At 47.9% G+C, this 57,671-nt stretch carries 51 protein-coding genes (2 of these 51 running past the window's edge); 36 read left to right on the plus strand and 15 right to left on the minus strand.

The annotated features are described in order from the left end of the window. The 7 genes from MKY42_RS05945 to MKY42_RS05975 form a co-directional block, all read left to right on the plus strand. A protein-coding gene (locus tag MKY42_RS05945; RefSeq protein WP_179265633.1) for a hypothetical protein crosses the window boundary here: on the plus strand, positions 1-246 show its final stretch. 648 nt of this gene lie to the left of the window's left edge; the window shows 246 of its 894 coding nt (coding positions 649-894); the start codon falls outside the window, past its left edge; it ends in the stop codon at positions 244-246. 108 nt (positions 247-354) lie between these two features. Then, entirely contained in the window at positions 355-876 is a 522-nt protein-coding gene (nikR, locus tag MKY42_RS05950; RefSeq protein ID WP_256221914.1) for a nickel-responsive transcriptional regulator NikR, read from the plus strand. Positions 877-1,183: 307 nt separating this feature from the next. After that, a complete protein-coding gene (locus MKY42_RS05955; protein ID WP_339849591.1) occupies positions 1,184-2,830 on the plus strand; it encodes an ABC transporter substrate-binding protein in 1,647 nt (548 codons plus the stop codon). A 41-nt stretch (positions 2,831-2,871) separates the two neighbouring features. Continuing rightward, positions 2,872-3,867 (plus strand): ABC transporter permease, encoded by a 996-nt coding sequence (locus MKY42_RS05960; RefSeq protein WP_109997906.1) that lies wholly within the window; start codon positions 2,872-2,874, stop codon positions 3,865-3,867. After that, on the plus strand, positions 3,864-4,847 hold the full coding sequence (locus MKY42_RS05965) for an ABC transporter permease (RefSeq protein WP_257031552.1): 984 nt from the start codon (positions 3,864-3,866) through the stop codon (positions 4,845-4,847). Before MKY42_RS05960 ends, MKY42_RS05965 begins: the two co-directional genes overlap by 4 nt. 2 nt (positions 4,848-4,849) lie before the next feature. Then, a complete protein-coding gene (locus MKY42_RS05970) occupies positions 4,850-5,806 on the plus strand; it encodes an ABC transporter ATP-binding protein (protein ID WP_179265630.1) in 957 nt (318 codons plus the stop codon). Then, positions 5,796-6,398 carry an ATP-binding cassette domain-containing protein gene (locus tag MKY42_RS05975; protein WP_179265629.1) on the plus strand — a complete coding sequence of 201 codons (603 nt, stop codon included), beginning with the start codon at positions 5,796-5,798 and terminating at the stop codon, positions 6,396-6,398. Before MKY42_RS05970 ends, MKY42_RS05975 begins: the two co-directional genes overlap by 11 nt. A gap of 343 nt (positions 6,399-6,741) precedes the next feature. Here MKY42_RS05975 and MKY42_RS05980 read toward each other — a convergent pair whose 3' ends face one another. Both MKY42_RS05980 and MKY42_RS05985 read right to left on the minus strand, forming a co-directional pair. Next, on the minus strand, positions 6,742-7,944 hold the full coding sequence (locus MKY42_RS05980) for a MalY/PatB family protein (RefSeq protein ID WP_339849597.1): 1,203 nt from the start codon (positions 7,942-7,944) through the stop codon (positions 6,742-6,744). Between the two features lie 352 nt (positions 7,945-8,296). Next, complete coding sequence (locus tag MKY42_RS05985; RefSeq protein ID WP_179265627.1) at positions 8,297-10,297, minus strand: S9 family peptidase; 2,001 nt, start codon at positions 10,295-10,297, stop codon at positions 8,297-8,299. 345 nt (positions 10,298-10,642) lie between these two features. On the opposite strand from MKY42_RS05985, the gene MKY42_RS05990 reads away from it, so the two are divergent. The 6 genes from MKY42_RS05990 to MKY42_RS06015 all read left to right on the plus strand — a co-directional run bounded on the left by MKY42_RS05990 (position 10,643) and on the right by MKY42_RS06015 (position 14,776). Then, a complete protein-coding gene (locus MKY42_RS05990; protein WP_179265626.1) occupies positions 10,643-11,212 on the plus strand; it encodes an STM3941 family protein in 570 nt (189 codons plus the stop codon). A 35-nt stretch (positions 11,213-11,247) separates the two neighbouring features. Further along, positions 11,248-12,114, plus strand: coding sequence for an aldo/keto reductase (locus tag MKY42_RS05995; RefSeq protein WP_179265625.1), 867 nt, complete (start codon positions 11,248-11,250; stop codon positions 12,112-12,114). A gap of 190 nt (positions 12,115-12,304) precedes the next feature. Then, on the plus strand, positions 12,305-12,715 hold the full coding sequence (locus MKY42_RS06000; RefSeq protein ID WP_090893961.1) for a GntR family transcriptional regulator: 411 nt from the start codon (positions 12,305-12,307) through the stop codon (positions 12,713-12,715). Further along, a complete protein-coding gene (locus tag MKY42_RS06005; protein WP_179265624.1) occupies positions 12,708-13,406 on the plus strand; it encodes an ABC transporter ATP-binding protein in 699 nt (232 codons plus the stop codon). Before MKY42_RS06000 ends, MKY42_RS06005 begins: the two co-directional genes overlap by 8 nt. After that, complete coding sequence (locus tag MKY42_RS06010; RefSeq protein ID WP_090893964.1) at positions 13,403-14,143, plus strand: hypothetical protein; 741 nt, start codon at positions 13,403-13,405, stop codon at positions 14,141-14,143. Before MKY42_RS06005 ends, MKY42_RS06010 begins: the two co-directional genes overlap by 4 nt. 135 nt (positions 14,144-14,278) lie before the next feature. Then, entirely contained in the window at positions 14,279-14,776 is a 498-nt protein-coding gene (locus MKY42_RS06015) for a hypothetical protein (RefSeq protein ID WP_339849604.1), read from the plus strand. 127 nt (positions 14,777-14,903) lie between these two features. On the opposite strand, the gene MKY42_RS06020 is transcribed toward MKY42_RS06015, so the two are convergent. Both MKY42_RS06020 and MKY42_RS06025 read right to left on the minus strand, forming a co-directional pair. Continuing rightward, positions 14,904-15,797: a WYL domain-containing protein gene (locus MKY42_RS06020; protein WP_339849607.1), complete on the minus strand. Its 894-nt coding sequence runs from the start codon at positions 15,795-15,797 to the stop codon at positions 14,904-14,906. Next, entirely contained in the window at positions 15,745-17,100 is a 1,356-nt protein-coding gene (locus tag MKY42_RS06025) for a WYL domain-containing protein (protein WP_339849610.1), read from the minus strand. Before MKY42_RS06025 ends, MKY42_RS06020 begins: the two co-directional genes overlap by 53 nt. Between MKY42_RS06025 and MKY42_RS06030 the strand changes: the two genes are divergently transcribed. The 7 genes from MKY42_RS06030 (at position 17,099) to MKY42_RS06060 (ending at position 23,772) form a co-directional block, all read left to right on the plus strand. Beyond that, positions 17,099-17,251: a hypothetical protein gene (locus MKY42_RS06030; RefSeq protein WP_339849613.1), complete on the plus strand. Its 153-nt coding sequence runs from the start codon at positions 17,099-17,101 to the stop codon at positions 17,249-17,251. The genes MKY42_RS06025 and MKY42_RS06030 overlap by 2 nt on opposite strands. Positions 17,252-17,574: 323 nt before the next feature. Continuing rightward, positions 17,575-19,068, plus strand: a complete 1,494-nt coding sequence (locus tag MKY42_RS06035; protein WP_179265622.1) for a TROVE domain-containing protein — start codon at positions 17,575-17,577, stop codon at positions 19,066-19,068. Between the two features lie 26 nt (positions 19,069-19,094). Beyond that, on the plus strand, positions 19,095-19,901 hold the full coding sequence (locus MKY42_RS06040) for a nucleotidyltransferase domain-containing protein (protein WP_339849619.1): 807 nt from the start codon (positions 19,095-19,097) through the stop codon (positions 19,899-19,901). 306 nt (positions 19,902-20,207) lie between these two features. Continuing rightward, the gene (locus MKY42_RS06045) at positions 20,208-20,459 is read left to right on the plus strand and encodes a hypothetical protein (RefSeq protein WP_090997721.1); all 252 of its coding nucleotides are present in this window, start codon (positions 20,208-20,210) and stop codon (positions 20,457-20,459) included. Between the two features lie 306 nt (positions 20,460-20,765). Further along, positions 20,766-22,628, plus strand: coding sequence for an S-layer homology domain-containing protein (locus tag MKY42_RS06050; protein ID WP_339849627.1), 1,863 nt, complete (start codon positions 20,766-20,768; stop codon positions 22,626-22,628). A gap of 19 nt (positions 22,629-22,647) precedes the next feature. After that, positions 22,648-23,166 carry a hypothetical protein gene (locus tag MKY42_RS06055; RefSeq protein ID WP_109997923.1) on the plus strand — a complete coding sequence of 173 codons (519 nt, stop codon included), beginning with the start codon at positions 22,648-22,650 and terminating at the stop codon, positions 23,164-23,166. 87 nt (positions 23,167-23,253) lie between these two features. Next, a complete protein-coding gene (locus MKY42_RS06060) occupies positions 23,254-23,772 on the plus strand; it encodes a hypothetical protein (protein ID WP_109997924.1) in 519 nt (172 codons plus the stop codon). A gap of 106 nt (positions 23,773-23,878) precedes the next feature. Here the strand turns inward: MKY42_RS06060 and MKY42_RS06065 are convergent, their stop codons facing one another. Then, the gene (locus MKY42_RS06065; RefSeq protein WP_062320726.1) at positions 23,879-24,799 is read right to left on the minus strand and encodes an AEC family transporter; all 921 of its coding nucleotides are present in this window, start codon (positions 24,797-24,799) and stop codon (positions 23,879-23,881) included. A gap of 243 nt (positions 24,800-25,042) precedes the next feature. On the opposite strand from MKY42_RS06065, the gene MKY42_RS06070 reads away from it, so the two are divergent. The 3 genes from MKY42_RS06070 to MKY42_RS06080 all read left to right on the plus strand — a co-directional run bounded on the left by MKY42_RS06070 (position 25,043) and on the right by MKY42_RS06080 (position 27,907). Continuing rightward, entirely contained in the window at positions 25,043-25,558 is a 516-nt protein-coding gene (locus MKY42_RS06070) for a mismatch-specific DNA-glycosylase (protein ID WP_090893977.1), read from the plus strand. A 200-nt stretch (positions 25,559-25,758) separates the two neighbouring features. Next, positions 25,759-26,331 (plus strand): sigma-70 family RNA polymerase sigma factor, encoded by a 573-nt coding sequence (locus MKY42_RS06075; protein WP_090893980.1) that lies wholly within the window; start codon positions 25,759-25,761, stop codon positions 26,329-26,331. Continuing rightward, positions 26,312-27,907, plus strand: coding sequence for a DUF4179 domain-containing protein (locus MKY42_RS06080; RefSeq protein WP_339849634.1), 1,596 nt, complete (start codon positions 26,312-26,314; stop codon positions 27,905-27,907). Before MKY42_RS06075 ends, MKY42_RS06080 begins: the two co-directional genes overlap by 20 nt. A 112-nt stretch (positions 27,908-28,019) precedes the next feature. Here MKY42_RS06080 and MKY42_RS06085 read toward each other — a convergent pair whose 3' ends face one another. Beyond that, the gene (locus tag MKY42_RS06085) at positions 28,020-29,078 is read right to left on the minus strand and encodes a LacI family DNA-binding transcriptional regulator (protein WP_339849637.1); all 1,059 of its coding nucleotides are present in this window, start codon (positions 29,076-29,078) and stop codon (positions 28,020-28,022) included. A 247-nt stretch (positions 29,079-29,325) separates the two neighbouring features. Here MKY42_RS06085 and MKY42_RS06090 point away from each other — a divergent pair, with 247 nt between their 5' ends. Further along, positions 29,326-30,645, plus strand: a complete 1,320-nt coding sequence (locus tag MKY42_RS06090; RefSeq protein WP_339849640.1) for a glycoside hydrolase family 125 protein — start codon at positions 29,326-29,328, stop codon at positions 30,643-30,645. Between the two features lie 310 nt (positions 30,646-30,955). Here the strand turns inward: MKY42_RS06090 and MKY42_RS06095 are convergent, their stop codons facing one another. Together MKY42_RS06095 and MKY42_RS06100 are read right to left on the minus strand one after the other, a co-directional pair. Further along, positions 30,956-32,011: a Gfo/Idh/MocA family oxidoreductase gene (locus MKY42_RS06095; RefSeq protein ID WP_339849645.1), complete on the minus strand. Its 1,056-nt coding sequence runs from the start codon at positions 32,009-32,011 to the stop codon at positions 30,956-30,958. Between the two features lie 75 nt (positions 32,012-32,086). After that, complete coding sequence (locus tag MKY42_RS06100) at positions 32,087-32,974, minus strand: sugar phosphate isomerase/epimerase (protein WP_339849648.1); 888 nt, start codon at positions 32,972-32,974, stop codon at positions 32,087-32,089. 130 nt (positions 32,975-33,104) lie between these two features. Here MKY42_RS06100 and MKY42_RS06105 point away from each other — a divergent pair, with 130 nt between their 5' ends. Continuing rightward, positions 33,105-33,992 (plus strand): AraC family transcriptional regulator, encoded by an 888-nt coding sequence (locus tag MKY42_RS06105; RefSeq protein WP_339849651.1) that lies wholly within the window; start codon positions 33,105-33,107, stop codon positions 33,990-33,992. 127 nt (positions 33,993-34,119) lie between these two features. Here MKY42_RS06105 and MKY42_RS06110 read toward each other — a convergent pair whose 3' ends face one another. Next, positions 34,120-34,803 (minus strand): serine/threonine protein kinase, encoded by a 684-nt coding sequence (locus tag MKY42_RS06110; protein ID WP_090893999.1) that lies wholly within the window; start codon positions 34,801-34,803, stop codon positions 34,120-34,122. A gap of 264 nt (positions 34,804-35,067) precedes the next feature. Here MKY42_RS06110 and MKY42_RS06115 point away from each other — a divergent pair, with 264 nt between their 5' ends. After that, positions 35,068-35,985 carry a PD-(D/E)XK nuclease family protein gene (locus MKY42_RS06115; protein ID WP_090901870.1) on the plus strand — a complete coding sequence of 306 codons (918 nt, stop codon included), beginning with the start codon at positions 35,068-35,070 and terminating at the stop codon, positions 35,983-35,985. A 151-nt stretch (positions 35,986-36,136) separates the two neighbouring features. On the opposite strand, the gene ald is transcribed toward MKY42_RS06115, so the two are convergent. Further along, positions 36,137-37,270, minus strand: a complete 1,134-nt coding sequence (gene ald / locus MKY42_RS06120) for an alanine dehydrogenase (RefSeq protein ID WP_339849654.1) — start codon at positions 37,268-37,270, stop codon at positions 36,137-36,139. A gap of 190 nt (positions 37,271-37,460) precedes the next feature. Here ald and MKY42_RS06125 point away from each other — a divergent pair, with 190 nt between their 5' ends. After that, on the plus strand, positions 37,461-39,131 hold the full coding sequence (locus MKY42_RS06125; protein ID WP_090894004.1) for a PucR family transcriptional regulator ligand-binding domain-containing protein: 1,671 nt from the start codon (positions 37,461-37,463) through the stop codon (positions 39,129-39,131). Between the two features lie 54 nt (positions 39,132-39,185). Here the strand turns inward: MKY42_RS06125 and MKY42_RS06130 are convergent, their stop codons facing one another. Then, on the minus strand, positions 39,186-39,470 hold the full coding sequence (locus tag MKY42_RS06130) for a hypothetical protein (RefSeq protein ID WP_090894006.1): 285 nt from the start codon (positions 39,468-39,470) through the stop codon (positions 39,186-39,188). Between the two features lie 344 nt (positions 39,471-39,814). On the opposite strand from MKY42_RS06130, the gene MKY42_RS06135 reads away from it, so the two are divergent. Next, positions 39,815-41,884 carry an ATP-binding protein gene (locus MKY42_RS06135; protein ID WP_090894007.1) on the plus strand — a complete coding sequence of 690 codons (2,070 nt, stop codon included), beginning with the start codon at positions 39,815-39,817 and terminating at the stop codon, positions 41,882-41,884. A gap of 279 nt (positions 41,885-42,163) precedes the next feature. Here the strand turns inward: MKY42_RS06135 and MKY42_RS06140 are convergent, their stop codons facing one another. After that, positions 42,164-43,858 (minus strand): sigma 54-interacting transcriptional regulator, encoded by a 1,695-nt coding sequence (locus MKY42_RS06140; protein WP_339849664.1) that lies wholly within the window; start codon positions 43,856-43,858, stop codon positions 42,164-42,166. A 456-nt stretch (positions 43,859-44,314) separates the two neighbouring features. On the opposite strand from MKY42_RS06140, the gene MKY42_RS06145 reads away from it, so the two are divergent. From MKY42_RS06145 to MKY42_RS06155, 3 genes are read left to right on the plus strand one after another with little or no spacing between them, the layout of a single operon-like run. Continuing rightward, entirely contained in the window at positions 44,315-45,349 is a 1,035-nt protein-coding gene (locus MKY42_RS06145; RefSeq protein ID WP_339849666.1) for a collagen-like protein, read from the plus strand. A gap of 58 nt (positions 45,350-45,407) precedes the next feature. Beyond that, positions 45,408-45,764, plus strand: coding sequence for a hypothetical protein (locus MKY42_RS06150; RefSeq protein ID WP_179265612.1), 357 nt, complete (start codon positions 45,408-45,410; stop codon positions 45,762-45,764). 54 nt (positions 45,765-45,818) lie between these two features. After that, entirely contained in the window at positions 45,819-47,528 is a 1,710-nt protein-coding gene (locus MKY42_RS06155; RefSeq protein WP_339849670.1) for a YVTN family beta-propeller repeat-containing protein, read from the plus strand. A 198-nt stretch (positions 47,529-47,726) separates the two neighbouring features. Here the strand turns inward: MKY42_RS06155 and MKY42_RS06160 are convergent, their stop codons facing one another. After that, positions 47,727-48,650 carry a proline dehydrogenase family protein gene (locus tag MKY42_RS06160; RefSeq protein ID WP_339849673.1) on the minus strand — a complete coding sequence of 308 codons (924 nt, stop codon included), beginning with the start codon at positions 48,648-48,650 and terminating at the stop codon, positions 47,727-47,729. Between the two features lie 244 nt (positions 48,651-48,894). Between MKY42_RS06160 and pruA the strand changes: the two genes are divergently transcribed. After that, entirely contained in the window at positions 48,895-50,442 is a 1,548-nt protein-coding gene (pruA, locus tag MKY42_RS06165) for an L-glutamate gamma-semialdehyde dehydrogenase (protein ID WP_339849676.1), read from the plus strand. A gap of 122 nt (positions 50,443-50,564) precedes the next feature. After that, complete coding sequence (gene rpoN, locus MKY42_RS06170) at positions 50,565-51,872, plus strand: RNA polymerase factor sigma-54 (protein ID WP_339849679.1); 1,308 nt, start codon at positions 50,565-50,567, stop codon at positions 51,870-51,872. A gap of 171 nt (positions 51,873-52,043) precedes the next feature. Here the strand turns inward: rpoN and MKY42_RS06175 are convergent, their stop codons facing one another. Then, a complete protein-coding gene (locus tag MKY42_RS06175; protein WP_339849682.1) occupies positions 52,044-53,474 on the minus strand; it encodes an aspartate ammonia-lyase in 1,431 nt (476 codons plus the stop codon). Between the two features lie 322 nt (positions 53,475-53,796). Between MKY42_RS06175 and MKY42_RS06180 the strand changes: the two genes are divergently transcribed. From MKY42_RS06180 to MKY42_RS06190, 3 genes are all read left to right on the plus strand, one after another. After that, complete coding sequence (locus MKY42_RS06180; protein WP_179265607.1) at positions 53,797-55,074, plus strand: methyl-accepting chemotaxis protein; 1,278 nt, start codon at positions 53,797-53,799, stop codon at positions 55,072-55,074. Positions 55,075-55,242: 168 nt separating this feature from the next. Beyond that, positions 55,243-56,088: a hypothetical protein gene (locus tag MKY42_RS06185; RefSeq protein WP_179265606.1), complete on the plus strand. Its 846-nt coding sequence runs from the start codon at positions 55,243-55,245 to the stop codon at positions 56,086-56,088. 277 nt (positions 56,089-56,365) lie between these two features. After that, positions 56,366-57,073, plus strand: a complete 708-nt coding sequence (locus tag MKY42_RS06190; RefSeq protein ID WP_090894024.1) for a stalk domain-containing protein — start codon at positions 56,366-56,368, stop codon at positions 57,071-57,073. A 180-nt stretch (positions 57,074-57,253) separates the two neighbouring features. On the opposite strand, the gene MKY42_RS06195 is transcribed toward MKY42_RS06190, so the two are convergent. Continuing rightward, positions 57,254-57,671 carry the end of a ring-cleaving dioxygenase gene (locus MKY42_RS06195; RefSeq protein WP_339849688.1) on the minus strand. The gene runs 557 nt beyond the window's last position, so the window shows 418 of its 975 coding nt (coding positions 558-975); its start codon lies off the right edge, out of view — the gene reads right to left on this strand; the stop codon is at positions 57,254-57,256.

The following is a 57,671-nucleotide window of genomic DNA, read 5'->3' on the forward strand; positions in this document are numbered from 1 at the left end:
AAGAAGCAGATTCAAACGGGCAAAAAACAGGCGAGCCTATCGAAAGAGCGATATTCAAACGCGTTGCAGCAGTTCAAACAGAGTGCAAAACTAGGCCAGTCATCACGCGTATTAAGCTCGTTGAACTCCTTATCCGCAGCAGCGGAGAAATGGGCAGGCTCCAAACAACATATCTATACACTGGAACAGAAGGTAAGTGCTACCTATGCCAAAGTCAGACAGGAACTGACCAAGATACCTAAATAAATGCGAGCTACATTATCCTTTTTGCCACTACCGAGAAACAACAGTATAGTCGATGAGAAGACAGGACTGTGGTACACTCGAAGCAAACGAGGCGGCAGGAGGATATGAATGGCAGACAAAGAAGATTTGACCCGGTTCGGTGTGGCATTTCCCACGCCTCTGATTGAACAGTTTGACAGCTATATCGAAGAGCAGGGGTATAAGAATCGTTCAGAAGCTTTCCGTGATTTGGTCCGTAAAACATTGCTGGAGCCTTCTGCATTGCATTCCGAGCAGGATGTAGCTGGAACCATTGTGATGGTGTATGACCACCATATCAGTGATCTTCCTATTCGGTTAATGGAGCTGCAGCACGAGGCACACCATGACATCATCTCCAATATGCATGTGCACCTGAACCATGATCAGTGTCTGGAGGTCATTGCGGTACGGGGCAACCTAGGACGATTGCGTCATCTGCATCAGCAGATCCAGGTTCAAAAAGGAGTACTGTATGCAGAGCTGTCCGTAACGTATGTGGATGAGCTCAACAAAATGGCAAGCCACCACAGTCCGCACAATCATGATCACAGCCAAAATCAACAAAGTCATCACCATCCTCACCATTCTCCTGATTCTTCAACGGATTAACTTTCAAAATTTCAATAACCGATTCATTGGCATTAGCCGACTTTGTCCATAGCACGTATGTAGAACAACAGATTATTGGTCCATTACCGATAATCTGTTGTTCTTTTTGTTTTGTTATAATACCTAACTTGAAACGCTGTACCATCTACGGACCTCCCTGTTAATCTCGTTTAAATTCCCTGTAAATGAAAATAAATGGATTTCGAAGTTAAGTTTGTTGACACAATAAAACTATTTTGTGCTACAATTTTCAAAAAAAGTAACACGTAATGGGTTGAATCGTAAAAATTGAAGGGGGAACAGCGTAATGCACGGATTTTCATGGGGGAAACGATCAGTTAGAGCGGGATTAGGCATTTTACTTATATGCACAGTTGGGCTATCGGGATGTACACAGGGGACATCCTCAACAATAGAGAGCGTTCATCAGGCGGCGACTTCTCTCCCCAAAGACGAATTGGTGCTGGCTGTTGGCACGGAACCGGAGGGCGGATTTGATCCCACTACGGGTTGGGGACAGTACGGTTCACCGCTCTTTCAGAGCACTTTGTTAAAAAGGGATGCCAAACTTCAACTGGTCAATGATCTGGCGACAGAGCATTCCGTCAGTGAAGATGGGCTGACTTGGACCGTCACACTCCGGGATGATGTAAAGTTCTCCGATGGTGAGCCACTGACGGCCGAAGATGTCAGGTTTACATTTGAAACGGCTGCCAAGAGCGGTTCGGTCATCGATTTGACCAATATGGCTGATGTGGAAGCCCCGGATACAACCACTGTCGTTTTTACATTAAAGTCGCCGCAGTCCACGTTTATCAGTCTTCTGACGACACTCGGAATTGTGCCCGAGCACGCCTATGGTCCTGATTATGCCGAGCATCCGGTTGGGTCTGGTCCATACAAGCTGGTGCAATGGGATAAGGGTCAGCAGGCGATCGTCGAGGCTAACGAACAATATTACGGGAAAAAGTCCACATTCCATAAACTGACGTTCCTCTATCTGGATGAGGATGCAGCCTTTGCAGCGGCGCAAGCCGGAACAGTCGATATTGCGGCTATCCCGGCGGCGTTCAGCAAGCAGCAGGTGAACGGCATGAAGCTGGAATCAGTGAAAACAGTGGATAACCGGGGCATCATGTTCCCGATGCAGCCCGCAGGCGTGAAGTCTGGTGATGGCCTGCCGGCAGGCAATGATGTTACATCCGACATCTCCATTCGCAAAGCGGTAAATGTGGCGATTGATCGCACTGCATTGGTGGAAGGGGTACTGGAGGGCCATGGTCGTCCGGCCTACTCGGTCAGCGACGACCTGCCGTGGAGCAATCCGGATTCTGTATTTGCAGATGCGAATCCGGATGAAGCGAAGCGGATTCTGGCTGATGGCGGCTGGATGGATACAGATGGTGACGGAATTGTCGAGAAGAACGGCACAAAGGCCGAGTTCAATTTGCTCTATTTTGCAGGGGATCTAACGAGACAGTCGTTGGCACTGGCTGCTGCGGATATGGTGGCCCAAGCGGGGATCAAGGTCAATGTAGAGGGAAAGAGCCGGGAAGAGACGAAAAAGCTGGCTTATACCAATGCCGTATTATTCGGGTGGGGCAGTCATGATCCGCTTGAGACATACAACCTCTACAGTAGTTCCCATAAAGGGGAAGGGTACTACAACACTGGATTGTACAGTAATCCAACCGTGGACAACTGGATGCAGCAGGCTCTCCAAGCGACAACGGAAGAAGAGGCACTGCCCTTCTGGCAGAAAGCGGAGTGGGATGGATCGACAGGATTCAGTTATCAAGGCGATGCGCCATGGGCATGGCTGGTGAACATTGACCATCTGTATCTGGTGAAGAATGGACTCAACATCGGTGAACAGCAGATCCATCCACATGGTCATGGGTGGCCGGTGACATCCAACCTGGAAGAATGGTCTTGGGAAGAAGATTCGGAATAGAAACGCTGCGGTAGCTTTAGCCTGAATTGGGGAGAGATTGGATGGAGGACAGGATGGGATGGGCCAGATTTGTCGGATTTAAAATGCTGCGGCTGTTATCTTTGCTGGCAGGAGTCAGTGTGGTGTCGTTTATATTAATGCAGTTCTCTCCAGTGGACCCGGTGGAAGCCTACATTGGTGGAGATATGATCAGGGTGAGCGCAGAACAGCGCAGTCTTATTGAAGAACGTTGGGGGCTCAATGCTTCACCCGTAGAACGGCTGCTAACTTGGGGGCAGGCACTAGTCCAGGGCGATCTGGGAACATCGATGATCTATAGACAGCCGGTTGCGGACATCATCCAGGAACGATTCATGAATTCTGTCGCTCTTATGGCGGTGGCCTGGGTGTTATCCGGTCTGATTGGATTCGGTCTGGGCGTCGTTGCTGCCATGAAACGGGATTCACGGTTGGATCGTCTGATCTGTTGGTACTGTTACACACTGGCTTCCACGCCGGTATTCTGGATCGCGCTGTTACTGCTCATGGTATTCGGTGTATGGCTTGGCTGGCTGCCCATTGGGCTTGGTGTACCTGCGGGCATGGCGGCAGATCAAGTGTCATGGGGCGATCGGGTCATACACATGATTCTGCCTGCGCTCACATTGAGTTTGACTGGTGTAGCTGCCATTGCCTTGCATACCCGGCAGAAGCTGGTGGATGTACTGGACTCGGATTTTATTCTTTTTGCTAGGGCACGAGGTGAGCGAGGTGTTCAATTGTTTCGTCGTCATGGGTTCAGGCATGTGGTACTGCCAGCTTTGACGCTGCAATTTGCATCTTTTAGTGAATTGTTCGGTGGAGCTGTGCTCGCGGAGCAAGTGTTTTCCTATCCCGGATTGGGTCAAGCAACGGTCCAGGCGGGATTGCGCGGTGATGTCCCGCTGCTGCTGGGACTTGTACTGTGCAGTGCGATATTTGTGTTTACAGGCAACATGATTGCCGATATTCTGTACCGTATCATTGATCCGCGCATGAAGGAGGAGGCTACAGGATGAAACAGACATTGGAACGTCCCTCCCGGCCTGCGGCTCAGACTGCACAGCATCCGAAAGTTAACTCTCCCAGAAGTGAGGCGGGGAACAAGAGGAATTGGAGGTCAGTCCATCCACGTACTCATGGTGGGAAAGGTTATTCAGGTGGCAGTAATCCTCGTTTCCGTAATCCGCGCAAATGGGCGATGATCTGGGGTGGCCTAGGAGTGATCTGGATTGCCACCGTGTGGCTGACAGGCAGACTGCTTCCCGCAGAATCGACGCTGACCTCATTAATGGATCGGAATCTGGCTCCAGCCTGGGCACATCCTTTCGGTACGGATTGGCTGGGACGAGATATGTTCATGCGCACATTGAAAGGATTGGCAACGAGCATTCAGGTGGGGTTACTCGCGGCTTGCGGCGGCGGACTTATCGCGCTATTGCTGGGTCTTGCTGCTGCTTCAGGGAAAGCTGCGGACCGGGTCATTTCATGGATCATTGACCTCTTCCTGAGTGTTCCTCACTTGGTGTCGCTGGTAATGTTGGCTTTTGTGTTCGGTGGAGGTTTGCCTGGGGTGGCGTTAGCGATTGCCCTGACCCATTGGCCGAATCTGGCCCGCATTGTAAGGGCAGAGATGATTCAGCTGAGATCAGCCGAGTATATTCACATTTCACGCAGATTGGGTCATTCGCGAATGCGTATTGCGGTGCAGCACATGCTGCCCCATCTGATTCCACAGCTGTTCGTGGGAGTACTGCTAATCTTCCCTCATGCCATTCTGCATGAGGCAGCGATTACGTTTCTGGGGCTGGGGTTGTCACCGCAGCAGCCAGCGATCGGAATTATTTTATCAGAGTCGATGAGATATTTATCCGCAGGTATGTGGTGGTTGGCTTTTTTCCCAGGTCTCGCATTGTTGTTGGTTGTCCGTGCGTTTGATGTGTTGGGCGGTAGTCTGAAGACATTAACGGGAACCGGCAGTTCAAGGGAGGTGATGTAAACATGGCACTTCTTGAAGTGGAGGAAGTATCGGTTTCGTTCCGGCGTGCTCGGGGATGGTTTGGGCACGAGGAGAACCATGTTATTCAGGATCTGAATCTGTCTGTGAATGAAGGGGAGATTGTCGCCGTCGTAGGGGCAAGTGGATCTGGCAAAAGTGTGCTGGCGCAGGCGATCATGGGCATTCTTCCTGCCAATGCGACGATAGAAGGTCGGATTAGCTATGCAGGCGAGCACCTGACCAAGGATCGGCAGCTTCATCTGCGTGGAGATGAGCTGGTGTACATTCCGCAATCGGTCAGTTATTTGGACCCGTTATTGAAGGTGGGCAGGCAGGTTCAACCTCTAAGCCAAAAGACAGGGCGTAAGCACGGATCGACGCTCCGATCCACGATGCAAAAGGCAGAGCAGGAGCTGACTGGACGTTATGGATTGCCTCATGGCACGTCGGGCAAATATCCGTTTGAGCTGTCAGGTGGTATGGCTCGGCGGGTGTTGATGGCAACAGCTACCTCTGGTGCTCCGAAACTCATTATTGCAGATGAGCCAACACCTGGCATTCATCCCGAAGTGCTGGCTGAAACGATGAAGCATTTTCGTCAACTGGCCAATGAAGGGGTCGGCATTCTTTGGATTACCCATGATATTACGACTGCCTTGACGGCAGCAGACCGCATATCTGTATTTTACGCAGGCTCCAATGTGGAGACGGCACAGGCTTGTGATTTTACGGGAAAGGGCGAACGGTTAAGACATCCATACACAAAGGCGCTCTGGAACGCATTGCCACAAAATGAATTTCAACCTCTGTCTGGTACCCAGCCTGCAGCAGGTCGGCAGCAGGTAGAAGGATGCTCATTTGCACCACGCTGCATTGGAGCGACCATGGCTTGCACGAGTGAACGTCCTGAGCTGCGCAAAGTTCGTGGTGGGGAAGTGAGGTGCATTCATGCCACTTGAGGTTAGAAATGCAGGGTATCGTTATGGTAAAGACGCTTGGGTATTTCAGAATATAAGTATGGAAGTACATCAGGGAGAAGTCGTTGGCTTGTGGGGTCCCAGTGGCTGTGGCAAAACAAGTCTTGGACGAATCCTTGCAGGTTATATGGAACCGATGGCAGGTCAAGTGCTGCTGGATGGGAAGTCGCTTCCGCAAACCGGAGCCTGTCCGGCTCAGCTTGTATTCCAGCATCCGGAGAAAGCGGTGAATCCTCGCTGGCGGATGCGCCGTGTCTTGGGGGAAGCGGCAATCGAGGATCAGGAGATGCTCGATGACTTGGGTATCCAGACGAATTGGCTGGATCGCAGGCCTGGTGAGTTGTCAGGCGGCGAATTGCAACGATTCTGTATTGCACGCGCACTCGGTACAGGGACGCGTTACGTCATTGCGGATGAGATGACCACCATGCTGGACGCGATCACACAGGCCCAGATCTGGCATACGGTGATGAATATCGCGCGTCAGCGCAACCTGGGACTATTAATCATTAGCCATGACCGTAAGTTACTGGACAGGTTATGCGATCGGATTGTTCAAATGCCAATTTCATAACTTATGGGGTATAAACCGTTTTCCAATATAAAAGGGGTGTCCGAGTAGTCCACCATGAACATGAATCATGGATTTGACTACAGTGACAGCCCCTTTTGCAATGTTAACGAAACCAATATTTTAACGAACCGAGCGCGCGCTATGAGACGAAATTCTACAGTTTCGGTGTTGTAACGAATCGTAGGCACCTTATACGCCCGTATTGCCTGTATTTTCACAGAATTTTGCTATGCAAACGATAATAAAGGGGTTGAAGTTCGTTAGCTTTCCCATTTCACGCTAACCTTCGGAATAAGGTGTATCCAATTCGTAAGCATATTCAATAGTTTTAACGTAGTTCAACTTACTTGCTCGACAGTCTGCCCACCAGCACAGACAATCTGCGCATGGCTTCTTCCACTGTGGAACGTGGGCAGGCCACATTCATGCGCATGAATCCTGTGCCTTCTGCTCCGAAGATACTTCCATCATTGAAAGCGAGTCCCGCTTCTTTGAGCAGCATCGTACAGAGCTGCGCATGCGGTATATTCAGCTTCCGGAAATCCATCCATAGCAGGTAAGTCGCTTCCGGAAGCCGGATTCCGATTTGCGGCATATGCTCTGCGACATATTGCCGCACGTATTCCATATTTCCGCGGATATAGGCAAGGCAGTCATCCAGCCATTCTTCAGCACCGTTGTAGGCCGCTTCGGATGCAACTGCTCCCAACGTGCTGATGTTGGCAAGTCCCATCGTTTTCACGCCCTGCATGAATGATTCCCGCAGTTTGACATTTGGAATGATGATATTGGAGGTGCAGAGACCCGGAATGTTGAACGTTTTGCTTGGTGCTGTACAGATGATGCTGAGTTCAGCGACAGCTTCAGAAATAAGGGCCAGCGGAGTATGCGCACCGCGTTCGTGGACCAAATCGGCATGAATTTCATCCGAAACGATGATTACATTATATTGCACGCAGAGAGCAGCAAGGCTTTGAAGTTCTTCATGAGTCCATACCCGTCCAACCGGGTTATGAGGACTGCACAGAATTAACATTTTGACCCGACCCGTCTTCAGGCAGGATTCCAGATGCTCCAGATCCATGGAGTAATGTCCATCGTTCTCCACCAACGGATTGGTCATCAGTTCTCTGCCTTGACCACGTACCACATCATAGAAGGGTGCATACACCGGAGTCTGAATTACTACTGCATCTCCCGGTTCGGTGAACCGTTGGACAGCAATACTGAGTGCAGGAACAATACCTGGGGTGAATACAACCCATTCATCGTTAATACTCCAGTGGTGACGTCGCTCCATCCATCCCGATAGCGCTGCGTGATACGCATCTGTCCGCACCGTATAGCCAAAAATCCCATGCTCCATTCGAGTCTTCAACGCCTGAATGACCGATGGTGGAGCGGCGAAATCCATATCAGCAACCCACATGGGGAGTGCATCCGTCACACCAAAAATCTCCTCAAGCGCATCCCATTTCTCTGATCCCGTAGAGAGCCGATTAATCTGCTCGTCAAATGTATGACTATTGTTCTTGCTCTTGCTCATTGCTTAAATCCCCCTTGAAATCCGTTCCTTCGACTACAATCGACAGATTATTATCTAATAAATTTGATGATTTCGCAACTTGTAACGAGCAGATGGGTTCCATTTTGTATGGGGCTGCATCCAGGACTTTATTCATGTAATAACAATGATTCGAGCGTGCGTATGGATAGTGACGCAGTATTTACCCTATTTCTAAACGTCCAAACAGTAAAAACCACCAGAGAAGGTCATGATATGACCGATTCTGCTGGTGGTTTTTTGCTGATCCAGAATTCTTCTCGCTCAGGCAGACATAGGTAGCAGGAGGAAGAAAATTTACCTTTTATTTCATAAATGTGATCTTATGATGGCGTTATAGATGCTCATTGAACCATCCAGCAATATGCTCCAGACGACGTACCCTTAAGTGCGGGTGACCTCCGCGGGACAACTCGTGATTGGCTCCCGGGAAACGAACGAACCGAGTGGTCTGTTTGCGCCGCTTCAAGGCAACATAGAGTTGTTCAGCCTGTTCAATCGGACAACGCAGATCCTGCTCACCATGCAAAATCAGCAGTGGCGTGTTGATATTACCTACATATGCAAGCGGGGAGTGTTTCCATAACTTCTCGGTGTCATCCCATGCATTACCGCCAATCTGGTCCTCCGTGAAAAAGAATCCAATATCACTCACCCCGTAGAACGAGAGCCAGTTAGATATGGAACGCTGAGTGACGGCTGCCTTGAAACGGTCGGTATGTCCAACAATCCAGTTGGTCATAAAGCCACCATAGCTGCCGCCAGTGACGCCCAGACGGGACTCGTCGATAAACGAATATTGGGATAACGCATAATCCATGGCTTCCATCAGATCACGATAATCCCCGCCGCCATAGTCACCCCGGCAGGCATTTACGAATTGCTGCCCGTATCCGAGCCCACCTCGCGGGTTGATATACACAACAGCATATCCCTGTGCTGCGAGGATCTGGAACTCATGCATAAACGTAAAGCCATACATCATATGTGGACCGCCATGAATCTCAAGGATGGTTGGGACTTTGACTCCTTCCACCATGCCAGCTGGTTTCAGCATCCAGCCCTGCAGTCGCAGGCCATCAGAGGAATCGAACCAGAAGGTCTCGGGTGTGCTAAGTTGAATCTCTTCAACCAGTTGAGGATTGCTATGGGTCAATTGTATAGGCTCGGCCCCAACTTCATCAGGTTGAGTATATAGAAAGAGATCACCAGGACGAAGTACGTCTGCTACGGCAGCCACAATCTGTCCATTTTCCAGCTCAGCAAACTGATAGAACTCTTTTTCGTCCTGCAAAATGTATTCGGCATGACTGCCGTCCCGTGCAAATCGGGCCATCCGGACACTGCCTTCAATAGTGGCAAGACAGAGAATGGATAAACCATCACGACTGAATACAGGACCTGTATTGGTCAGGTGTGAGCGCATATCACCAACGAGGCTGTGATTGATCTGTACATCCCAATCCTTGCTCAGACATGTGGGTTTGCCGCCCGAGATCGGAAGGGTGTAGAGTTTGACCAGCGTAGCATTTCCATAGGAGCGGTCGCTGGCAAGCAACGCAAAGGACTGTCCATCGGGTGCGTACGTCAGCCGGCCGAAAGAGTATCCTTCCGGAGTCAACTGCTGCACGTCAGATCCGTCAGCCTTGGCACGATACACATGGTTCGTCAGGGTGTAATCGTTATGCTGCTCGCCTTCTTCCGGAAACTGAGCGATCCACGCAATGGACTCTCCGTCCGGCGACCACGCATAGTCCCCAACGTCATAATGGCCTGTCGTTACAGGGATCGCCTCTCCACCTTCGGTTGGAACACGGAAGAGATGGGTTCGGCGACCGTTCCACAGTCCACCGCTGTCAGATTTCATTCGAATTCGATCCACCACAAGTTCTTGCAGCAGTTTTTTATCGATATCTTTAGTTCCATCTTCGTCTTTTTCGCTCGTGTCCACAGATGATTTAACAAGCAAAGTGAGCCCATCTGGTGACCAGAGCAGGGAGCTGACGCCATGTTCTAAATGACTGATTTGCTGTGCTTCTCCACCATCTGAGGCGATCACCCACACTTGTGTTTTGCCTTCGTGCTCTCGTAAAAAAGCAAGCTGTGAACCATCCGGCGACCAAACAGGAGCGTGATCCTGATTTCCGGATGTGAAAGGTCTGTCCTTCTGGTTCTCCAGGTTAAGGAGTCTCAGGTGAGAAGAATAACCGTCTCGTGCTTCGTTTGTTTTCCGGCTTACATATACCAATTGTCCGCCCTGAGGAGACGGAGTTGGATCATTAACCCATGTAATCTGAAAAAGATCCTCCGATGTTATGCCGCGCAGACTCTTCATTGTTTGTCCTCCCACCACAAATCAGATTGTTTTAATTTCCTAACCTTTCCATTTATATTAACGGAAAGCATGAGGCAGGACAACACGATTCTGAACGAACATACTCCTATTTCTTAACAATATCGCCTGTGCCCGAAAGGAATTATTGGAAGCATGACGAATCCTAATGTTTGAATAGTCATGAAATGGACGAAAACCTGTCTGAACATGATGTTTAATGTTAGTTGAATCTGTTTAATGAACAATGCTATTTAAGTATATTTGGTAATCCAGCCCATTTAATGAGCTGTACCTCGTTGATATAGAATATTCTTGTCTCAGTCACCATGAAGGAGGAACATCACTTTGTCCACATCCTATGATCAACAGCACGTGGAATACCCGAGCCGGAAACGAATGGCATGGCTTACAGTGGGGGCGGCACTTTTTGTAGCAGCCGGATTTTTTTTATTGTTTGATGATTCTTCAGCCAAAGGTTCTGCCATTTCTTCGGTTATAGGCGTGTTCTCCATTTTATTTTTTGGGCTTTGTCTCTGCTACAGCCTGGTGAAGATGATTAAGAAGGAACCTTCCTTTGTTGTCGATGAGCATGGGTTTGTGGATTCATCTTCTTACACATCAGGAGGGTTAATTGCCTGGAAAGATGTTGAGAATATTTTTATGTATGAATTCATGGGACAGAAGATGATTGGGGTTAAATTGTGGGACGAGAAAGCATTTCTGGATCGTCAGAATGGGATGAAACGCAAATTAATGACGGTAAACAGCAGCATAGTCGATGCGACGGTAAGCATTGCCCAGAACAGCCTCACATTACCACTGGATCAGTTGTATATCATGATGGTGGAGCGTTGGAAGCGTTCGAATAAAGGGGCGAGTGAAGGTAATAGCTTAGATCGGTTTAATAATGAATAGATAATGAGGACTATTTTCAGATTGGAGGAGTAAAGATGCAACAAGGAAATCAAACGCGTACGATCCAGCTGCCCGATGGGACAACACTGCCTGCAATCGGACAGGGAACATGGTACATGGGTGAGAAACAATCCAGTCGGAGAGAAGAAGTTCAGGCACTGCGTTATGGCATTGAACGTGGAATGACAGTGATAGATACGGCCGAGATGTATGCAGAAGGCGGAGCGGAAGAGGTCACTGGTAAGGCGATAGCAGACTGTCGCGATGATGTATTCCTGGTATCCAAGGTGTATCCTCATCATGCGGATCGGAAGCAGATGATTACTGCTTGTGAGCGCAGCCTTTCGCGTCTGGGTACAGATCGCTTGGATCTGTACCTGCTGCACTGGCGTGGAGGTGTGCCGTTGGAAGAGACGGTTGAAGCTCTGGAACAGTTGAAACAATCAGGCAAAATTCTGCGCTGGGGTGTCTCGAATCTGGATATTGAGGACATGCAGGAGCTCTGGAACATTCCAGCTGGTCAGCATTGTGCAGTGAATCAGGTGCTGTATCATGCAGCTTCTCGTGGTATAGAATACGAGCTTCTTCCCTGGTTGAGGGAACGCCGTATTCCTGTGATGGCGTATTGTCCGCTGGCCCAAGGTGGTAGACTTCGTAAAGAATTACTGGAGCATGCAGTCATTCAGGAGATTGCCAAGGATCGAGGTGTCAGTCCCTCCCAAATTGCGTTATCCTGGGTTATCAGGGATGGAGACATATTGGCGATCCCGAAAGCTGTACAGCTGGAACATGTTGCCGAAAATGCTGCGGCAATGGACGTTGTTTTGACCCAAGATGAAATTGTTCGGTTGAACGAGGCATTCCCTGCACCTAAGGGCAAAGTGCCTTTGGATATCGTATAGAAAACTTCTTGTCAGACCCATTACATCATACAATGAATGTAGTTGAAAGAATCAAGAGTAATAAGAGCAGATCTGAGGATCTGTTCTTTTTTTTGCATTTGAAGCCATTTTAAATAAATGGGCTTTACAACAACAAATCACTAGTGTACTATGTAACTAACACACAGATACAGAGAGGAGCGAGGACATTGTGAGCATCGAATTTGACAACAACTTGCCAATCTACCTGCAGATTATGCAGTACATCAAAAGACAGATTGTGACCGGTACACTTAAGGCAGGCGATAAAATTCCTTCGGTTCGTGAGCTCGCGGCCGAATTACAGATCAATCCCAATACAGTACAGCGAACATTTCAGGAGTTGGAGCGGGAAGAAGTGGTTGAAACCAAGCGAGGTCTGGGCCGATACGTGACAAGTGAGGAGTCGAAAATTATGACGATCAAAAAAGAGATGGCTGGTGAATTGCTGGAGCGTTTTCTGACAGGAATGCAGGAGCTGGGCATCGAAGAACAGGATATCGTAAATATCGTGGCGGATGCCGTTGCAGAAGGAAAGCAATCACTGCATCGTGATGGAAGAGGAGGAACAGTGAATGAGTAATATTCTTGAGTTGAATCATGTGAGCAAAACGTATGGCGGCAAGAAAGCCCTTCAAGATATCACGCTTGATATTGCACCAGGCCGAATTGTAGGTCTGCTGGGCAGTAACGGTAGCGGTAAAAGTACTTTGATGAAATTGGTTGCAGGGCTTCTGCACCCCAGCAGTGGAGATGTTCGTGTTACGGGAAAAGCGGTAGGCTTGGAAACGAAGTCACTGGTATCCTTTATGCCGGACCGCCCATTAACCGAGAGTTGGATGAAGGTACGGGACGCGATTGCGTATTACCGTGATTTCTACTCTGATTTTGATCAAGAGAAAGCGAGAGAGATGCTTGATTTCATGAAGCTGGGAGAGGGCGAAAAGGTAAGACATCTGTCGAAAGGCATGAATGAACGACTGCAATTAACACTGGCTCTTTCTCGTAAAGCTCGTCTTTATTTGCTCGATGAACCGATTGGCGGGGTAGACCCGGTTGCACGTGGCAAAATTCTGGATGCGATTGTGAAGTTCTATGACGAAGACAGCAGTCTGATCATCTCTACACATCTCGTAACGGATATTGAACGAATTTTTGATGAAGTGATCTTCATCCGTGAAGGGGAATTGGTAATGCGGGAAGAAGTGGAGACACTGCGCCTCAAGTACGGTAAAAGTGTGGATGAAATGTTCAAGGAGGTTTATGCGGAATGATGACACTGCTGAAGTATGACTTTAGAAGGAATTGGAATACATTGTTGGCTGGGCTAGCCGTATTGATTATCGTTCAGATTGGGCTGGCATTGTTTTTTTCTGAAGTAACAGGGAGTCTTGTAGGTGTCATTGCATATGTCGGAGCAGGTGTGGCCATTTATGTGAAAATGATCAAGACATATCGATCCAATATCCGTTCGTTCAACCGCCGTCTTGTGCCGGTAACAGGGCTGTCTCACGTCTTGTCTCCGATCATTTTTGGAACACTCTGCTGGCTGGGCTTAATGGTTGTTGCTGCCATTCACTACTTTATTTACAGTACAACGCATACAGGGATTAACTTTACCAGCTACATGAACGATTCGGGTATTCATCTTTCGGAGATTCTCAATGTGTTGCTGTTTCTCTGGTGGGTGGCTATATTCTGTATCATAATCATCTTTCTCTCCATTTCGATTGGAGGCAGCTTCCGCTTTAAAACAGGACCATGGATTAGTATTGTCGCATTTTTCGTACTAATCAATGTCATTAGCTGGCTGGAGAATATCATCTTCTCGGGTCGCTTTAACACCAATGAATTATTTCATTTCACTGAAGAAAGCACAGCGCTCTCCTTTACGTCCAATCGGATTACATGGTCAGATGGAACATGGGCCAGTATTATTTTTGAAATCATCGTGGCTGTGATTTTGGTTGGTGTTGCCGTATATCTGAATAATAAAAAAGTTGAAGTTTAAGTTAAGATGCTGTCAGCTGCAATTTAGCTGGCAGATTTTTTTATTTGAATAAATTCCCAGTTCTTATACGTAAATAGGGATATATGTCGTTTTGCAATAAGGGAGAAGGTTTATTTCTTGTAAGGGAGGGATTCCATGGAACTCTATTTCAGAGATAATTTCTTTAATGCTGGGTACACCGAGATTATGAACCATGAACAGGAACAGGCAGGTCATCTCGATTTGAAAAGTGCATTTGGTTCATCGCTTGATGTATTCGATAACTCGGGGCTCATCTGCAGTGGTAAATTCCGCATGTTAAGTAACCGTTGGGATGTGACTTTAGCCGATGGAAGGGAATGGGGTGTCTTACGGGCGAGGATCAGCTTCTTCAGTAAAAAGTATGAGTACGATGCAGGACCGCGTGGTGTGTATGATGTCTCCGCTCCGGCGTTTTCACAGGAATATGATATCACCGGGATGGGCGGCAAAATCGTGGCAAGCTTCAAGCGTACAAGTGGCTGGTTCGGTTCCGGCGCGTTTGTGTTAGACAACCAATCAGAACATCTGGATACGTATGAATTGATTGCGGTTGTGATGGGTGTGCATGCAATTAATAAAAGAAGGAATTCGGCTGCCGGTAGTGGCGCGTAAGCTAATCATCAAAAGGGGTATCCCGTCATCTTCATGACTCGGGATAACCCCTTTGTGTTTTGCGGCAATTGATTAGCAAGTTATCTATAAATGATTGAAAATAAAAGATATACTTTAGGCAGAATCATTATGCAGAATCACTGCCTTCCGTCTTTACAATAGGTTCCTCTCCGTGGTGGCTCCGCACTCCTCCAGAAGTCCGTTCCGGCTTTGCTTCAGGCTCGGATTCAGCATAACGTGCCAATACTTTGGCCGCTGTGTCAGACATTCGTTCCCGAAGCGCAGCGTTATCTGCAATCCGTACCCGTTTGCCCAGAAAACGCATTTTGGACAGCACATAATCCATCTCATTCCTCGGAATGGTCAATTCAATGCGGTACGTCTGTTGTGCTTCCACAAATTCGACCTGCTTCTCGAAGCAGGAAAAGGCATACAGAATTCGCGATAACTCCTGATTAAACTCAGGCAGCACTTCGATCGTCACGGATGTCTTCCGGTTCTCCGTTAAAATCGCGATTTTGGCAGCATATTGAGAAGCGGTTTCCGGTTGAAGCGGCTGGGCTTCCGCGGTAATAATGCTGTGCAGCTTGGTGGACATCAGTTTGTTGTAGAGTGGAGCATACCAGAGCACGTACCATTCTTTTTTGACCATGGAATATTCGAGCTTGTAGGGGTAACCAAACTGATCCTGGCTGATTCGTCCATTGCGGACACGCCCTGTCAAACGAAACCCCTGATGATGCAAAATCATCTGCCGTAATGGTTTAAGCAGTGGATGAAAGACACTGTTCTCTTCACTTTTGGCTTTTTCGGTCAGGTAATCCTGAAGGTCCAGATCCTGCTCTGCATCCAGCATGTCATGCATTTTGTGCAACGTATCAGGGTGCAGCGCTTCTGGTGCGGCAGGGTGATTCAGCATCATGCGCAGCCAGGCTCTTTCCTGTGAAGTCCAGGTGAACAGTCCGTTTTCATTCAATCTCGTCATCATCTGGTAGTTGAACATCTTCTCGAACAGATTCATAATATTGCGCAATCTCCTTCCATTCCTTAATCATCTCCTGACGCAGCCTCTGTGGAGCGATCACCTCGCAGCTTGAACCAAAACTCCGAAGCCACGGCTTAATCTCGGTGGTACCGTTGACCTGAATTTCATAGAGAAAGGTATGTTCCGTTTCGGGCGTAATCGTTCCCCACTGGCCTTGCAAACGAACCCGATCCAGAATGAAGTTACGCTGGCCGTCCTGAGGATGGAAGAATCGGGCTTGAACCGTCACGGTATTCCCCGTATCCACCAGCCAGCTGTAGCGGCTGATCTCGGCCCACTGTTGTTTCAATTCGAGCAGATATCCTTCTTCAATCGAATCCTGTTCCTCCAGCTGTGTAATACCTTCCATCCGGAATTTCACAAAGCCTCGGCGTCCCTGATATCCAATGACATACCAGCGACCATACTGATGGTCATAGACAACTTCAAGCGGTACGATCCGGTTGGGTCGTCCGCCTGCTTCCCGTTCGAAGCGCGGATTCGTATTCTGCGAGCTGTAGCTGGACGGTTTTTTGGGTGAATAATACAGAAACTGGACATACTTTCGCTGACGAATCGCACTAAGCAGAGTGTACAGATGTGCTTCGTCCAGAATGCGTGAATAATAGTGGTATTTATATATAAATGGCTCGGTGGCTTCTTCCTGTGGATAGCTTGTAGCAATGGCTTTTTTGAGACTGTCCCGCAATATATAGCCTTGTACGGACGGAACCTGGGTGTTCGCCATAATATCCACAAAATCATACAACTCCAGCTGTTCTTCCACGGTTAAACCCGTAAGTACGTCCTGCTGCAAAAGGTAACGATAGGGCCTGCCGCCAGGTTCCTTGCGGATCACCCCTACTTCTTCCAGATACTTCAGATCGGAGCGAATGGTCTTTTCGTCAGGTAGCGCCAGTTCCTCTGGCAGATCCGCGCAGCAGGCATCCAGTAACTCCATGGCGGTTAAAGCTTGATCTTGTAAGGTATGCAAAAGGATAGAAAGACGCTGAACTTCAGTCTCTTTCATCGACTTGGCGCGAAAGAGGAAGAGCAGCATGGGCTCAGCAGATTCTCCGTACTGGAAGCGGACGAGATCCGCCATTTCTTTGTTTGGTTCCGAGCCTGAGCGTTGGTCAGCGACGGTCTGCATGATTTCTTTTAATCTGCGTTGGGTTTTATCAAAAGTATGTACGGATATGCCAAGCCGTTCGGCATACTGTTTACGGTTATACGCACCACTTGTCAGGGACAGCATGCGCAGAAATTGAATTTCTTTGTCAAAGCTCTCTTTAGCCATGAACATTCACTCCTTGGTGGCCTGGAGTCAGGCGGATGTAGTGGATGACTATGTTGGCAGAACAATTCTGCATTATATAGAATCATTCGTGATCTTCCCATTTACCGTTATCCCTTCATTGTATCAGGATGAGTGGCTGGTTTCATTTTAAACTTATGGAGGTTGAAAACGATATTTTTATGAGTTATGAAATTGATTCGTCGCCATACTTTCGCCATGTTCGCGTGCAAATGTGTGAGGCATAATAAGGTTGTGAAGCGGGGCAGCAACAAACTCTGCGGATCAAGGTTCCGAGGCGCCAGGGAGGGTTACTTCGACTGTTAATCGACCAGGTCGTTGGTTCGAATCCAATCGCCGCCGTTCATGGCGGTGTAGCTCAGCGGTAGAGCGGGTATTATACCTTCCCACCTTTTTCCTCGGAACATTTTATTATGGAATATCAGTAAATAGACTCACACCGGGAGGTCATGAGTGATGAGCAGAGCGAAACAATTATTCAATCAACCTCAGCCAACGACACGTAATCATGGGGGCTACGGTGCCTATGAGCGTTTGGTGGAGGAACAATATATACAGTTGTTGATGACCAATACATTGAACAATACGTTCTATGCAGATACACAGCAATTGATGGACGATGCGATGGTCAGTCATCAGGAGATGGCTGAGGTCGATGCAGGGTTTATGGCGCGGGCGCTGGTCTATGCTCGTAATGAAGGCTTGATGCGTTTACAGCCTCTGTACGGTCTGGCACTGTTGTCCAAGGTGGAGCCGGATCAGTTTGCGAAGATATTCTCCAAGGTCGTACAGACACCGGCTGACTTGGCCGATTTTCTGACGATTCTAAGAGGAACAGGTCGGGGGCAGGGCGGTCGAGCGGTGAAGCGTCAGGTAAGTCAATTTTTGAACGGCATTACTGAATATTGGGCGATCAAATACAACGGGCGCGGACGTGGATACAGTCTGGGCGATATGATCGCTACAGCACACCCCAAGCCGACAGATATGAAGCAACAAGCCTTGTTTCGTTATTTGCGAGGACATGAGGTGGATCTTGCGGAACTGCCGCAGTTGCAGGCGCTGGAAGAGCTGAAAGCTACCCCAAACCCGGCGAGTCGGATGCATCTGATCGAAAAAGGCAAACTGCCGTATTCGGTGGTCACATCGATCATGCAGCCGACACGTACGGTATGGGAGGCGTTGATGTCCCAGATGCCGACCTTTGCCTTGTTACGTCATCTGAATGCAATGGATCGGGCAGGTGTTTTTGATAAATCGAAAAATATCGATTACGTAACGGGCCGTTTAACAGATGCAGAAGCTTTGCGCAAGTCGCGCATCTTGCCTTTTCGCTTCGCCAGTGCGTATGAAATGATCGCAAGAGAAGAGCTGCGATATGCTTTGCGGGAAGCGGTGGAGCTATCGATTGGCAACCTGCCATTGCTGCCGGGAAGAACCGCCATTTTCCTGGATCGCTCCGGTTCCATGCAAGGGGATTATTTGCGGATTGGTTCGGTGCTGGCACTGGCGCTATATAAACAAACACGCGGCAACTCGCTGTTCTGGTTATTCGACCATATGGTTGAGGATGCTCGTCCAAAGATGGATGAAAGCATTCTTTCCCAAGCTCACCGGATTCGTGCACAAGGTGGAACAGACACGGGACGGCCTGTACGAGAGCTTCGGGATATCGGAGAAAAAGTGGATCAGATCATTATGATCACCGATGAACAGCAGAATGAAGGCACCCCGTTATATGCCGAGCTTGAGCGATATCGCCGGATGATGAATCCGGAGCTGAAGGCATTTATTGTGGATATAGCACCTTATCAGCAGGCAATGGTACCGCCACGGGATGGCAAAACCTTTTATATCTACGGTTGGAGTGAAGCGGTATTGACGTATATTGCCGAGACTGTGGCAGGATATGATACACTCGCGAACCGGGTGAGAGAGACAGAGATTTAAATTGGAAAATGTGGAGGCGGCTGACCATGACCTACGTTAATGAAGAAATGAAAGATACGATCAGACAACAGTTGAAGCAGATTGAACAGGAGGAGCAGGTACGGATCATTTATGCCTGTGAATCTGGCAGTCGGGCGTGGGGGTTTCCTTCACAGGATAGCGATTATGATGTGCGTTTTCTTTATGTGAGACCGCTTGAATGGTACTTGTCCATTGAGGATAAAAGGGATGTTATCGAACGCCCGATTAGTGATCAGCTTGATATTAATGGTTGGGATCTGCGCAAAGCTTTGAAGCTGTTTCGCAAGTCGAATCCACCGCTGCTGGAGTGGCTGCAATCTCCGATTCAGTATGACGAACCGTACAGCGTGGCAGAGTATATTCGTGCACTGTCGCCTTTGACCTTTTCACCTAAGTCCTGTATGTATCATTATCTGAATATGGCGAAGGGGAATTTCCGTGATTATTTACAGGGTGAGCAGGTGAGGATTAAAAAGTATTTCTACGTGCTGCGCCCACTGCTCGCCTGTGGCTGGATCGAACGTTATGATGCGATGCCGCCGATGGCATTTGAAGAGCTGGTGCAAGAGCTTGTTCCTCAGAGCGCGCCGCTCTATACGGAAATCCATGAGCTGCTGCGCCGGAAAAAGGCAGGCGAGGAACTCGACCTGGAACCTCAGCTCCCCGCGATACAGGCTTTTTTGACGGAGAAGATCGAACATTTTGAACAACTGGCCGCTCAACTGGAGAATGAACAGATTATTCCATATGAAGAACTGGACCGGATTTTCCGTTTTGCACTGCAAGAGGTGTGGGTTCCAACCTGCGATTAAAGTACGAGGTCGTGCGTATTTGCACATCATGAGTCTGAACCGGTGGACCCACGTTTGTAACAGAATGGGTGAAGCATGAGACTTCTGATTCCTTTAGAAGCAAGGTAATAGGGCAGGTTTGGTATATCCAAGCCTGTTTTTGTTATTTTTCGTCAAAATATTTCATTCAAGATAATTAAAATTAGGAGTTTTAACGTTAATATAAATAACTAAAGCCCTATATGTTTCCTATCCGTTCTGGGTAATAATTAATAGTAAGCAAGTGGTCATTGGAATCTCACAACGTAACGATAGGGGGTAACCTGTATGGCGTCAATGATTCTGCTGGTGAAACAGACGGAAGACGATGAAAAGGTTATTTATCGATTCGGACCGAATGAGCGGAAGATGGGACTCATTGAAATGAATAAGGTCAAGGAAAGTGTAAAGGAACTGGAGCCTGTTCAGGTGGAGGGTGTCAGTCCGAGTTTTTATTTCAATCGGGCCGCGCAGCGACTGATTCGATGTTTGTTCAGAGAAGGCGGTAAGTTCCCTGAACGAACGACATGTGAATCCTAGTAGTCAATTCAAATGAGTCATAGAGACTTAGCTCAAATTTTCTATCATCTATTCATTAATAAAGAAGTTCAGGCACATCCGTTGAAGGGTGTATCTGGACTTCTTTTTGTATTCCATATCGACATTAACGCCAGAAGGGAATTGCATTACAGCTTCTAATAGATGAATTACTTGTTCAGAATCCGTTCAGAACGACCTGATATATTGATGAAACATGGATGGAAAATGTCTTGTTTCAACTTTCATTGTATATAGCACAACATTTCCTAGGGCTCTAATTTACTATTGAAAAGGAGAGAAAAATCTTTGAATAAATGGCTTTTACGCACAACGCTTGGTATTTTCTTGTTAAGTCAACTTCATACGACTGCTGTATCCGCACAAGCTACCGAAAAACTTTTCTCGGATATAGATCAAGCCTCCAACTGGTCTCTGGCCTCCATCGCTTATCTAAACGAACTGGGCATTACCCAGGGTTATGATAACGGGACGTATCAACCGCGCAAAAAAATTACTCGTCAAGAGGTGGCTGAATTGCTGGTACGGGCTCTCCAGATACCGGCCAATGATGCTGCAACCGTGCTGCCTCCGGATGTTCGTGCAAGCAGTTGGTCTGCAAACAGCATCCAACGAGTTCAGAGCCAAGGGCTGATGGGCAATCCAAATGAGCCGTTTCGGCCAACAGATCTGGTAACTCGGGAAGAGTTGTTGTCCATCTTTGTCCAAGCCACTGGAGCCCAAGGAAAAGGGACTGCCACACTGTCGGATAGTGAAGTAAGTGATCCTGTCAGCAAGCCAAGCATTGAAACTTCCATGGAGATCGGTTTGTTACAGGGGGATGGACAAAAGCTGGCTCTGGATAGACCGACGGAACGACAGGAAATCGCTGTCTTTTTGACTCGGCTGATTCAGGCACTTGAAGAACCGAAAACGAGGGAAATGGAACTCACCATTATTAATGAGAGTACAGTCCGTATCGGTGCTTTCAAATATCCGGTGACAGAAGAGATTCAAAAACTGCTGACCTCTGCCAACAAGAAGTTCCTCGAAGGGGCGACCTTGAAGGTCACGCTGACACCGGATTACAAGATTCAGAACATCGTGGATTTAACGGTGCCTGCTTCCAAAAAAAATCTTGTATTTGATGGTGGAGATCTGCATATTACGGGGAATTTGATCATTTTGGGTGATGAACTAACCATCAAAAACCTTTCAGTGGATGGACAGGTGTTGACTAATGGGAATACCAAAACCTCACTGGTTTTTGAGAATACCAAGATCAAAGAATTGGAATTGAATGTGGCTGCCAAGTTGACTTTGACAGGCACGACTTCCGTTGACTCATTAACTGTGGCACAAAAAGCGGTTAAGGATTCTGAGATTGTTCTCCAGCAAACTAGCGTAATCAACGATATTATTGTTCCGGACAAGCAGCTCGTTCCGAATTTGGTCAAGGATTACAGTGGGAATCAGGGCAAGATTCAGCTCATTAATGGGAAACCTCGAGACGTACAACCTACGGTTTCTACAGGTGGCTCAACTACCGGCGGCAGTTCTGGGGGAAGCGTAAGTCCAGCAGGACCAGTAGTTTCAACAATCACCAAAATTCAGGAGGTTGCTGAGGCTTATCAGCTTCCGACGCAAGTGTCTGTCCGGATGCCAGATGGCAGTACCGTAATGAAAGCAGTGGTTTGGACTGCACCCAAAGATGTGGAGATCACGAATAGTGAAGTTCTCATTAATGAACTTGGGATATATCTGTTTACAGGTCAGGTTGAAGGCATCTCCGAAAAATCTCAGTTGAAATTGGATGTTAGACTGCCATTGAAACTGCAGGTAGGGTCAGAAAATACGGGGATTGTCGTAACCACGCCTGGTGTGAGCAAAACGGTATCCTTCACATCTCAGCCTGTTCCTGAAGTAGCAACGACCGTCAATCACGCCAGTTACTTGCTTGAATGGAATGATGAAAACGGCTCTTCCTCTGATGTAGAGCTGATCAGTACGCCAGGATATACATCATACGATGTCGGCAATGGCTGGCTTATTACCAAGTCCGATGATGCTGCTGTTGTCAGCAAGGAAACAATCTCGTTTGAGGTGAAATTCAATGCTCCGGGGACATACTCCGTGCAGATTAGTGCTGTGAAACATAAACATTTTGATTAAGAAGAAGGAGTGTTCTCTCATGTTGAAAATGAATAAATTAACGAAAGCTTTATTATTGTCCTCTGCCCTGCTCTTGGCGGCAAGCCCTACGTATGCAGCTTCCGGTAGACCGGTATCCAATACGATTACGGCCAGCTTTAAGGTAAATCCGGTTGCTCCTTCGTTTACGCTGAAATGGGTGGATAATACAGATACAGAACTGGATACTCTGCCGTTGCAAACCGTGAACAGTGGAGAAAGCAAGGATGTTAAGGTGCGTGCAACGGTATCCAAGAACTATTCGGATATTTACATGGAGTTCACAATTACCCGTACTGACGGAACTGCAATTACTCAAGAAGATGTAGAATTGAACGAATACGTTGAGGGTGAACTTGTAACACCAAGAACGGGATATTTGGATGGTGGCAGTCTGGTTATTAATTCCAAGAGTTATCGAACGATTAATTCACCAGGGCGAGACTTCTTGTACAATCTAAAGTTCAAGACGACAGGTGATTACCAAATTAGCGTAGTTGCTGTGAACGCACCAGCTTAAGTCAAGATTGCGAAAAGTCTGCAATAGCGGGAGATAGCCGGGAGAATCCGGTTTTTCCCCTTGGAGATAAAAAGGAGATCAATACCTATGAGAATCCCGAAATTGGTTAAGGCAGTACTTCTATCTACCGCATTGTTTACTATGGCGGCCCCAGCGTATGCCGACTATGCTTACACGCCTTTATCCAATAAAATTACAGCGACTTTTAAGGTGAACGCCCCGGCAGAACCTACCTATGTATTGAAATGGCTAGATTCCAGTAATCATGAATTAGAGACGTTGCCGCTTCAAACTGTGAATAGCGGGGACAGCATGGACCTCAAGCTTCGTGCGACCGTCAATCAGGATTTTAAGGATATCCGGTACTATTTTAAGATTAAAAGGACGGACGGAACAACTATCACAGATAGTGACATAATCTTAGCCCAATATGGAGACAGCGGTGTAGTTACCTTAAGTGGTAATACAGATGGGGAACTTTATTTATCCTATTCCAAAAGATTCGTAACTGTAACAAGCCCCAGCATGGATTCAAAATTCAAAGTCACGTTTAACGCGGCTGGCCAATATCAGATTAATGTTGTTGCGGTTTCCATGAACGACTAATATACCAAAAAACAAGTCTACAACCCTTATCATGGGGTCATGGACTTGTTTTTTTATTTCGATAAATTAATGGGAAGGAATAGGATATCATTTGTATTTTATGTCATCAGAACGTCTTCGCAAACGAAATCAGTGCGGTAATCGTAATGATGTTAAGCAGCGTTGAGATCAGCACCGTCTGGGCGGCAAAGTCTGGCTCGTTATCATACTCCTCGGCCAGAATGGATGCGTTGACTCCGGTAGGCATACCGGATGCGATAATAAGGGCCTGAGCGGCGATACCTTGCAAACCGAGCAGCAGTACAATCGAAATCCCGATGGCCGGGCCAATCAGCAAACGCAGAAATGTGCTAATATACACATCAAGACGATACAGGCGGATCGGATATTTTACAATTTGGGCACCTAGTGTTAGTAGTGCTACAGCGACCATACTTTGCTGCGCGTAAGTCAGCGGCATGGACAGGAAGGTGGGCAATGGAATATTTCCCATATGAAACAAAATGCCGAGCAACAGCGCATAAGGAACGGGCATTTTTAGAAATCCAATGATCACCGCACGGTAATTGCCTTTGAGCTTCGCTCCCTGAATGGACAGCACACCATAGGTGAACGTCAGCAATGCCTGTAAAGACATGACCAGTGCCTGAATGGAAGAGGCCAGCGGATCACCACGAAATACCAGGGAGTTAATGGGCAGACCATAATTGCCTGCGTTGTCCAGCATGATGCTATTGTTGAAGGCGGCCTTCATGCCTTTATTCATGCGAAGCGAGCGTGCGAACACAGACCCCACAATATAGAGAATAATTACATATAAGGCGTAAAAGAGCGTTACGGTCCCGAGCAATTCCCCTGACATATCAGAGTGATACATGCTCATAAAGACGGCTGCGGGGGTAATACAATAGAAATTGATTTTGGCGAGGGTGTACAAGTCTAACTTGAATACCTTTTGCATCCAGGACCCGACGGCAATCAGGAGAAATACGGGCAGGACGACTTCAAGCATGATGTCTGCAATCATCAGTTCAGCTTCCTTTTTCATGAAAATTTCAGTCCGATTTCGAAAATACTTCAACCATTATATCATTTTATAGACGAGCATTTTGCAAAAATCCAAAGAGTGACTTTCAATCAGCAAGATACAGATCGAAATGGTTCTATTCGTCAATATCTTGTACCCGGGAACGATTAGAATCGAATTATGCAAAATGCTGACACAGATCAAAGATGTAATTGACTAAAAAAGATAAGGGGGCTCTTCATTATGATTCCAGATCATCTGGATTATGGTTTATCAATCTTATTTATTGGATTCAATCCGAGCATTACGTCTGGAGAGACGGGTCATCATTATGCTTATAAAGGAAACCGTTTCTGGCGCATTCTTGAACGTTCCGGATTGACACCTCGTTTATATGATGCACAAGAGGATGGGGAGTTGCTGAAGCTGGGGTACGGATTTACGAATATTGTTGCCCGGCCAACAAAAGGTATGGACGATATTACAAAGGAAGAATATGCAGAGGGACGGCAGATTTTACGGCAAAAGCTGGAGGAATACCGACCAGACATCGCCTGTTTTGTTGGGAAAGGGGTATACACCCAGTACAGTCAGCGTGCCAAAGCAGAATGGGGATTTCAGGACGACCCGGTCGTCAAGGAAATTCATGAGTTTGTTGCCCCGTCATCCAGTGGACTCGTGCGTATGTCGATGGATGAGATCGTAGCGATCTATTCACAGCTTAGTGATTTTGTCTCCGAGAAAAGCAGAGAGGACTGATAAACGAAGCAAAAAAGAAAACTCCGCATGGCAGCAAGTGCAGCAGTAACAATGAACCTTCAATGGTTGCAGAGTTCGGCTATCCGGTTTACACCGGGTGGCGCGAATTCTTTTTTTTGGATAAAGTGAGAGGTTTCAGGAAGTGCTTCCGTCTAAATAGTACAGAACCATGCATGGAAGCTGTAGAGAAGGGGGATTACATGACTCAACAGATACCAGAGGAGGAGCTCATTCAGCGTATTATTGCGGGGGACAAACAGTTATTTGCTGTGCTCGTGGATCGATATAAAAATAAAGTCTTCGGCATTTTGCGCGGAATGGGTGCGAGTCATCAGGATGCACAAGATCTCGCTCAGGATACGTTTCTCCGGATGTACCGCTATCTTCCGACACGAAGGGAAGGAAGCAGTTTCTCGTCTTGGGTATACACCATCGCTGTGAATCGGATGCGGGATTTTATGCGGCAACAGAAACCTGTGATGACCGCTGTTCATACGGGTTTGGAACAAACCAGTGGTGAAACGCCAGAGAAACATGTACTGCATAAGGAGATGCAGCGTGAAATCTATCGCCAGATGGACCAACTGCCAGAATCGTATCGGCTTGTGCTGCTTCTTAAATATACGAATGAGCTGAGCTATGAAGAGATTGCAGATATCACGGACATGAGTCCGACGCAAGTGCGTAATGCACTTTATCGAGGGAAGAAAACGTTGAAGAAACAAATGGAGCGCAAAGGAGGTTTATCGACGTATGAAGCCTATTCCAAATGATGAGGATCGATTGTGGGAACAGCATTTATTCCGTGAAGAACCGGATGCGGACTTTACGCTTGAGGTGATGCGGAAGCTGGAAGGGGTGTCCATGGAGAGCGCAGAAGACGTGGATCCATTCACGAAAAAGGCTTCCAAGTCCCATTGGATGCGCCGTACGGGAATCACAGCGGCGGCAGTTGTAATCCTTGTGGGAGGGGCCTGGTTTGCTTTTGATCACACAGCAAAATCGACGCAACCAATGGTAAATGCTGTAAATAACCCGCCTTTGCCTAACATACCTGTTCCAGAAGAACTCAAGTATTCCTATTTTGCCGATGATTACAAACGTTTGAAGCCGCTCGGTCTCGTAGTTAATCCCAACATCCAAATCGAGGATAAGGGCTACACGCTTAAGATTGAAGATGTGTTGGTGGATCGTTCTCAAATCGTGATCACAATGAAACAAACAACACCTGATGGGCTAGGGCTTTTTGCGATATCTCCAGAGGCGGGGAGAATTCATATTACGGACGATCAGGGGCAGCAGGTTGCAACTCTCGCCCGGGATACCAGAACAAGCGGTTCGGCAGCTGAACGATTTATATTCCAGTTGCATGATGATATCCCGGATCAGGTGATCGTGCGTGGAGAACTTGGGCATCTAAAAGTAGGCAGCTATTATAATTTTGAGACAAAATCATACGAAGATAAAAATGCTGTTATAGATTGGAGCTTTCAATTCAACATCGATATGACCAAAGCCAAATCACTGGCTGTTGAGGCTCCCATGAACAATACCTACACCACTCCTGAGGGCATGAAACTGGATATGACAAAGCTTGTACGTACGCCAAACGGGACCCGTCTTGACATGAACATCAGTCTGGATGATCAACTGCGTGCCAAAGTCGGAGAGAATTGGGCGAATGATATGGACTTAATGTATCACCTCGAAATTCCTGAAACGAATGAGTATCGAATATTCAACGGGAGCAGACCAGATGCCCGTCAAGCCAAGTTCCGGCTCCGAGATTTGAGTGGATTAATGGATGGCGGTCCATTGAAGTTATCGGAGACATGGGACCCTGCTTTTGTTACGGTGGATGCGAAGAAGATTCGCTTTGTTCTGGAAGGCTACACCATCCCAGTGTGGGAGGAGAAGTCCGTGGAAGTGGATCTGGAAAAGATGCGTAAGGATGCTGAAATTTACACTTACGTATTGCAATTTGAACAATATGGAGATGAAATTTTATTTTCTGACTTCAATTACAAACCGGTGTGGGAATCCTATGACAAAAACTACTCACTAGTCCTGGAGGGAATAGGGACGTTCCGAAATGCTTTTAATGGCGATCGCTGGGTGGCCGTAGATTCGGAAGGAAAAGAGTATCCTGTCCAAGTAATCGGTTATCCAGACCAGCCTAATAATGACGGAGAATACGTTGCAGACAATCTGAAATTGGTCATCCGTGGTTTTTACAAAGAAGATGGAACGAAATTAACCTTAAAACGAACCGTAGTTAATCGTGAGTATCGAGACGTGAATTGGGAAGTAGATCTTCCGTCGTACACCAGTCTGCCTTGGCAGAAATAACAGTTATGAATGCCAAGAACGGAATGGAATAAGCTTGGATGAATAACAAGATAGTGATGAAAGGCCCCGCATAATAACATGCGAGGCCTTTTTGGTATTCAATAAATTAAAGTTACGCCGATTCCCGTGGAATAAGGGACGTGGATAACATGACCGTTTCCTTCGGTGTGCCTAAACGTTCAATCCGGCGCTGTAAAGCTTCGATCGCACGCTGACCGAGTTCCTCTTTGCATAGGTTGACTGTGGTCAGAGGCGGGGACGATGTAGCAGCAGCATGCACATTGTCGATACCGATGACAAGGCAATCCTCAGGTGTGGAGAATCCCATTTCCTGCAGTTTATTCATCCACTGCAAGGCGATATCATCATTGACGCCAATCCAGGCATCGGGCCGTTCGTCGGCGGGCATGTTTTTGATTGTGGCAGCCAATTGGTCGATCCATTCGCCGTTCTCATAAGGAATATTCCATTCTCTGAACGTGATCAACCGACTGCTGTCTGTGTGAAAATGGTTCAAGGCCAGTTCGATGCCGATCTTCCGCTGTGCAAAGCTGGCAGCTCGGCCATCATCCGTAATCAGACCGATGCGACGGCACTGCATCGACATTAAATATCTCGCCACAGTTATGCCTGCTTCCAGGTTATCATGGCTGATGGTATCACAGTTCAACAGTGGCTCCTGATGATCCACGAGTACAATGGGACGACCTGTCTGAGCCAGTCGTTGCAGGACAGCATGGGGGAAAGCGCCCATAACGATGACCCCGGCACAACGTTCCCAATCCAAGTGAGGAGCGATTGCCCGTTCTGGAGGTGTGTGTTCATCAGCAACTCCCAGAGAGGGAGATACAATGGCATGATGCCATCCTCTTTCATTACAGGCAGAGATCATGCCGGAGAGGACGCGCTGCCAATAGTGAGGCTCACCCCGGTTGAGCTGATTCATGCAGATGAGAGCAAATGGGGGCTCGGATTGTTCTGCGTGGGTAGCTGTTGGAACAGTACTGCTTCCTGGGGTGCTTTGGCGATATCCCAAGGCACGGGCTAATTCAAGCACACGGGCGCGAGTCGCTTCGCTGACGCCTGTCTTGCCGCTGAGTGCACGGGAGACGGCATATTTGGATAATCCAAGCTGGTCGGCCAGCGACTGGATAGATACTTTACGTGACATTTCATTACTCCTTCATATGTAAACAATTTGCATAAAACCAACGAGCCATTTCAATCTACAACATATGATCCAATTTATTTTTTAATATACCATCCGTTATGAATTGACGATCATCTTCCGGCAAAGTACACTTACAAATAATAATGTTATTATAATTTATCATAACGAAAATAACAATGCGACACAATTCATTGAATGAAACGATGCAAACAAATATGGAAACTTCAATTCAAAGGAGACGACATCCATGGAACAGTTCAGATTACCGAAAATCCCCATGCCGCATCTAGAATTACCGCAAGCTGTGCAGAACATTCTTACTGAGGCCGAGGAACGGCTGCAACATAGACCAAGATTGCTGGCACAGTTCCGTAACTGTTTTCCCAACACGCTGGAAACGACGACAAAGCTATTGGATGATGGGACAACCTTTGTTATTACAGGGGATATCCCGGCAATGTGGCTGCGTGATTCGGTGGAGCAGGTGATGCACTACGTTCCGCTCGCGAAGGAAGACGAACAGTTGCAACGGATTATTGGGGGGCTGATCAAACGGCATACGTTCTATGCGGACATTGATATCTATGCCAATGCGTTCAACGAAACGGCTAATGGATGGCATTGGGATGCGAATGATGAGACAGAAATGTCGCCGTGGGTGTGGGAACGCAAGTTTGAGCTGGATTCACTCTGTTTCTCTATGCGGCTCGCCTATGCGTATTGGCGTGAGACGGAATTGACGGATATATTTGACGAGCGTTTCAAGAGGGTGATGGAAAGCATAGTCAGTCTGTGGAAAACGGAGCAGCGTCATGGTGAGCAGTCCCCATATCGATTCATGCGCCGGAATTGTCCAGCTCATGACACGCTTCGTAACGAAGGATTGGGGATGCCGGTAAACTATACCGGGATGATCTGGTCCGGTTTCCGCCCCAGTGATGATGCATGTGATTTTCATTATAATATCCCGGCAAATATGTTCGCAGCGGTGACTTTGCGTCAAATGGGGGAGATTGCAAGGTGGGTATTTCGAGATGAGAAGCTGGTCAGCGTGATGGCCCAATTGGAAGAAGAGATACGACATGGTATCTCCATATACGGTATTTACCGTCACCCCGAGTATGGGCAGATCTATGCCTATGAGACGGATGGTTACGGCAACTTTTGCCTAATGGATGATGCAGGTACCCCGGGACTTATGTCTATTCCGTATTTGGAGTATGCTTCCACCGAGGACATCGTGTACCAGAATACACGGCGCTTTATTTTGAGCAAGGAAAATCCGTTTTATTATGAAGGACAAGCAGCCAAAGGCATCGGCAGCCCTCATACTCCTCCCGGATACATCTGGCATATGGCGCTGTCCATGCAGGGTCTGACCGCAGACAATGATAAGGAAATGCTGGAGATGATCGATCTGCTGGAGAACACGGATGCAGGCACTGGGTACATGCATGAAGGTTTTCATTCGGATGATCCAAACACGTTCACAAGGCCCTGGTTTGCTTGGTCCAACAGCCTGTTCTCGCAGCTTGTGTACAAAGCAATGAAAAAAAGAATTCTATAAAAGATACATGTAAAAAAAGCTTGCTTACTCCTCGTAAAGCGGCCGTTTCGGTTACGAATCGTTCTTTCGATCGCTGTTATCCCCGGATTTCCTGATCGCCTTTTGTAAAGTCGAAATCCGGGGATAAAGGCGAGCACTTCGTTTCTTCAGAATCGATTTCGTTCCCTCCACTACTTCGCGTTTTATCAGAAACTTTTTTTTGTACCTTGTATAGGAAAAGGAAGTAGTTAAAAAACAATAAAGCCCAAACTGCAAAAGATTCGCAGTTTGGGCTTGGTTTATGAGGAAGGCTATGTTACTCACGGCTTCGCTATACAGTCTTCAGCAGATCGGCGATGAACACCTTTTGACCTGTGCGGGCACTTTCGAGGGACGCAAGGACCATGGCCATGCTGAACTGGTTGTCACTGCAATCGGTCTCAGGCAGTTGTCCAGATTCCAGTGCAGCGAACATGTCTTCGAGGCAGCCGTGATGTCCTGTTTTCTCCATGACAGGCTGCTTTCCTTCGATCCGCTCACATGGTTGAAAAAAGGATGGTTTGCCTTCTGCATCCAGATGCTGCGCCGAGACAATTTCAGCATAAATGTCATCATGTCCGTCCCAGATGGCGGTTCCTTTTTCGCCGGTCACACGCCAGGATGCTTCCCATGAAGTAGGCACACCTTCTGTGCACCAGGACCCGCGATAGTTAAACACGGAGCCATCGGACATTTCAAAGATGCACAATGCCATCGCATTGCCTTGATACCACGACCCTGGAGGATTGAATTCGTGACAGTACACTGAAACCGGGTTGGCACCGAGAATATATCGTGCCTGGTCGAAGGTGTGAATCGCCATATCCAGCAGCAGTGGACTATCCATCAGGTCACGGAATCCTCCAAAATGAGGTCCGAGGAAGAAATCTGCCCCAGCAAAACCGACCTGACCAATCGTTCCGTCGAAAATCAACTGCCGATAAGCGCGAATGCGTGGATCGAAACGACGATTTTGCATCACAGCCTGAATATTGCCCGTACGGTGTGCCGTCTGAACAATATCTTCACAGTCAGAGAAGGATTCCGCCAGAGGTTTTTCGCCAAATACATGACATCCTTGTTGTAACGCCGTCATGGCAATGCCGTGATGGCTCGCTGGAATGGTGACATCAAATACGATGTTGGCATCTGTTGCTTGAATGGCCTCACTGATATCCGTAAACGTGGGACAGGAAAGGCCATGACGTGCAGCGAGTGCAACGGCGGTATGTTCATACAGATCGACAAGCCCCACAATTTCCGTGTCCGGCCTTTGCATGGCGTAATCCACCCAGGTGTTGGACATGGCCCCACAGCCTGCCACAACTACCCGATAAGGATGACTCATCCTATCATCTCCTTATGCTTTTCATTTTCTATGCTCGTGCAATGGACATCATGCCACTCCATGTTAATCCAGTTTCTATACCGGATTGGGAACAAAGTTTCCACCGCGACATTGTTTTAAATAGTTTAGTGCGTGCACCTGTCCGGTCATTTCGAGTTCATCTTTGTAGACAGGATCGTGCCAGCCTTCAATATCAATCGTCCCCTGATACCCGTTTTGGCGCAGAATCGTAATGATGTCAGACCAGTTGGTATCCCCGAAGCCGGGCGTACGGTGCCAGACGAATTCACGTGGGCCGTGCACGCCATATTCTTTGACGATGTCCCAGGCAATGGTGGCATCTTTGCCGTGCACATGGAACACTTTAGGCGCCCACTTGCGCAGCTGCGGAATCGGGTCGATCAGGCTGGACATTTGATGGCATGGCTCCCATTCCAATCCGATGTTTTCATCGGGAACTGCATCGAACATCATCTCCCAGGCGGTTGAATTATGAGCAATGTTCCAATCCCCCATCTGCCATGTACCACCCATATCACAGTTTTCAAATGCAATGCGTACACCCCGGTCTGCAGCCCGGCGTGCCAGTTCTCCAAACACTTCTTTGAATCGCGGGATGGATTGGTCAATCGGTTGATCGGTCAGTCGTCCGGTGAACCCGGAGACGATATCCGCTCCGAAGAGCTGGGCATGGTCAATTACCCGTTCCCAACTGGCTAGTGTATCGGCATTATCCCCGGCTCCGGTGAGCGGATTGCCAAACACACTTACTGCAGAGATGACAATTCCCTGTTCATCCACGATTTCACGGACACGTTTGGCTGTCTCGGCGAGGTTCAGATCACCAGTTGTTTGCCAGAAGGTCAGATTGAATGATTCGAAGCCATGTTTCATAATCTGTGGAATGACGCGGACTGCGTCGTGTCCACCTACAAGGGTGCCTATGCGTAACGGATTATTCATGGTTGTATTTCACTCCAATATTGGCTTATAGTACTTCGTGACACACTCATTATAGCCGGGCATCTGCCGGATGGCTCTATACAATCTTGTGCAATATTAGTCTGATCTTGTGGGGAAAGGAGGAGACAGCGTGCTGGATCTGAAAGCGCTTCACGAAAATACCCGCATTGACCATAAATCGCATCCATTTCAGCTGTTCCAGAATCGTTGTTGGGGGATGAAAACGGAAGAATGCATTCTGTACTTGCACTGGCATGAACACTTTGAACTGATTTTTATGCGGAAGGGTAGTGCCCTGTTTCATATCGACAGCAGGCCATACGTAGCTCAAGCAGGTGAGGTCATTATTATTCCTGGTGGGGCGCTGCATGTCGGGTATGCTCTGGAGGAAGGGGATATCCACTATGATTCGGTTGTGCTCAACAGTGCGTTATTTCATGATTTTACCCATGACCCCGTTCACTTGAAATATGTTGCTCCCTATCTGGAAGGGAAGGTAAGGTTCCCGGTAAAACCGGCGGAGCACGACATAGCTTGCCAAGGCTATTACTCCCTGTTGGATGAAGCTATCGAGGAGATGGCCTCACAGCCGCTGGCCTATCAATTGGTTGTGAAATCCAAGTTGCATGCCTTGTTCACTCTGCTTGCCCGCACATTTATGCCACACCATCTCCCAGATAAAACAACGGGATCGTATTTTCCCAATCGGGAACGATTCAAGCTTTTGATTGAGCAGATTGAAGCGGAGCCAACAGGGAAAATGTCCGTTACCGAGGCAGCCGGGCAGGTAGGGCTGAACACGTATCATTTTTGCAAAATGTTCAAAAAACTGACTGGACGCACCTTTGTGGAATATGTGAACGGGTGCCGAATGACGAAAGCCGAACAGCTGCTGCAGGAGAGCAACCTGACCATTACCGAGATCGCTGCCCAGGTTGGCTGTGATAATGCCAACTATTTTACGAAGCTGTATAAACAATACAAAGGGATGACACCCTCGCAGGGGCGATTAAAATAGGAAGGCCTTGCGTCAACATGGTACAAACAAACAAAAATCCGGATCACCGCCAGAGATGCGCGAGTAATCCGGATTATTTTATCAATATCAGATATCAGAAACGTATTTCATCTGTTTATGAAGATGTTTATTTCATGAATTTCGAGAATAATCGATTAGCCTTTTTGGAGAGGTCGTCCAATTTGATATTGGCCTGATCCAGTTGATTGTATCCCCATTTGATCGTTTGCAGCATGCGTGGGGAGATGGGCGTACCTTTGATCCGTGGATAAATGTTGTGATAGGCCCAGACGAGATGCTCCCAGCGATTATCGTTGCCGTCCTGAATATACTCCGAGACGTCGATGACTTTACCGCGTCCATTCTGGAGAATGACATTTTTCAGATGAATGTCCCGTGGATTCAGGCCGCGGCTGCGTACTGCCTCGCGCGCTTCGTCCACATCGAGCATGACCTGCTCGGGGACCGGGATTCCTTTTTCCAGACATTCGAGCAAGGTATCTCCCGCTTCAAAACTGATCACAAGAATATTCCGGCCGCTGCCGTAATACGTGGGGAAATAGGGCAGGCCTTGGAGCTGCTCATATACCTGTTTTTCATTTTCAAGTTTGTCCAGGGCATGATCTGAGTACATCTTGAAGGCATACTGCGGCAATCCGTCATACGTAAATACCGCCGCATCCGTTCCTGTGCCGATACAATTTAATCCTTCTACATGGCCAATGATGTTCACGAGCTCATTCCGGTCGCTTCCGATGACTTGGATTTGTTGTAATGCTTCTTCCGCCTGGAACCAATCCGGTCGATTCATGGGTGGTGCCTCCTTTTAGGATATGCCTGTACATTTCATCTGTCTAACTGCAAAATCCTGTACTCTTTTAGTATAGTATACGTTCAGCTCTGTAATTTCATCTTTTGGTGATGTTACTATATAAACGTTACGCATCGAATCGGAAACGGTTGCGGATAGAAGAAAATTACGGAAGGGTGCTTGCGGCGTTTTTGCCCTTTCCTATATACTGTGAGCATTAAGGGATCTCATGCAGATCCGGCATACAGAAAGGCAGAATATCTTATGGCACAATACCCGCAGTGGTCTTATTCGCAGTCGCGGGCGAGTATGTTCGATGAGTGCCTGCGCAAATATTATTATCATTATTATGGAGCACATAACGGCTGGAAGGCAGAGTCAGCCGATGAGATGCAGGTACGTCTGTATCGGTTGAAGCAGCTCAGTAATCTATACCTCGTATTTGGTGACCTCGCGCATCGGATGTGTGAATCAGCGGTACGCAGCAGGGAAGAAGGCAAGGATAAACCGCGTGAGCACTTTCTGGAACAGACCATGCGCAAGCTGCTGAATCAGGCGTATGTGGAATCGATGGATCAGGATCAGTGGCGGCTCGACCCCAAGAACCGGGTGATGTTGTCCGAGATGTATTACGGGGATGACACGTTGAATGACCGGATTGCCACGATCAAAGAACGGGCCTCGGCCTGTGTCGGCAATCTGTACCAGACGCTTACATGGGAGGACCTGTCCCGTGCGAGTACGGATATTTTGGAGATTGAGAAATGGGATACGATGATGCTGCACGATACGCGTGTATATGTGAAGATGGACTTGTTATATCGCCGCAGCAACGGCAACATCGTCATTGTGGACTGGAAGACGGGTAAGGAGGATGACTTCTCGGATCAGTTGATGCTGTACGCATCCTATGTGAGGGAGCATTACCGGGTTCCGCTGGAGCAGATTGAGCTGCGGGTGGAGTACCTATTAACCGGGACACACCGAGAGTTTACGGCAACGGAAGAGGATATTCTGAAGGTGGAGGAGAACGTGGGGCGGTATATTGCGGAGATGCGCTCCTGTGTGGATGATGAGTATTACAACCGTCCCAAGGACGTTTCGTATTTCACGCCCATGCCTTCGCGCCGCGCTTGCCGGGACTGTAATTTCCGTGAGGTATGCAGCGAACGTGTAGTATAGAGCGCCACCCGAAGCATCTTCAGATCTCATTCCTATTTCATGTGAAAATAAAACAAGAAGCGCCAGCCTGGACAGGATCTGCCCGGACTGGCGCTTCTATTCCGTTCCACATGCCAGCGGCAAGGCGCCGGGTGGAACGGTCATATCAAGATTACTGGACCGCGGCGGTATTCTCCAGCGCCTGTCCTGCGGGAACATAGGCATGCCCGAGATCCCGGGCAACCGCCTCATACGTGATATGTCCATTCAGCACGTTCACCGCGCTGCGAATGGACGAACTGCCGCGAATCGCGGCGGCTGCACCATGGTTCGCCAGCTGCAGCGCATAAGGCATGGTGGCGTTAGTCAGCGCCACCGTAGACGTGCGCGGCACCGCGCCTGGCATGTTCGCTACCGCGTAATGCACCACACCATGCTTCACATAGGTCGGTTCATCGTGGGTCGTGATATGATCAATGGTCTCCACAATTCCGCCCTGATCAATCGCCACATCCACAATGACCGAACCGGGTGCCATGGTGGTAACCATTTGCTCGCTGACAAGGGTTGGCGCTTTGGCGCCTGGAATCAGCACCGCACAGATCAGCAGGTCGGCAGCCGCAACAGCCGACGCAATATTGGATGGACTCGATACCAGCGTATGAATCTGGTTGCCAAAAATATCATCCAGCTGGCGCAGACGATTCAGATTCAAATCGAGGATGGTCACATCCGCACCCAGACCGATCGCGATTTTGGCGGCGTTCGTGCCCACCGTGCCGCCACCAATAACGACGACCTTGCCACGGCTTACGCCAGGTACGCCGGATAATAGAATGCCTTTGCCGCCCTCCGTTTTCTCCAGCAGCTGCGCTCCAATCTGAGCCGACATCCGTCCGGCAACTTCACTCATCGGGGTGAGCAGAGGCAGCGTACCGTTAACTTCGAGTGTCTCGTACGCAATGGCGGTCACCCGGCTTTCAATCAGTGCCTTTGCCAGTGCAGGTTCCGCTGCGAGGTGCAGGTAGGTGAAGAGAATCAAGCCAGGACGAAAATAGGCGTATTCGCTGGCAAGGGGTTCTTTGACCTTGATGATCATATCTGCCTCCGCCCACACAGTTGAAGCTGTATCCCGAAGCTCCGCTCCGGCCGATTGATATTCGTTGTCTGTGAATCCACTACCCAATCCTGCGCCACGTTCGATCATGACCTGATGTCCGGCTCTGACAAAATCAGCAGCTCCGGCTGGGGTCATTGCTACACGATTTTCATTGTTTTTGATTTCTTTCGGGATTCCGATTCTCATCGCCATGCACCTCGTCCATTTAATGGTTGTTAGCTTATACTACAAGTTTATGACCTGGAGCATCGTTTTGCACCTTACCTTATGTCTATGTTTTGCAAAAATGAATCAACATAATGTCGAGAAAAGACTATTCAGGACATTTGTCCATCGCTTATAATGTAAGAAAAAATGACACTATGAGGGATCGATATTGAGAAATGACCGCGTGTTTACGATAAAGGATATTCTGGCTCGCCCCGTCTTTGCCAAAGCCCGGCTTGCTGCGGGGAAAGAAGGAACATCACGTCAAGTTGGATGGGTTCATGTGCTGGAGATTACCAATGTCTCTCCCTTTGTAAGTCCCCATGATCTTATTTTATCCACTGGACTATGGCTTCAATCGGAAGAAGGGCGTGAAGAATATCTGCTCCAGTTAATCCGGAGCGAAGCGGCAGGGCTCTGCGTGGAGTTTGGCACAAGCATTCATGGCATTCCCGAAGAGTTGATTGAACTGGCTGACAGGCATCAATTCCCGCTTATCGTGTTTGAGCAACCGGTCCGTTTTGTTGAGATCACGCAGGATATCCACGCTTTGCTCATCAACCATCAACACCAGCTGCTGAAGAGCCTGGAAACCTATTCCCGTCAGCTTCAGCAGCGAACATTACAGAGTACAGACATGTCGGCTGTACTTAACCTTTTGCATGAATACGCGGCCAAGCCGGTTGTGTACATCTCGTCCATGGAACCGGGCAGTTTTGTGCCGGAACTGCCTTCGGACATACAGCAAGCAATCTACACATGGTACGAACAGGAGGTTGAGCATCTGGATCTTAATGATTCAGACACTGAGCTATGGTTCCATCTGGATGATGAACAGGTGTTACTGTGTCACCCGGTCGTATGTTTTGGTCAGGTTTTTTCTGCGGTAGGCATGGTTGTACATCCTTCAGCACCCGTCGAGTTTCTTAAACTGTTGCTCGATTATACGGCGAAGGCAGCGGCAGCGCTGACTCTGCGATCCCAGTTTCTGGAGGAGAAGATGGTACGCAACCAGAATGAGCTGATCCAGGATCTGATGAACGGCAACATTCTTCATGAGGAGCAGGCTCAGACCCGAATGGGTCTCCGTCTGTTGGTGAAGGGACAGTACTGGTTTGCCGGCGGAGTTATTGAGATGGAGCACCGTCTGAAAGGCATCGGCCGTGAGCGAATGGAAACCAACCATCAGGATATTCTGGTGCTGCTGCGTTCTTTACTCAAAAAGAACAATCTGGCCAGCCTCATCATGCTGAAAAATAATCAGGTATACGTATGCTGTGCCAAGGAAGAGAGCAAGACATCCACACGAAATCAACTGGTAAAATCACTTGAAGGCATTCTTGGTGATGTAAAGAGATTTGCGAGTCGCAACCTGAAGCAGGTCACGATCCATGCCGGATTTGGCAAGGTGCGTAACCGATTAACAGGGTTACCGGACAGTCTGCGGGAAGCGTATCAGGTTATCGAAGTTTCACGATCCGTAGATCAGCTGGAACATATTCATTTTTACGAACGTATGGGTATATATCAAATGCTAAAAGCATTGCCCCAATCGTTTCTACAGCCTTTTGTAAATGACCATCTGGGCGTCCTGATTGACTATGATCGGACACATCATCTAAGGCTGGTGGAGACCTTGGATGCCTTTCTGCAAAACTTCGGTTCCAAGCGGGATGCGGCTGCTCAATTGTTCATACATCGGCAAACTCTGTACAATAGATTGGAGAAGTTAGAAGAATTAATGGGACCTGATTTTATGGATCAGGAAAGAAGAATCTGCCTGGAGATGGCGCTGCTTGCTCATGCCATGATCGAGGAGGAACAGGATTTTTCGTCTTGATGGATCAGGCTGGAAGACAGTCCGGACTGTGCATCAATGGAAGATATGCACAGTCTAGCAATTTTTACTGATGCGACGGGCTTGTCGTAATTCTCTCGGTAATACGGTTGTGCCAGAATCCGAACGGCGGCCGCGAAACAGTTTGGGTTGTCCGGAGGAAGGTGCAAGGGATAACGAGGTGGGAGCGGCCAAGCGATATGGCGAAGAGCTGCGCTCCGGAAGAGTTTCCGTCTCCATCTTTTTGGATGAAACAACGCTTTGACGCAACCATTCATCAAGTCGTTCACGGTTGATTCCTAGTTGTCCGCTCAGATTACAGATATCGAGGTTTTTTTTCACACAAATCCGCCTTTCCTTGAATATCGGGCTGTATAGGTTCTGAAAGGGAAGCATGAAGTTCGAAAATAGGTGATGCTAATGGACTTCAGCGTTCTGCATCACATCCAATGCCCACTTGATTGGTGTGCTCGATTAGCGGAATGGCGATTATGTTAAACAGCGGAATGAAAGCTGTATGTACCCTGTGTTAAACGTTTACATATAGCTGTTTTATATATTTTACTATAATTTGGCTTTTATCTAGATTTTATCACTTCACATGTAACTGTGCGTCTCAATATAGTCTCAACTTGTGAGGAAATAAGATATATGGAAAGTACCAGTATCTAGTACGGAGGACACAGATGGAGAACAGTAGTGAGGTTCAATACGATAGCCACTATGGTCATGGAAAACGTTTTGTGGGTCGAGCCAAGGAACTGATGATGTTGGACCGATGGCTCGGCAATCCGGAAGCACCTTTAACCATTTTTTCAGTTACGGGCATGGGAGGCATCGGTAAATCTTCCTTGCTGTCCGAGATGTTGTCCGTTGCTCGAAACCAGGGAGCGACCGCAATATGGATGGATGGCAGATCCTGCGGCTCGACACCGTCAGTTTTTTTGGAGTATCTCTCCTCTACATTGGGACTTGAGACCATGGGGGGTGATGGTAACCCGCGGCCATTGAGCCTGCTGAATAAGCCTTCAGTACAGAGGCGGCTGGTCCTTGCTGTGGATAATTATGAAGAGCTGGCTCTTCTCGAAAGTTGGTTTATGGAAGTCTTCGTATCCAAGCTGCCTTTATATGGTGTACTTATCATTTTGGCCTCAAGGCCGGAGCCCGGTTCAGCGTGGCGGACACATCCAAGGTTGCGGCAGCGCCTCGTACAGATGCCTCTCCAACATTTTACGGGTGAAGAAGTGTCCGAATATATTGCGGTGGCAGGATCATTGAATAAGAACTTGGCCGGTACGATTGCGCGTATGACAGATGGACATCCGCTCGGGCTGGCGCTTGCTGTGGAGGCTGCGGATCAGCGCAGGCATGTTCCCTTTTCCGATTGGACCGAATTGTCACAAATGATTAGCGCCAGGCTGCTGCTTGAATTGACGCTACCCCGCCTGCACCCGATGGTTGAGGTATTAACGCTGCTGGAAACAGCGAATCAGGAATTGTTGGCCTCCGTGCTGCAAACAGAGGTGACGCTTGAGGAATATAACGTTCTGAGGCGTATGTCGTTCATTCGTTCCGGGCCCAATGGTCTGGCGCTGCATGATATGGCCAGATTACATCTGCTTCGGGATTTTCGCCAACGCGAACCACAGCGTCTGCAAGCCATGCGTGTGCGAATAGCAGGTCTGTTAAAGCCGCTCCATGAACAAGCGGGTCCGCATGAGAGACGCCAGATTACGAGGAAAATGCTCCTTTTGTGTCAGGAATCCATGCTCCAGCATCGGAAGTACGCTGATGTGTCGGCTGATTCACTGTTTTCTCCGCTGGAAGTGATGCGAGCGGAAGACTTGCCGGCATTGCACCAATTGCTTCAACAGTGGTGTGAATATAGCGTGGAGCCGTGGCAGGCGCCGTCTTATCCAGCTTTTTTAGACGAATTGGCACAGCGTTATCCTGAGGGAATTGTATTAATGCGTGACAAGGAGGGCGTTCCGATCGCGATGTTCATTACGGTACTCGTGCACCGGGAGAGCAGCGGGCTGTTGTGCAACTATTTTCCAGCCGAAATGCAGGAATGCTTCACACCGGAAGAGCTGGATTGCGATCCGGACCAGACGGATACTCACTTTGCGGTACTTGCTGCAGCAAGGGCTGATGTGCCAGGTTACAAACGTGAAGAACTTGTGGGTTATATGTCGCTGGATCGGCTGTCACTACTGGGAGAAGGGGCCAGGGTTATACTGGTCGCAACCAATCCTTATCTGAAGCTGTTTTTGCAGAGCATTGGTTTTCGGAGTAAAAGAGCGCGTACTCGTTTATGTGACCTTTATGAAGATCAGGCAGATGTACTGGATCTGGATTTGCGCAGTGGACAATTCGGGGATTGGGTGATGTCCCTCTTGGTTCCGGATACAAAGGGCAGTGGGGTACAGCAGGGGGCATCTGGAGTGAATCAGGTTCCCTGGTCCGAACAGGACGTGCGTAAAATGCTGACTTATCTGCACTCTCCCGGAGAATTGCATGAGTATGCTGCGCGAGTGAATGGCATGTCGGGTGGAATCCACCTACAGACGCATATCCTGGATTTGCTGGAGGGTCGGGTCCATGGTATCTCCCAGCAGGATCAGCTGCTGTTATATGCGGCCTATTGGACACATGCTGGCAATCCAACTGCCGCAGCGCAGGCATGCTCAATGAGCCGGGCCACATTCTATCGGCATCTGCGAGCCGCTTTGGTCCGATTGGCAAGAGTGCTATAGTGACAGAAAGCATAATGCGGGCTGACTGGAAATTTAATCATTGAAATAACCTAAAAAAACACACAGTAACTGGCCAATTGAGCCAGATCTGCGTGTTTTTTTTGATGGTGTCAATCTTAATCAGATGACTATGAGATACAAGGTTCATGAAGCTGATAAGTTAGTCAAAATGGAAGTATTAACGCTTCGTTTCCACTAACCAATCGGCCAGTTCTTCTATCTGGATGAGAATGGCTATGGGGTTCCGTCCGTACCAGAATATCGATAAGAAGAGGCTGGTCATAGACCGAGCCTCTTCATGCGGTTATAGAGCGTTGCTCTGGAGATGCCGAGCTGCCGGGCGAGTGTTCTTTTGTTGCCTCCGGCGGCTTTCAAATATTGCAGCAGCAGTTCCGACTCATAGGTGTCTAACTGCTCCTGATAGGATAGGGTCGAAGTATCCGTGGACTTCTCGTTTTCTCCTTCATGTATTGGAACAGATGGGCCCGTGCCACTTGGGAGAGGAGATGAGCCCGATTCCAGGCCAGGCTGTGGATGAAGCTGCTCCGTCTCGTGCAAAATGGATTGTGCCTGATCCATGGATGAAATGAAGGTGTCAGGGAGATATTCGGGCTTAACCTCGCCATCCGTGGTGAGAATGGTGATCCGTTCAATCACATTTCTTAATTCCCGTACGTTACCCGGCCAGTCATATTGGAATAACAGCTTGAACACCTCAGGAGGAACCAATTCAATATGACGATTATAGAGCAAGGAAAACTCTTGCAGGAATATCTGTGTCAACTCGTAAATATCTTCCTTGCGCTTACGCAGAGGAGGGATGACGAGGTTAATGACATTCAGTCGATAGTAGAGATCCTCCCGGAATTGGTTGCGGGCGATCATGCCCAGCAGATTCTGATTGGTTGCGGCGATAATCCGGCAGCTGGCCTGTTTCATGCGTGTTCCACCGACAGGGAAGTAACTTTTCTCCTGCAATACACGCAATAGCTTCACCTGAAGCTCCAGTGGCATCTCACCTATTTCATCCAAAAAGAGCGTACCGCCTTCGGCTAGTTCAATTTTCCCTTTTTTTCCTTTGGGATCAGCCCCTGAAAATGCACCCTTCTCGTAGCCAAATAATTCACTCTCAAATAATGAACCAGGAATAGCTCCGCAGTTAATGGCAATAAACGGCGCTGTCTGCGGTTCACGCAGGTCGTGAATGGCTTTGGCGAATAACTCCTTGCCCGTTCCGCTCTCTCCAAGAATAAGCACGGTAGCTGAGGTGGTACTGATCTTGCGAATAGTCTCCAGACACTGGTTGATTACCGGGCTGCTGCCCTTGATTCTGGCAAACGGATCGGAATCCGGCCGCAGACGGGCAACGGCTTTCTCCAGATGCTGGACTTTGGAAGTCATATGTAATAACTCTTGATGCAGACGGATTTCGGTTGTTATATCCACTTCGGCGGCAACCGCGCCTACAATACGTCCATCGAGATGCACCGGACGTGCATTAATCAGGGCGAACAGATCGGGTCTTGGTTGGTGCTGCTTTCGATACACAGTTTCCCCTGTATATAACGTTTTGAGCGATTGAAGGCGATCCGGGGGAAAGAAATCCGCTGCCGGTTTGCCGATGATATCTTTTTTGTTAATGGAAAAAACATGCTCCGCACCCGATGTCCAGTAGGTTACCTTTGCTTCTTCATTAATCAACGTCAGAGCTGAGCCTGCTGTCTCCAGTGTTGTCTCGAAATAAGCCTCCATAAGCCGATGGGCATGCATCATTTCTTGCAGAACATCGGATACAGCAATATAGCCCAACGAAGGTCCATCATCCTGAATTAACAGATAAGGACTTGTATTGAACAGGGGGATGGCGTCGGCCAGTCCAGTGGTTGAAGGGATGCTGGGCATGGAGAGGCTTGAATCCAGGATACTCATATCTGTACGTAATAAGGACATCAAATCTGGAAGTAAATGTTTCATCGGTATCACCTCAGTTAGAGCATAACGTTCGGAAACTACACCAGTTACACGAGCTGCTTATAAGTGTTCTGCATATAAAATGATTGGGAGAATGATGGTTACCCATATTATAGCTTTCCAAATGAAGTGTGTATATATTTTTTGACATGAAGCATACATGCTATCGGCATAGAAGGGAGAAGTATTGATTGTTGATTTTTGTTATGCGCTTACAATTTTATGGTTTGGGAATAATTGTTGATTAAAATGGACGAATCAGGATTTCGGGTAAGGTATGAGTTATTAAAACTAACATTTGAAATGGTAAATTACACTGTTACCTCTTATCCCGATACCGGGCTGGTTAAGTGATTATTCATATAGAGCATGAATTGTCCACACCATTAAGAAACTTCTGAATAATGCTATACGAAGGCTCAATCCGTATGAAGAAGAATAAAAAAGGAGGCTGATGAAATGGCCATTCTATCAACCGGCCCCATTGAAAATAATATTTCAGGTGTAACCGGTACCCGCCCCACTCAATTCGTCACCGTCAAAATCGATAATCGGGATTCAATAGATGCATATAGCGTTCATCTTATGGGTTACTATCTCGATGGAGTCAGAACGTTATATGTGGAAGAAATGTTTAATGTGTTGCCCAATCAGGTCATAACCAAAGACTATAGCGCAAATTTTGATGCGTTCGAGTTTATATTTTCCACAGCAGACCTCGCTGCCCCGGAAGCGCAAATTTCCGTATGGGGCAAAGGCGCCGAAGGCGAGTTAGTCACGGCTCACCGATTGGTATCCCAAGAGTTGCTGGGTGAAGCCCTGAGCATAACAGGTGTAACCGGAGCGACAGGAGCCACAGGTGCGACAGGAGCCACAGGTGTAGGAGCAGGCTCAACCGGACCAACAGGCAGCACTGGGGTGACGGGAGCAACAGGCAGCACTGGAGTGACGGGAGCAACAGGCAGCACTGGAGTGACGGGAGCAACAGGCAGCACTGGAGTGACGGGAGCAACAGGCAGCACTGGAGTGATGGGAGCAACAGGCAGCACTGGAGTGACGGGAGCCACAGGTTCTACAGGCCAAGGTTTGGCATCGTATGGCTATATCTTTAACACCTCAGCTCAGTCTGTAGCTACCGAGACGGATATAACCTTCGATAGCAACGAAAACCTTACCAACATTACTCATACACCTGGCACGGCTGAAATTAATATTGGTAATGCTGGGGACTATGCGGTGTTCTTTATCATTGCAGGTGTTCAGGCAAACCAATTTACCCTTTATCAAAACGGAGCCCCTGTCGGTGGCAGTGTCTATGGTTCAGGAGCTGGTACTCAACCGAATCCAGGAATGATTATTATTACCGCTGTTCCTGGTGATGTGATAACTTTACGAAATCATTCCAGTGCATCGGCTGTTGATCTGCAAACACTAGCAGGCGGATCACAGATCAATGCGAATGCTTCCATTCTCATCCAACAATTGAGCAGCTAACTCAAGCTGTGAGCTCTGATGCAGAATGGGGAATAGGCTGCCTGAAGGAGGGGATTGTATGACTGTTCTATCAACCGGACCCATTGACAATAGTCCAGTTCTTGGTGTGAATCCTTCGAGTTTTGTGACGGTGAGGATTGTGAACACGGATGTGGTCAATAGTTCAACTCTTCAGATTTTCGGTTATATCTTGAACGGGGAAAGAACGTTGTATGTCAGTGAGTTGATCGAAGTTTCTCCTAACCAGGTACTCACTAGGGATTATAGTACAAACTTTGTTGCTTACGAGTTCGTATTCACGATCAGTGGTCCAGCTGTGAATGAGACCGAGGTTTCCGTGTGGGGAAAGACATCTTCGGGTGAGCTGGTAGACGCGCACCGATTAGTATCTGCCGAACAGTTAGGCTCGGGATGATATTTAGTAGGTAACATAAGGAAATTAAGTCATAATAAAAAGGAGGTTGATTAAATGGCCATTTTATCAACTGGACCCATTGAAAATAATATTTCAGGTGTAACGGGTACACGTCCCACTCAACTTGTCACCATTAAAATTGATAACCGAAATTCGACTGATGTGTTTAATGTACTTCTTTTGGGTTACTTCTTGGATGGAATTAGAACGTTATATGTGGAAGAACTGTTTAATGTGCTGCCTAATCAGGTTGTAACCAAAGACTATGCGGCCAATTTTGATGCGTTCGAGTATGTATTTTCAACCGCAGACACAGCTGCTCCGGAAGCGCAAATTTCAGTCTGGGGCAAAGATGCCGAAGGTGAGTTGGTGACGGCTCATCGGTTGGTGTCACAGGAGTTGTTGGGTGAATCTCTGGGTATAACAGGTGTTACCGGAGCCACGGGAGCAACCGGAGCTACTGGAGTTACTGGAGTAACAGGTGCAACGGGCGGTACTGGAGTTACCGGAGCAACAGGAGTCACGGGCGGTACTGGAGTTACCGGAGCAACAGGAGTTACGGGAGCTACTGGAGCAACAGGAGTTACGGGAGCTACTGGAGTTACTGGAGCAACAGGAGTCACGGGCGGTACTGGAGTTACTGGAGCAACAGGTGTAACGGGAGCCACAGGAGTTACTGGAGTAACGGGAGCAACAGGTGTAACGGGAGCCACAGGAGCCACGGGAGGTACTGGAGTTACCGGAGTAACGGGAGCTACTGGGGTTACTGGAGAAACAGGAGCCATGGGCGGTACTGGAGTTACTGGAGCCACAGGAGTTACTGGAGTAACGGGAGCCACAGGAGCCACCGGTGTTACAGGTGCAACTGGTATACCAACTTCGGTGAATTTAATTTACGTAGCTAGTTCTGGAGGTAATAATGTCAGTGTTATTAACGGAGATACTAATGCTATCATAACCACGATCCCTGTTGGCAATGAGCCTCAGTTTATAGCAGTGAACTCAAACACCAGCCTGATTTATGTGACTAATTTTAGTGACGATACGGTTTCTGTCATTGACGGTAATACGAACATCGTCGTTGCAACCATTCCAGTGGGTGTTCAGCCAGAGGGCATTGGTGTGAATCTGAATACCAACCTCATCTATGTAAATAATTTCAGCGACAACACGGTTTCCGTCATTAACGGAAATACGAATACAGTCACGGCTACCATTCCAGTGGGAACGGAACCATTTGGTGTAGGGGTGAATCCGATCACCAACCTCATTTATGTGACTAATGTGGGGGACGGAACCGTTTCTGTCATTAATGGAAGTACCAATACCGTCGTAGATACGATTAATGTAGGTGCAGAGCCGTTGGGAGTAGCAGTAAATCCAATAAATAACCGGATATATGTGGCAAATAACGGTGATAACACGGTCTCAGTTATTAGTGGATTTTCCAATACTGTTATAGCTACGATTCCGGTGGGAACAGGGCCGTTTGGAGTAGGGCTGAATACAAACACCAACCTTGTCTACGTGTCAAACAACAGCAGTAATACGGTTTCTGTCATTGACGGAAGTGGCAATACTGTCGTTACTACCATTCTGGTGGGAACTGCACCATCCGGTGTGGGCGTGAACCCTTTAACCAATGGAGTTTACGTCGCGATAGATACGGGGAGCACAGTCTCTGTAATTGATGGAAATAGCAATACCGTTACAGCCACCATTACAGTAAGCACGGGACCATTGGGTATAGGAATAAATCCTTAATGAACGTGTCCAGAAAAGTAGACATTTCAATTTAGGGATGCTCATTTTTTAGACATTGGTGAATGGTAATGAGATAGGTCCATCTCTCTGGCCTGCTGTGTAGCTGTTTGGTAACCAAAAAACCATGTTGCCTCAAAAAAGGCAGCATGGTTTTTTATTCTTCTTGCTGTACCTTACAAGTGTTAATCCACGCGACAATTATCTGAACATGTTTTTGACCACCATCCAGAGATTTGCGGGTTTCTCGGCCAGACGGCGGGTGTAGTACGGGTACCACATCGTTCCATAGGGCACGTAACAACGAATGCGGTAACCTTCTCTGGCCAGGCGTTCCTGTTCGCCCATACGCAAGCCGTACAACATTTGAAATTCAAACGCATCCGGGGAAATTCCCCGATCCTTCGCGTATTGCTTGGTCCAGGCAATGATATGGTCATCATGTGAAGCAACCGCTGTGTATACGCCTTGATCGAGATGGCTGCGAATCATCGTTTTGAATTGATCAATCACTTCTGAAGTGTTCTGATAAGCTACGGATGCAGGTTCCTTGTAAGCACCTTTGACCAGACGCAGCCGGATTCCTTCCCGAATCATATCACGTGTATCTTCCACGGTACGATGCAAGTAGGCTTGCAGTACTGTACCTGTATTATCCAGTCCTTCCGAATGTAAACGGCGCACAATATCCAAAGTCGCTTGGGTAAACGGACTGTCCTCCATATCGATCCGCACAAACAGATCATGCAGCTTCGCTTGGGTGGCAACCGCACGTATATTTCGATAACCTTCCTCAGGGTCCAGCGCGAGTCCCATTTGGGTTGGTTTTAGCGAGACATTGGAGTCCGCATTCTGACGGGCAATGCCTTCCACCAGACGTATATACTCATCCCGATACAGCCCAGCTTCTCTTAAATGGGTAATGCCCTCGCCGAGATGATCCAGTGTAGCCATAATGCCTTTGTTGTTGAGTACGCGAATCTCTTCGAGAGCCTCTTCCAGTGTGTTGCCTGCGATAAACTTGCCAGCCAGCTTTTTGCCGTATTTGATGGAGAGATTCTCCACAGCTTTATTACCTGCGACGGTCAGCAGCGTTTTACGGTACATTTCCGTTCCGATACTCATCGGGGTTCCTCCTTATGGATCATGTTTCTTTATAACAAAGTGATCAAGCAATAATCATGCCAAGATTGTTCTGGATAGAAGATAACGGTCGGTTATTTTGAAGAAAAACATTTATTTATAAAAATATTCCTTCATCAACCGGAGTTGGCACGGATCTTGCTACATATATTGGGTGATGAGTAAAAATGCATGGCAACTCAGGCAAACAGCCAGCGAACCCCCACATCTGAAGGAGGAAATCATTATGAATATCCCTTTTGTTAACGAACCATTCACATCCTTTGCAGTCCCGGCCAACCGGGAAGCTTTTGAGAACGCACTTCGCAAGGTGGAGGCTGAACTTGGCCAGGAATACTCTATTATTATCGGTGGGCAAAAAATAACGAGCGCCCGCACGTTATCCTCCGTGAATCCTGCGTACAAAAATCAGATCGTCGGAAAGATCTGTCAGGCCGATCAAGAGCTTGCCGAACAGGCCATCCAGACGGCTGCGGAAACATTCCGCACCTGGAAGCATACGGACCCGAATGAACGTGCCCGTTATTTGTACAAAGCGGCGGCGCTCATGCGGCGTCGTAAGCATGAATTTTCGGCATGGATGGTATACGAAGCAGGCAAAACATGGCCAGAAGCGGATGCGGACACAGCCGAAGCTATTGATTTTATGGAGTTTTATGCCCGTGAGATGCAGCGTCTGAGTGAACCACAGCCGCTCACACGAATTGCAGGCGAAGATAATGAATTGAGTTATATTCCGCTTGGTGTGGGTGTTGTCATTCCACCATGGAACTTCCCACTCGCGATTATGGCAGGCATGACTTCTGCTGCATTGGTATCCGGCAACACCGTTGTATTGAAGCCAGCCAGTACAACACCGGTTATTGCCGCTAAATTTATGGAGCTGCTTGCAGAAGTGGGTGTGCCGGATGGCGTAGTGAACTATTTGCCAGGACCGGGCAGTGAGGTTGGCGATTATCTGGTGGACCATGCGCTCACCCGCTTTATCAGCTTCACAGGCTCCAGAGACGTCGGTCTGCGGATCAATGAGCGTGCAGCACGCACCGCGCCGGGACAGAAATGGATTAAACGAGTGATTGCCGAAATGGGCGGCAAGGATTCAATTATTGTAGATAACGACAGTGATCTGGAATTGGCTGCGGAATCCATCACAGCTTCGGCATTTGGTTTCTCGGGACAGAAGTGCTCCGCGTGTTCCCGCGCGATTATTCATAAAGATGTATATGACGAGGTCTTGCAAAAAGTGATTGAACGGACCAAGCTGCTGAGCATGGGCAGTCCGCTTGAAGTCGGAAATCAGGTAGGTCCGGTTATCGATGACAAGGCGTATGCCAAGATCACAGAATATATTGAAATAGGCAAGGGGGAAGGACGCCTTGTACTCGGTGGTAGTACAGGGAATGAGGCAGGTTATTTCATTGAACCGACCATTATTGCCGATGTCGACCCGCAAGCACGGATTTCACAGGAAGAGATTTTTGGACCGGTGCTGGCCTTTATCAAGGCAGAATCCTTCGAGGATGCGCTGGATATTGCCAATAATACCGACTATGGACTGACCGGTGCGGTGATCTCTCGCAATCGCGAACATCTGGAACAAGCCAGAAGGGAATTTTTTGCGGGGAATCTATACTTTAACCGTAAATGCACAGGTGCACTGGTGGGTACACATCCATTTGGCGGATTTAATATGTCGGGAACGGATTCGAAGGCAGGAGGAAGAGACTACTTGCTGCTCTTCACCCAGGCGAAGTTGGTATCGGAGAAATATTAAGTTGAAAAATTGGGTTTGGGCCCGCTGACAATCGCTTGGTGTATATGCTATCATTTCCTGAAAATAGTCTTTGTTCGTCAGTATACTGTAGTAGCTTGAGCAGCGCTTAAGGGGGGAGACGGATGTTAGGATTTCAGTTGGTGCAGGAGGGGCGTATTCGATTATCCATTACGCCGGAGATGAAGCAATCCATTCATCTGCTGACCTTGTCGGGTCAGGAATTGGCTCGTTATTTGCAGGAGGCGGCGGATGAAAATCCGGTGCTTGAGCTAGAAGAGGCCTCTGCCCTGCGCACCCGTCTTCCCCGACGTCTGAATCGGGAGAGATTCTCCTCTTATGATCCGCTGTTACAGATGAAAGGGGCCGAACCTACACTTGAACATCTGTTGATGTCTCAGCTTCGGTTGCAGAATCTTCCGCCAGCAATGGAGTCAACAGCTATATATTTGGCTGGTTGCGTCAACGAGGATGGCTATCTGACGATGGAATTGACGGATGTTGTATCGGCGAGGGGAGTATCGATGCCTGAGGCTGAGGCAGCTCTGCACATTCTCCAGTCGCTGGACCCCGCAGGTGTGGGCGCACGAAATTTGCGTGAATGCTTGTTGCTTCAGATCGGGCGTGACCCATTCGCTAACCAGCATGCGGAGCAAATGGTGGAGCACGGTCTCGAGGAATTGGTTCGTTTCCATCCAGGAAGAGTGGGAACAAGATTGGGGATTTCGTCGCAGCAGGCTCAGGCAGCCTATGATTATATTGCTTGTCTGGACCCGAAACCTTGCCGATCCATCGGGTGTACGGAACATGCACATTATATTATTCCGGATGCCGTTGTGCAGATAAGGAATGATGAGGTGTCTCTACGTTTAAACTCAGCGGGGGTGCCGCGGGTATCGCTGAACGAAGCTTGCTGCCGCTGGATCAGGGAGATCGATGCAGACGAGGTCTGGTCAGGCCGGGCAGCAGAGGCGAGAGCGATCATTCGCAGCGTGCGCATGCGTCGCCGAACTCTGATGCGTGTCATGGCGGCGATCATGAGTGAACAGATATCTTTTCTGCGTGAAGGACCTGCCGGTTTGAAGCCGCTCAATCTGGCGGTGATTGCCGAGGCTGTCGGCATGCATGAGTCGACGGTGAGCCGTGCGGTCAATGGCAAATATGTTCAGACACCGCACGGTGTGTTTGAACTCAAGGCTTTTTTTGCAACAGGACTTGAAACAACGAATGGAGAAATGGCCTCTGCACCGGCGGTGAAGCTCAGATTGAGAGAGCTGATTCGTTCTGAACGGGCGGAACGCCCCTACTCGGATAGCCAGCTCACGACATTACTCGCGAATGAAGGCATCGTTATCTCCCGCAGAACGGTGGCGAAATACAGGGAAGAGCTTCAAATTCTACCTTCACTTGAGCGTAAACGCTGGGGAAAATAAACCTATGGTTCAGCAACGACAAAACATAACCGAGAAACAAGTAACCCCCGCGAGCCGTGGTAAAACGGTCAGCGGGGGTTACTTGTTCCGATTTTACAGCGATCGAAAGGTTGTTTTCGGCCATCGGAATTTCAATGTATATATTCATTAGTAGAGCTTAAAAACAGCTTATTACCGTTCCATATTGTGCAGGAAGTGCTCACCTGCAATACCAGGGGTAGTCATCTGCTCCGGATGCAAAATTTCTTCCAATTCTTCCGGTGTCAGCAGACCCCGCTCGAGAATGATCTCCTGCAAGGTGTGTCCAGTCTTCAACGCTTCCTTCACAATGGAGGCTGCCACGTCATAGCCCAGATGTGGATTGAGCGCTGTAATTACACTAAAGCTCTGCTTCATGATCAATGCACAACGCTCACGGTTGGCTTCCATTTCTTCAACAGCATAACGAGTAAAGACGTCGATACCATTATTCATGATTTTCAGCGATTGCAGCAAGTTGAACGCAATAACGGGACCCATGACGTTCAATTCGAATTGACCCGCTTCACAGGCCATACAGATCGTATGGTCATTGCCCATCACCTGGAAGGACACCTGATTGATCACTTCCGCCATAACCGGGTTCACTTTACCTGGCATAATGGACGAACCTGGCTGACGTGGTGGAAGACGCAGCTCATTGAATCCTGCGCGTGGGCCGGAAGCCATCATGCGAATATCGTTACAAATTTTGGATAGACTGACAGCACATACTTTCAGTGCAGCCGACAGTTCCAGATAGGCATCCGTATTCTGTGTCGCATCCACAAGATCCTCGGCCGTTTGCAAATTCAATCCTGTCACATCGGACAGATGCTCCGTGACCTTGATGATGTATTCCGGTTTCGCGTTGAGACCTGTACCTACAGCCGTCGCACCCAAGTTAATGGTGAGCAGGCGACGATTTGCGAACTCAAGACGCTCGATATCACGTCCGATCACGCGTGCATAGGCTCCGAACTCTTGTCCAAGGCGAATAGGCACAGCATCCTGAAGATGTGTCCGACCTACTTTGACTACATCGTCAAATTCCTGTTCTTTTTTGCGGAACGCATCCTGCAGACGCTTCATCGTATCCAGCAACGTTTCAGACAACCGATACGCAGCAATGCGCAGTGCAGTTGGGATTACGTCATTGGTGGATTGGGACATGTTTACATGGTTATTCGGGTTACAGTGGAAATAGTCACCCTTGTTCTGCAATAACAGTTCCAGTCCGCGATTGGCCAGAATTTCGTTCATATTCATATTCATGGAGGTGCCTGCACCGCCCTGAATGGAGTCAACAATAAAATGATCCAGATGATGGCCTTTCATCATTTCTTCAGCAGCCATGACGATGACATCGCCAATTTTGCGTGGCAGCATCTTCAGCTCCATATTCGTGATTGCCGCAGCTTTTTTCACCGCAGCCAGCGCTGTAATTAGCTCCCGGTGTACCGGAACGCCGGTAATCGGGAAGTTCTCCACAGCCCGAACCGTCTGTATTCCATAATAAGCATAAGCAGGAATTTCTTTTTCTCCAATAAAATCTTTCTCCGTCCTTGTGGACATTGTAGACATTTCGTTCGCCTCCAGTGGCATCCAAAAATAGGTCAGCTCCGGCAATGCCGAAGCGCACTCAGTATATCATTTAAGCAAAATGGATGCCAAGCTAAATCATTTCACCCTTTTTACCGATAAATAATTTAAATTAAGGATATCACCTTGGCAGATTAAAGGTTTAGTCAGTCAAAACTCGTCTTTTCAATTATGCTCAACTTAGAGGAGAAGTCATGCATGAAGAATAAGATGAGTGGTGGATTTGTCGTTTTCAGTGATCTAAATCACATGTTATTTGGTTATCTACTGGTAAAATAGGAAAAAAGGACTATGAGGTGTGAATATGAAATGGACTTTAGGCGCAAAAACCGTCGCAGGTTTAGTACTGATTTCTCTAATTACGTACGGAACTAGCGGCTTTTTTATATTTTTTCTTCAGGACTGGCTCTCGTTCTCCATGCCAAGCTGGTTATATATCTCTATCGTACTCATTATGGGTGTATGCTGGAACGCGATTCTGGGCTGGTTTGCCTCCCGTTGGTTGACTCGTCCAATTGTGCATTTGTCCCGTGCTGCACAACAAGTTTCGTCGGGGGATTTGACGGCCGAGATTCCAGCGCGACGTACACAGGATGAAATTACTGTATTATATGATGCTTTTCGCGTAATGGTTTTCAATCTGAGAAGTATTGTAAACGATATTACAGATAGTACACGCACAACCTCGCAGAATGCCCAGTCACTTAGTGAAGCAATTGCCCAGGCAGCAGAGCAGATCGAAATGATGTCTGATGCGGTGGATCATATTGCTGTGGGTGTGGAAGAGCAGAAGACGACTTCACATCAGTCGCTGATTACAGCCGATGAGATGTTGAACGATTTTCAGCGTATGCACAGTCAGTCGATCGGTATGACAGAGATGTCCGGTCAGATGGAACGTTCGGTAGATCATACGAAGCAGACCTTCTCTTCTTTGATGAAAGGAATGGACGAGCTGACGGAATCCCACAACCGTTCCCGGGACATCATGGTGCTGCTCGAGAAGGAAGCCTCGGATATTGAAGCCATCACTCAGTCTGTCAAAAACATTGCAGAGGAAACAGGGCTGCTTGCCCTGAATGCTTCCATTGAGGCTGCGCGTGCGGGAGAAGAGGGTGCAGGCTTTGCTGTCGTGGCTCAGCAGATTCGTAAGCTGGCAGATGAGAGTAAACAATCGGTGCATCGGATTAATGAGCTGATCAGTCGTGTTCAGCAGCGTATCAAGGATACAGCCCAACTGATCCATGAACAGCATGGCCTCGTAGTGAACGAGTCGGAGCGTACGATCTCTGTTGATCAGACGTTGCAGGAGCTTACAGGTACGGTAGAAGTGTTTATGAAGGGTGCTTATGAAATCGGATCCAAAATTGGGGAACAGACCAGTCGCGTGGAACAGACGCATGGTCATGTGAAAAAGATCCAAGGAAAAGCCGGATCTTTCTCGGATGAGGCGAGACGGATTATGGATGCGGCACATGAAGAGACTGCAATCATGCAGGAGATTTCATCCTCAGCTGAAGAGCTGAGACAATTAACGGATCGATTAATGGACAAAACGAAAGCATTTCGGATGCAGCCTTGAGCTGTTTCCGGGGTGTTTTTTTGCTTATTATGGTTAAAGCCGAACATTCTTTCGTAAAAACTGAAATATGTAAAGATTTTTTTATGAAACATTAACAAATTCGCAACGCTTGGGCGATAAATGAAGATATAATGGTAGTATTACACAACAGATAAGGAGCCCAGCATATTGAAAACTTGGACAGGTATCCTGCTGATGATTATTTTGGCGGTAGCTACGATTAGTACAACTTCGTCTGCCAGAACCATGAATGAATCGCAAAAACAGCTTAACATAGATGATCAATCCAGCCAGACCTCAGCGGTCGTGGCTTCCAATATAGAAACAATGAATGAAGCAGCTTTTACAACCAAAGAAGCAACCTCCATCAAGGAGGACTACATCTCAGTTGCTCCCGAAAATGAGAACGTAAGACTGTACCCTATGAAAGTGGAGGGTTCAGGATATATATATAACGGAATGGTGCTGGAAGTGGACGGTAAGACACAAGAATTTAGTGATTGGAAGGGAGAAGGCGGGTCTTACAAACCTGAAGTACACGAGCTGGATCTGAATGGAGATGGCCAGAAAGAGATCGTTGTTTTGTATACGGAAGGTCATGGAACAGGTATTTATTTGGGACAAGCCCGTATCATTAATCCGATAACGCTGGAAGAGATGAAGATGCAATCTCTGGATGAGATTGTGAAGCAGCATGTGGAGTCAAAGGTTACGGTTGGATCAGACCGTGTAGATGTTGATGTTGCCGTTGATGGGGTTCAAGCAGAACCTTCACGGATCGAAGGAGACACGAGTGGCGGCTTGTATAACAAAGAGTTGGGATTCGGTGGAGTAACGTATTACAGCGTGGAGGATGGCCAACTTGTCGTATCAGCAGCAGGATCTTACGGTGCAGCTTTATATGCTGGTGATCTGACATTCGCTTATGTGTATCAAGATGGCGAGTGGAAAGCTGCAAATTTGAAATACAGCATGGAAGTGTATGAAGAAGAATATTATGAATCTTTTGATTGATAGGGTCGTGTAGACATCTGGTGGGACGAAGGTTGGCAGTTCTCGTGGTGAAAGAGAAGTTCTGCCAGATAAGGATGTACAAAGAATATCTTCCTTTCTGCCTTATCGGGCAGTAGGAAACAGGACGAGGCTGAAAAAAATCGGGACATTCAGCCTTGTTTTGTGCTGCCTACAGATAGGAACAATGTACTAAAAATGCAGTAAACAATTGACATTATCACTTTAGTCGTTTAAATGTATAAAGGACAAATTATTTTAACGTTCAGGAGGGATTTTGATGAAGAAGAAGGTTGTACTGGGTTTGATGGTAGGCACATTAACGCTTGGGATCGGGACAGGTGCACTTGCAGCAACAGGGTTGGAACAGATTAAAGCCTATCTAAACAGCAAGATTACGCTAAAACTGGATGGTGCCACGGTGACAGCCAAAGATGCCAATGGTAAAACGGTGTTGCCTATTACGTATAACGGAACAACTTATTTGCCTGTTCGTGCTGTGGGATCCTTGCTTGGAACAGAGATCACGTATGACAGTGCAACTTCATCCGTCCTCATTGGCGGAACGAATGGATCTGCGCCTGTAACTAACGGAAAAGTAACGCTGAGTGCACTTGGAACATCCGTACTTGGATCTACCGCATGGCACACCAAAGATCCTAAGGATACCACATATAAAGGCAAGGATTACAAGGATGTTTATCTGCATAAGGATCCTTCAAAACAGGGGGACGACATCCAGATTAATACGGGTAAAAAATATTCTTCTTTGCACCTGGAACTTGCCGCGCTAACAGGAAATCAGGAGATTCATATCTATGATCAGGATCTCGCGACACTCAAAAAGTTCAATATCACTCCAGAAAGCGGTATGATGAGTATAGATGTGGACGTTAAAGGTACAGACGCTGTCTATGTCGAGATTGTGTCAGAAGATCCAGGTTCGGCTCTGTTTGTACCGCTGACAACATCGTATCTGACGAAGTAAAACACAATTTGCAGGTTTGCCACCTTACAGAAGGGGCAAGGCAAGCCTAAACATAAAAAAACGATGATTCACCAGGGATTCCTGAACCGTATCCGGTATTCAGAGTTGCCTGGTGAACATCGTTTTTATTTTTGTTTTGAATTGAAATCTTTTTGCTGAATTACACGCCAGTTACGAATATTAGCGGATCACGGTATCCAGTGGTTTCAGGTTCGCTTCAATCTCAGCGCGGCGACCTTCGAGGAATGGAGGCAAGGCAAGCGATTCTCCCAGATGCTCCATTTCTTCGTCTGTATCAAATCCCGGACCATCCGTTGCAAGCTCAAACAGAATACCGTTCGCTTCACGGAAATACAGGGAGCGGAAGTAGAAGCGATCTACAAAACCAGAGTTAGGGAATCGGAAGTTATGAACCCGTTCCACCCATTGTTTCAGTTCTTCCTCATTATCCACGCGGAACGCAACATGGTGTACGCTGCCACGTCCAGGACGTTCTTGGGTAAGGTCATTTCGTTCCTCAACATGCACCTCGGAGCCACTTCCACCTTCACCAGATTCGAAGACGAGAACATCAGGCTGCCCGGGAGTAAAGGCAGGG

It is taken from the genome of Paenibacillus sp. FSL W7-1088, assembly GCF_037969855.1.
Taxonomy (GTDB): domain Bacteria; phylum Bacillota; class Bacilli; order Paenibacillales; family Paenibacillaceae; genus Paenibacillus.

Excerpts from the sequence above, each read along its gene's own strand:
- nikR (WP_256221914.1), top strand. The coding sequence starts at position 355 with ATGGCAGACAAAGAAGATTTGACCCGGTTCGGTGTGGCATTTCCCACG.
- MKY42_RS05955 (WP_339849591.1), top strand. The coding sequence starts at position 1,184 with ATGCACGGATTTTCATGGGGGAAACGATCAGTTAGAGCGGGATTAGGC.
- MKY42_RS05960 (WP_109997906.1), top strand. The coding sequence starts at position 2,872 with ATGGAGGACAGGATGGGATGGGCCAGATTTGTCGGATTTAAAATGCTG.
- MKY42_RS05965 (WP_257031552.1), top strand. The coding sequence starts at position 3,864 with ATGAAACAGACATTGGAACGTCCCTCCCGGCCTGCGGCTCAGACTGCA.
- MKY42_RS05970 (WP_179265630.1), top strand. The coding sequence starts at position 4,850 with ATGGCACTTCTTGAAGTGGAGGAAGTATCGGTTTCGTTCCGGCGTGCT.
- MKY42_RS05975 (WP_179265629.1), top strand. The coding sequence starts at position 5,796 with ATGCCACTTGAGGTTAGAAATGCAGGGTATCGTTATGGTAAAGACGCT.
- MKY42_RS05980 (WP_339849597.1), bottom strand. The coding sequence starts at position 7,944 with ATGAGCAAGAGCAAGAACAATAGTCATACATTTGACGAGCAGATTAAT.
- MKY42_RS05985 (WP_179265627.1), bottom strand. The coding sequence starts at position 10,297 with ATGAAGAGTCTGCGCGGCATAACATCGGAGGATCTTTTTCAGATTACA.
- MKY42_RS05995 (WP_179265625.1), top strand. The coding sequence starts at position 11,248 with ATGCAACAAGGAAATCAAACGCGTACGATCCAGCTGCCCGATGGGACA.
- MKY42_RS06005 (WP_179265624.1), top strand. The coding sequence starts at position 12,708 with ATGAGTAATATTCTTGAGTTGAATCATGTGAGCAAAACGTATGGCGGC.
- MKY42_RS06010 (WP_090893964.1), top strand. The coding sequence starts at position 13,403 with ATGATGACACTGCTGAAGTATGACTTTAGAAGGAATTGGAATACATTG.
- MKY42_RS06015 (WP_339849604.1), top strand. The coding sequence starts at position 14,279 with ATGGAACTCTATTTCAGAGATAATTTCTTTAATGCTGGGTACACCGAG.
- MKY42_RS06020 (WP_339849607.1), bottom strand. The coding sequence starts at position 15,797 with ATGAATCTGTTCGAGAAGATGTTCAACTACCAGATGATGACGAGATTG.
- MKY42_RS06030 (WP_339849613.1), top strand. The coding sequence starts at position 17,099 with ATGAACATTCACTCCTTGGTGGCCTGGAGTCAGGCGGATGTAGTGGAT.
- MKY42_RS06025 (WP_339849610.1), bottom strand. The coding sequence starts at position 17,100 with ATGGCTAAAGAGAGCTTTGACAAAGAAATTCAATTTCTGCGCATGCTG.
- MKY42_RS06035 (WP_179265622.1), top strand. The coding sequence starts at position 17,575 with ATGAGCAGAGCGAAACAATTATTCAATCAACCTCAGCCAACGACACGT.
- MKY42_RS06040 (WP_339849619.1), top strand. The coding sequence starts at position 19,095 with ATGACCTACGTTAATGAAGAAATGAAAGATACGATCAGACAACAGTTG.
- MKY42_RS06045 (WP_090997721.1), top strand. The coding sequence starts at position 20,208 with ATGGCGTCAATGATTCTGCTGGTGAAACAGACGGAAGACGATGAAAAG.
- MKY42_RS06055 (WP_109997923.1), top strand. The coding sequence starts at position 22,648 with ATGTTGAAAATGAATAAATTAACGAAAGCTTTATTATTGTCCTCTGCC.
- MKY42_RS06060 (WP_109997924.1), top strand. The coding sequence starts at position 23,254 with ATGAGAATCCCGAAATTGGTTAAGGCAGTACTTCTATCTACCGCATTG.
- MKY42_RS06065 (WP_062320726.1), bottom strand. The coding sequence starts at position 24,799 with ATGATTGCAGACATCATGCTTGAAGTCGTCCTGCCCGTATTTCTCCTG.
- MKY42_RS06070 (WP_090893977.1), top strand. The coding sequence starts at position 25,043 with ATGATTCCAGATCATCTGGATTATGGTTTATCAATCTTATTTATTGGA.
- MKY42_RS06075 (WP_090893980.1), top strand. The coding sequence starts at position 25,759 with ATGACTCAACAGATACCAGAGGAGGAGCTCATTCAGCGTATTATTGCG.
- MKY42_RS06080 (WP_339849634.1), top strand. The coding sequence starts at position 26,312 with ATGAAGCCTATTCCAAATGATGAGGATCGATTGTGGGAACAGCATTTA.
- MKY42_RS06085 (WP_339849637.1), bottom strand. The coding sequence starts at position 29,078 with ATGTCACGTAAAGTATCTATCCAGTCGCTGGCCGACCAGCTTGGATTA.
- MKY42_RS06090 (WP_339849640.1), top strand. The coding sequence starts at position 29,326 with ATGGAACAGTTCAGATTACCGAAAATCCCCATGCCGCATCTAGAATTA.
- MKY42_RS06095 (WP_339849645.1), bottom strand. The coding sequence starts at position 32,011 with ATGAGTCATCCTTATCGGGTAGTTGTGGCAGGCTGTGGGGCCATGTCC.
- MKY42_RS06100 (WP_339849648.1), bottom strand. The coding sequence starts at position 32,974 with ATGAATAATCCGTTACGCATAGGCACCCTTGTAGGTGGACACGACGCA.
- MKY42_RS06110 (WP_090893999.1), bottom strand. The coding sequence starts at position 34,803 with ATGAATCGACCGGATTGGTTCCAGGCGGAAGAAGCATTACAACAAATC.
- MKY42_RS06115 (WP_090901870.1), top strand. The coding sequence starts at position 35,068 with ATGGCACAATACCCGCAGTGGTCTTATTCGCAGTCGCGGGCGAGTATG.
- ald (WP_339849654.1), bottom strand. The coding sequence starts at position 37,270 with ATGAGAATCGGAATCCCGAAAGAAATCAAAAACAATGAAAATCGTGTA.
- MKY42_RS06135 (WP_090894007.1), top strand. The coding sequence starts at position 39,815 with ATGGAGAACAGTAGTGAGGTTCAATACGATAGCCACTATGGTCATGGA.
- MKY42_RS06140 (WP_339849664.1), bottom strand. The coding sequence starts at position 43,858 with ATGAAACATTTACTTCCAGATTTGATGTCCTTATTACGTACAGATATG.
- MKY42_RS06145 (WP_339849666.1), top strand. The coding sequence starts at position 44,315 with ATGGCCATTCTATCAACCGGCCCCATTGAAAATAATATTTCAGGTGTA.
- MKY42_RS06150 (WP_179265612.1), top strand. The coding sequence starts at position 45,408 with ATGACTGTTCTATCAACCGGACCCATTGACAATAGTCCAGTTCTTGGT.
- MKY42_RS06155 (WP_339849670.1), top strand. The coding sequence starts at position 45,819 with ATGGCCATTTTATCAACTGGACCCATTGAAAATAATATTTCAGGTGTA.
- MKY42_RS06160 (WP_339849673.1), bottom strand. The coding sequence starts at position 48,650 with ATGAGTATCGGAACGGAAATGTACCGTAAAACGCTGCTGACCGTCGCA.
- pruA (WP_339849676.1), top strand. The coding sequence starts at position 48,895 with ATGAATATCCCTTTTGTTAACGAACCATTCACATCCTTTGCAGTCCCG.
- rpoN (WP_339849679.1), top strand. The coding sequence starts at position 50,565 with ATGTTAGGATTTCAGTTGGTGCAGGAGGGGCGTATTCGATTATCCATT.
- MKY42_RS06175 (WP_339849682.1), bottom strand. The coding sequence starts at position 53,474 with ATGTCTACAATGTCCACAAGGACGGAGAAAGATTTTATTGGAGAAAAA.
- MKY42_RS06180 (WP_179265607.1), top strand. The coding sequence starts at position 53,797 with ATGAAATGGACTTTAGGCGCAAAAACCGTCGCAGGTTTAGTACTGATT.
- MKY42_RS06190 (WP_090894024.1), top strand. The coding sequence starts at position 56,366 with ATGAAGAAGAAGGTTGTACTGGGTTTGATGGTAGGCACATTAACGCTT.